This is a genomic window from Ignavibacteriota bacterium (assembly GCA_013285405.1).
Classification (GTDB): domain Bacteria; phylum Bacteroidota; class Ignavibacteria; order Ignavibacteriales; family Ignavibacteriaceae; genus IGN2.
On the sequence record CP053446.1, the window covers coordinates 1,095,756 to 1,153,426 of the forward strand.

Genomic DNA, 57,671 nt, shown 5'->3' on the forward strand with positions numbered 1-57,671 from the left:
TATTCGTAAACGATAAATGGATTCGGCACCTTTCAATTTTTTCGTTTGTTCTGAGAATGGATTATAGGAGAGATTTTCTATCGCTTCAACAATTCCCGGGACGAGTTTCCTGTCAACTTTATTAATATCTTTTTCAAATGATCGCTTTATATCAATCTTGAATGAACCCATCTGTTTTCAGTTTCCTTTTAAATTCTTCAAAACTATCAGTTGGTTCTTCTTTACGCTCAGCAATAACCATTAAATCATGTATATCTTCCAGAAGTTCTTCGTATTCCTCTAATGGTATTATAACTGCTTTTTTAGCGCCCGATTCATCCACAATGTATTTGGTATCCATTACTTCCTCAATAAAACTTTTTATTGAAATATACTCTGTTAAAAATACAATAACAAAAATTGTAAGAATAAACTACTTTTAACTAAAATTATAAGTGATAAAGTTTGAAAAATGAACATATTATTTCAGCTGTTCGATAAAAAATGTTTCCTGAATTCTATCACTTTCTTACCTGCGATTTACAAATAATCGTGCTCAGAATTTTCTTATATTTATTGGAGTGAATATTAAATATTGAATGAACTTTAAATCAAAAAATAGCTTTCTGATTTTCCTTCCTAAAAAAGATTTTAACGAAGAAGAATTTAATATCGTCAGGAAGAGGTTATTAAAAATTGATAAAAATATCTTTATCACTTCCGATGATCATTCTGTTTGCACCGGAAGCAAAGGGATGAAAGTTAAATCAGACACGAGTTTTTATAATGTGAATGTGAATAATTTTAGTGCATTAATATTAATTGGTGGAACCGGCAGCAGAAATTATTGGAAAAATGAATTGCTTCATAAAATCATAAAAAAATTCTATGACAATAAAAAGGTTATCGCTGCAATTTGTTCATCACCGATAACTCTTGCAAAAGCAGGAATACTTCAAAACAGAAAAGCAACGTGCTTCTCTGAAGACAGTGCGGAATTAATCAATGCCGGAATTAATTATCAGGATAAGAATATAGTTGTTGATGGAAACATAGTAACGGCAAACGATTCAAAGTCGTCATTGCAGTTTGCTGAAGCTGTTCTTCATCTAACAAAATAATTTTAAAGATAAATGATTGAGACAATTAAAAAATATTGTAATAGCCTGACCGAATATTCACGTTACAAAACCAGAGAAGTAAGTATCGGAGATATTCCGCTTGGTGGAAACAATCCTGTTCGGATTCAATCAATGACGATAACCGATACGATGAATACTATTGCAACTGTTGAACAAACTATCCGAATGGTTGAAGCCGGTTGCGAATATGTTCGGATAACTGCACCAAGCATTAACGAAGCACGCAACCTTGAAAATATCAAAAAAGAATTAAGATCAAGAGGATATAATGTCCCGTTGATTGCTGATATTCATTTCACACCAAATGCTGCTGAACTCGCTGCACGAATTGTGGAGAAAGTTAGAATCAATCCCGGCAATTATGTAGATAAGAAAAAGTTTGAACAGTTTGAATACACTGATCAGGAATATCAGGAAGAACTTGAAAGAATAAGAGAACGATTTACTCCGCTCGTAAAAGTTTGCAAGGAATACGGAACCGCAATGCGAATTGGAACGAATCATGGTTCATTATCAGATAGAATTATGAATCGCTTTGGAGACACTCCACTTGGAATGGTTGAATCTGCATTAGAGTTTGTTAGAATTTGCGAGGATCTCAATTATTACAGCATAGTCCTTTCAATGAAAGCAAGCAATCCACAGATAATGGTTCAAGCTTACAGATTGCTTATACAAAAGATGGAAGAAGAAGGGATGAATTATCCACTTCATCTTGGTGTAACAGAAGCCGGCGGAGGAGAAGATGGAAGAATAAAATCTGCTGTCGGGATCGGAACTTTGCTCGAAGATGGGATTGGAGACACAATAAGAGTTTCTCTCACTGAAGATCCGGAATTTGAGGCACCAGTGGCGATTTCATTAGCTAACAGATATAAAAGCAGAGCAAATCATAAACCGATAAAACCAATCGTAGAAATTCCTTTTGATCCAATTTCGTATCAGAGAAGAGAAACATTTGAAGTACTGGGAATCGGAAGTCATAATGTTCCTGTTGTAATTGCTGATTTCTCCTCAAGAAAAATTTCAAATCAAAAAGAATTAGCGGATATCGGATACAAATACAATGTGACTTCTGATAAATGGAATCTTGCCGATGCTGCTTCAGATATAATTTATCTCGGAAAGCAAAACATTGGTTTTGAGATTCCGGAAAATCTGAAACTGATAATTGATTATAATGAATGGAAAGAACTAAATTCCAAAAAATTAAGATTCCCGTTATTAAAGAAGAATGAATATTTAAAAAATATTTCCTTATCGCATCAGATAAATTTTCTTCAGATAAATTTTAAGGATTTTGATGATGAATTATCAACCAAACTAAAAAGTGACAGCAATGTGGTTTTAGTAATCCAAACCGATAACGAACACGGAATGGCTGAGCAAAGAAGATTTTTCTTTGAACTAATTATTCGTGGAATTAAAAATCCGGTGATTATCAGAAGAGATTATAAAAATCTTAGACTTGATGAAATTCAATTATATTCTTCGACAGATTTTGGTGCTTTGTTATTAGATGGATTCGGAGATGGTGTCTGGCTGACAATCGGAGAAGAAAAATCTGAATCGGAGAAAAACAGCAGACTAATATTTGCAAAAGAATCAAATGAAAAATTTATCAATCGAACTCTGTTTGGAATTCTTCAGGCAACAAGAACAAGAATTTCAAAAACAGAATACATCGCTTGTCCTTCCTGCGGCAGAACACTTTTCGATCTGCAAAAGACAACAGAGATGATTAGAAAACGTACTGAACATTTAAAGGGTGTTAAGATTGCAGTTATGGGATGTATAGTAAACGGTCCCGGTGAAATGGCTGATGCAGATTATGGATATGTCGGCAGTGGAGTTGATAAAATAACTCTTTACAGAGGGAAGGATATTATCAAAAGAGCAGTTCCATCAAGTCAGGCTGTTAATGAACTCATTGAACTCATTAAGGAAGATGGAAACTGGTCAGAACCTATAGAAAACACTGATTCTTGATTATTTTTAAAGGTTGTTACTTCAAAGTTTTTCTGCTATATTTTGATACTTAAAATGATACCAAATAGAAAGACAAACTTAAAATACCTTGATATTGCTGAAATAAGGGATTACAAAATCCCGGGGGTATAAAAAATTTAGGAAATGCACTTCAAACTGAGAAGTGCATTTTTTTTTGAAATGACTGGAAAAGAGATAATTAAATATCTGGAAGATTGGGCACCTAAAGGAATAGCCTGGCAAAAAGATAATGTTGGACTGCAGGTTGGTAATCCGGAGGCAAAAATTAAAAACATATTACTCAGTCTTGATCTTAAAGAAGAGGTAATTGATACCGCAATAAAAAAAAACTGCAATCTGATTATTACTCATCATCCTTTATTATTCCATCCGCTCAAAAACCTGGATTTCTCAAATAACAAAAACGCTATAATGATTGAGAAACTGATTCAAAATAAAATTACTCTTTTCTCAGCACATACAAATCTTGATTTTACAAAACATGGTGTCAGCTATCAGCTCGCAAAAAGACTATCTCTTAAAAAAATTAAATTCCTGAAAAATATCTCCGGTAATCAATTTAAACTCGTAGTATTCGTTCCGGATTCACACGTTGAAAAAGTAGTAGAAACGATTCATCAATCAGGAGGCGGAATTATTGGTGAATACTCTAACTGTAGTTTTCGTACACACGGCAAAGGAACCTTTAAAGGACTAAATGAAAGTAATCCATCGATTGGAACAAAAGGCGTGACAGAATTTGTTGACGAAGTAAAGCTTGAAGTTCTTGTGGATGAATGGAGATTGAATCAGGTTATTACAGCTATGAAAAAGTTTCATCCTTATGAAGAAGTCGCATTCGATGTGTTTCCATTAAAAAATGATAATGTCAATTATGGAATTGGAGCTGTTGGTGAATTAGCAACAGAAATGGGAACAAAAGGCTTTTTGAAATTTGTTTCATCAAAATTAAAAACTTCAGGACTTCGATATTCACTGGGTAAAAGAAGCAAAATAAAAAATGTAGCTGTTTGCGGTGGTTCGTGTGGTGAATTAGTTGATGAAGCAATAAAACAAAATGCTGATGCGTTTATAACGGCAGATATAAAATATCACACATTCCAGGATGCTGAAAATAAAATATTTTTAATTGATGCCGGACATTATGAAACTGAAGTGCCGATTCTCGATGAAATTAAAAGCAGATTAGATTCTTTATTGAAAGCAGATGGTAAAACAAAAGTTTTAAAGTTTAAGGGTTCAACAAACCCGGTATTTTTTTATAACAAATCAGGAGCTAATTAAAATTGTACGATAGATTAAAAATGCTTTATCAGTTGCAGCAAATTGATAATCAATTAGATGAACTGGAAGACTTACGTGGAGATCTGCCAAATATGGTAAGAGAACTTGAAGAAAAAATTGCAAGTTTCGTTTCTGACATTGATGTTAAAGAAAAAGAACAAAAGGATTCAATTGTCAGGCGGGATGAAAACGAAAACGAAATTGAAAAGTTGAAAGAAAATCAGAAAAAGTTTAAAGCTCAGCTTTACCAGGTCAGAAATAACAAAGAATACGATGCTCTTACCAAAGAAATAGATCACACTGAAGAGCAAATCAACAAGCTTGAAGCAGAAAATAATTCCTTGGCAGACAGAAGCAAGGTGCTAACAGTAGAAATTGAAGAGATCACACCAAGAGTAGATGAACTCAAAAAGGAACTTAATGAAAAAGAAGTTGATCTGAAGGAAATTATAAAAGCCAATGAAAGAGAAGAAACGAAACTGCTCGATGAAAGAAAAAAGTTTGAAAGTGCAGTGAAGAAAAACGATCTATCCTCATATATGAGAATAAGGAAAGCAAAAAAAGGAATGGCAGTTGCCACAATAAAAAGGTCTGCTTGTTCCGGTTGCCATAATATCGTACCATCACAAAGACAACTTGAGATCAGAAGAAATAACAAGCTTTTCTTTTGTGAGTATTGCGGCAGAATTCTGGTTTCGGCTGAAATTGCGGAAGATGTTACTAAATAGCTGACATTTTACATCGAGACCTGCTGATTTCTGAAATTCAATTTTGTATATTTGCTAAAGTTAAATACCAATAAGGAATCAATAAATTTTCGGGTTCTTTAATTGTCTAAAAAAGTTTTGAAGAAAAATAAATTAGTTCAATCCGGGCAGTTACTCACATTAAAATATTTTTGTGGGAGGAAAGTCCGAGCTTCATAGAACAAGGTGCCGGGTAACGCCCGGAATCCCGTATCGCGGGATATTGACAGTGCCACAGAAAATATACCGCCCCGATTAATCGGGGTAAGGGTGAAAAGGCGGGGTAAGAGCCCACCGCTCCGATAGTAATATCGGAGGCACGGCAAACCACATCTGAAGCAAGATCAAATAGGGAGATCGTTTTTCCTGCATTTGCACGAAAAGCGAAGTTGTTCGCTTCGCAGATCTTCGGGTAGATCGCTGGATTCTGTCAGCAATGACAGAACAAGATAAATGATTGCCATCCCGATTTTTATCGGGTTACAGAACTCGGCTTACAGGGTTGAACTTTTTATTTGTTCTTTATAAATATTGAAAATTCCTATGGAACGAAAACACTGGAAAATAAAAGATGTTTCTGATGAGCTTTCTGTTCAAAGGCTTACAGATTCATTGAATATTTCTACGATTCTGGCAAGACTGCTGGTTCTGAGAGATATAAAAACCTTTGGTCAGGCAAAACAATTTTTCCGTCCTTCCATTGATTCTCTCCACGATCCATTTCTTATGGATCAAATGGAAATTGCTACTACAAGAGTTATTACAGCACTTACTGAAAATCAAAAAATTTGTATTTATGGTGATTATGATGTTGACGGCACTTGTGCTACCGCACTTCTCTATATGTTCCTGAAAGAACTTGATGCTAATGTTGAATTTTATATTCCAAGAAGACTTGAAGAAGGTTATGGGCTTTCTACCGCTGCAATCGATTCGGTAAAAGAAAAAGGTACTGAACTTATGATTGCAGTTGATTGCGGCATCACAGCAATCGCCGAAACCGATTATGCAAACCAGCTCGGGATTGATGTAATTATCTGCGATCATCATCAACCAAAAGATGAAATACCGAAAGCTTATGCTGTTTTAGATCCTTTAAAACCAGGATGTACTTATCCATTCAAATTTTTATCAGGAGCCGGAGTTGCATTTAAACTTGCTCAGGGTTTGTGTGAAAGAATCGGTAAACGTGGACTTCCTTTAAAATATCTTGATTTGGTTGCTCTTGCCGGCGCAGCAGATATAGTTCCATTGATTGATGAAAACAGAGTTCTTGTAAATGAAGGAATAAATCAGGTTAATACTAATCCTCGCCCCGGAATTGAAGCACTGATTGAAATGAGCCGGCTTCAACCTGGTCAGCTTTCATCCGGACAGATTGTATTTACCGTTGCACCAAGAATAAATGCTGTGGGCAGATTAGGCGATGCAGAGCGCGCAGTGAATCTTCTGATCGTAAATAACAAAAAAGATGCGCTAAAGCTTGCGGAAGTACTTGAAACAGAAAATTATGAAAGAAGAAAAATTGATGTTGATACTTTTGAAGCTGCTAAAGAAATCGTTGAAACTGAAATAGACCTTGATGAAGATCTTGCAATTGTTCTTCACAATGAAAACTGGCATCCAGGTGTGATTGGTATCGTTGCATCCCGACTTGTTGAAAAATATTACCGACCTTCTGTTCTGCTTACAACAATTGATGGAATTGCTAAAGGTTCAGCAAGAAGTATAAACGGCTTTAATATCTATGAGGCTTTACAAAAATGTGATGATTTGCTTCTTCATTTCGGCGGACACCAGGCAGCGGCAGGTCTCGCAATGGAACTCGATAAAGTTGATGAATTCAGAACAAGACTTAACGAGGTGTTAAAATCATCAATTACAAGTGATGATCTTTCAGAGGAAATTTTAATTGATTCTAAAATCAGATTTTCAGAAATAACACCAAAGTTTTTAAGAATTCTGGATCAGTTCGCACCTTTTGGACCAGGAAATTTAAGACCAGTATTTTTAAGTGAGAAAGTGCAGATCGCTGGTTTCCCAAGAATAGTTGGAAACAATCATCTAGTTGTAAGTTTCAGACAATCTGGTACTGATAAAGTATTCGATTCGATTGGATTCAATATGGGTCAACATTTTGAACAATTAAAAAATAACAACTTTGAACTGGATATAGTTTTTTCATTAGATAAATCAATTCGAGATAGCAGAATTTATCCTCAATTAAAATTAAAAGATATAAAAGCAAGAAATTAAAGGAGATCTTTCAATGTCGGGGCATTCAAAGTGGGCAACTATCAGAAGAAAAAAAGGAGCGCTTGATGCAAAAAGAGGAAAACTTTTTACAAAATTAATTAAGGAATTAACTATTGCAGCCCGCGAAGGAGGCAGCGATCCATCCGGTAATCCGCGTCTTCGTCTTGCAATCGATAACGCTAAAGCAGCCAATATGCCTGCTGATAATATTGAACGCGCAATTAAAAAAGCAACCGGCGAACTTGAAGGAACAACTATCAGCGAACTAACTTATGAAGGTTATGGACCAGGAGGTATTGCATTGCTTGTTGAAGTTGCTACAGATAACAAAAACAGAACGGTTGCGGAAGTAAGACATATCTTCAGCAGAAACAATGGAAATATGGGAGAAACTGGCTCGGTTGCCTGGATGTTTGAAAAGAAAGGAATTATCACTTTACCTAAGCAGGGAAAATCAGAAGATGACATTCTGGAATTAGTCTTAAACGCTGGCGCAGAAGATATGAAAACCGAAGATGAATATTTTGAAATTCAAACTGATATTGAATCATTTGAACCGGTTCGTAAAACACTTGCTGATAAAAAACTTGCTATGGATAACGCATCACTTCAATGGATTGCAAAAAACACAATAAATATAAACGGAGAAAATGCTGAGAAGTTGATGAAACTGATTGAAGGACTTGAAGATTGCGATGATGTTCAAAATGTTTATTCAAATGCTGACTTTGATGAGGAGTTCTTAAAGCAGCAATCTTGATTTAATTAATTATCAAACAATAAAATGATAATCCTCGGTGTTGATCCCGGTACAAATATTACCGGTTACGGATTAATAGAATTTACTAATAATAAGTTCAGAAGAATCACTCACGGAGTAATTCGGCTTCACTCTTCCAAATCACTTACTCAAAAACTTGAAATTATCTATAATGAGCTTGACAGTTTACTTAAACTTTATAAGCCAGATGAGTTTGTTATTGAAACTGCATTCTATGGAAAAAATGTTCAATCAGTTTTAAAGATAGGTTATGCACGTGGAGTTTCTCTTCTTGCTGCAATCCACAACAGAATTCCGACTAACGAATATTCACCAAGAGAGGTAAAGAAAGCAGTTGTTGGTAAAGGTGCTGCATCCAAACAACAGGTAAATTATATGGTGATGACAATTTTGAACACAAAGAAGATTAAATTTAAACCGGATGAAAGCGATGCTCTTGCAATTGCGCTCTGTCACGCATTCAGATTGAAAGCACCTAATTTCAAAAAAAGTAAAAGCTGGAAAGAGTTTATAACCGCGAATCCAGACCGTATTATTGAATAATTAAAATATTTAAAGATTTAAAAATTGAATGAAATCAAAAACATTTGAGGATTTGAAGGTCTGGCAGGATTCAAGAGAATTTGTTAAATCAATTTATGAGTTGACATCTTCAAACAATTTTGCGAAGGACTACGGATTAAAAGACCAAATTCAAAGAGCTGCTGTTTCAATTATGAATAATATTGCCGAAGGCTTTGAACGAAATAATAACAAGGTGTTTGTTGTGTTCTTGAAATACTCCAAAGGTTCGGCCGGAGAAATTAGATCAATGCTTTATATTGCTTTAGATTTGAAATACATTTCGCAAAGTACTTTTGACGAATATTATTCAAATGTAATTAAGATTATTACTCAGATTTCAAATTTTATTAAGTATTTAAAAATTATTCTGGTAAGAAATAGTTTATTCAAGAATTAAGTTTACAATCTTTTAATATTTCAATCTTTAAATTTTTTAATCGATTATGATTGGGCACTTAACTGGAAAAATAATCACCATAAAACCAACACTGATATTACTTGATGTGAACGGTGTCGGTTATGAAATCAGAATTTCAATCAATACTTTCGAAAGAATTAGTGGAAAGGAAAGTATTTCCCTTTTTATTTATACTAATGTAAAAGAAGATTCAATCACTCTATTCGGCTTTTATTCAGAGGTAGAGAAAGATATGTTCGAGTTGTTGATAACAATAAATGGAGTTGGACCTAAATCTGCTTTGAGTTTACTTTCAGGAATTTCAACTGATGATTTGAAGCAGGCAATCGTAACGAACAATGTTGAAAGAATGATAGCTGTTCCCGGAATCGGAAGAAAAACTGCAGAGAGATTAATACTTGAGTTGAAGAACAAAGTAAGAGATATTAAAGACGAAGGAATTATTTCAACCAAACCAAGTTTACAGAAAGAAGCTGTTATAGCACTTACTACCCTTGGCTATAATCTAATATCATCAGAAAAAGTTGTCAATAAAATATTATCTGAATTACCTGATTGCAGTCTGGAAGAATTGATTAAAAGATCTCTGAAAGAATTGAATAGATAAATTTTTTAATTGCTTTAAACATTAAAGTTTTTACACAATTTAAATAGCTCCGGCATTTATACCGGAGAATATATATCACAAAATGGATCGGGCTTTAGCCCAAACAATTGATTACAATTAGACTAAAGTCCGTTTATTTTTTCATTTTTAATACCACACTCTAAAGAGTGTGGCTATTTATCAAACAACTGAACAAACTAAATCGGTAAACTCACCGAGCTTTGCTTCTATCTTATCGCCCCGATTAACTTTGCTTACTCCTGCCGGTGTTCCAGTAAATATCAAATCGCCTTTTTCAAGAATCATTACTGAAGAAATGTATTCAACAATTTCCGCAGGATTAAAGATCATACTTTTCAAAATATCACTTTGTTTCACAACTCCGTCTACTTTCAACTCAATTATTTCTTCGAGTGTCAATTGATAATCTTTCTTTAAAACAAAATCTGAAATAACTGCTGAAGTATCAAAGCATTTTGCAAGTGTCCACGGATTTCCTTTTTTCTTCAGTTCATTTTGAACATCACGCAGAGTCATATCAAGTCCCACTCCGTAACCGATAATTGCTTTCTCGGCTTGAGCATTGTTTGCTTTTTTTATTGTCTCCCCCATCAAAAGCACAAGCTCAACCTCGTGATGAAGTTCATTTCCATAATCAGGATGAACTATTTCTTCACCCGAATAAATAAGTGCTGATGCTGGTTTAAGAAATAATACAGGCTTGCCCGGAATCTCATTCCCTAATTCTTTTGCGTGCTCTGCATAGTTCCTTCCAACGCAAACTATTTTGCCAATTGTAAATTCTTCTTTTGAGTTTTTGATTTGAGTTGTTTTCACGTTTTCTGCTTCTTCTTTGTTGCTGCTGGGAAAAGAATGTTGTTCAATATCAACCTGTAGCCGGAAGATCCTTCAACAAACTCAGGATAAGGTTTTGTAAAGACTGAGATTTGTTGGCGGGTCACCATTCGGTGTACATTTATGTTTCTTGATACAACTTTTCATTGAAGTATAATAATTATTAAGAAGATCGCATTAGGAACAAAGAAGTTATTCTTTATTTCGAATTAATAAATCTTGAATAACGCTTTCGGATATTCTAAAATCTGCATCTTTTAATTTTTCAATAACAGGTTTAATCTTTAAAATGATGCCCTGCTCTTTTGCTTTATTCAGAATTCCAAGAGTACCTGTAAACTTTACTCCAAGACGCTTTGTTAATTTTCTTGCTTTTAAATCGTCAAGTAATAATAATACATCCTCTTTTTCAGATGCTAACGCAATTGCGCTCGCTTCTCCACCATCTACCAGAGATTCTATAAATCTTTGATACTTTTATCCTTCACCGTCTCTATAATTATCCAACCGGGTAACTCATTCCGAAATTCTTTGGCAACTTCTGGAGTTGTATAAATTTGCTTGTATACTGAATGAAGGATTTCAAACCCTTCTATCTTATCAAAGATTATTAAACAACTTGAATCTGATATTATACTAGGCATTTGAAATATCAGACTCTAAATCTTCAGCTGATGTGCTAAAAACAGAAACCCCATATTTACCAAGCAGCTCAATGAAAGTTCTTTTAGATAATCCAGCCAATTCTGCTGCCTGACCTGATGATAAAGTTCCATCCTCGTATAGTTTTGAAGCTATTATCATGGATAATTCATTATCATTTTTTTCTACTGAATCGGGTATTTTTAATTGAAGTGTTCTCATAATTCCAAATATATTTTTTATAAAGATATAAGAATTTAATTAAAAATATTCAAACTCTTCTTATTGTATTGTAATTGCCCAAATAATCTTACGTTTTCTGCTTCTTCTTCGTCGCTGCAGGAAACAGAATGTTGTTTAAAATTAATCTGTAGCCGGGAGAATTTTTATAAAGACTGAGATCAGTAGGAGGATCACCAACTGCGTGCTGGTAATCTTCCGGATCGTGACCACCATAAAATGTAAATGTTCCCCTTCCATAATTTCCGTGAATGTATTTAACCTGGTCAGTTCCTTTTCTTTCTGCAAGAATTGTAACTGAATTTTTTATTGTGCTTCTTCTGAACATTGATGTCTGCCCCATAAATCCCTTGATAATATTAACGTGGCATTGAGTTAACATTGTTGGAACTGGATCATACTTCGCAGAAAATTCAAACAAAGTGAAGTAGTCATTTTCAAAGTTTCCAACTTCTGCCGGCTGAATATCAATATTGCTATATTCATAAACATAAGGATTCGTTTCCAGCTTAAAGTTTGTAAATGCAAGTGTGTTATCAAAATTTAATTTTTCCTGGGCATCAGGATCTGCAGCATCACCATCATAAATCTGATCACAAATATCAACCCCAATTGCGGAAAGAGCAATATCATAAGAATCCGTTGCAGAACACATTGCAAAAAGAAAACCGCCTTTGCCGACATAGTTTTTTATATCAATAGCAACTGCTCTCATCATTTCAGAAACTTTTTTGTAGCCATTCTTTTTTGCATCCTGTTCATACAGTAATTGTTGATCAATATACCATTGCGCATTAGCAAAACTTGCATAAAATTTTCCGTACTGTCCGGTAAAATCTTCGTGGTGCAAATGAAGCCAATCATATTTATCAAGATCACCTTTTAATATTTCATCATTCCAGATTTTATCATACGGAATATCTGCGTATTCAAGTGCAAGTGTTACAGCATCATCCCACGGCTGGAAACCTGGTGGAACATAAACGGCAATCTTCGGAGCTTTTTCAAGTCTGACTACATCCATATTATTATCTTCACTCTGAACAAATGAATAAATTTCAGTTGTCTGTGAAAGTGAAATCGCTTCAAATGAAACTGCATTTAATCTGCATTCTGCTGCAAGCTCATCACTGTAATCAATAAGAAACGAACCGCCTTTATAATTAAGAAGCCAATCAGCTTTGTAGCCTTTTGTAAGTGCACGGTATGTTATGCCATACGCTTTAAGATGATCAGTCTGATCCAGATCCATATTGATGAGAATTTTGGATTGAGGGAAGGCTGTTAATGAAAACAGTATGCTGAAAATTAATGTGATGAGTATTTTTTTCTTCATATTGTCAAATCCATTGTTCAATTGCTCAATTGCTGTATTGTTAATAACAATTTAACAATGAAACAATAAAGCAATTTAAATTACGCTGACTTCTTCTCCGCTTTTATAAAAATTGGCTCTTCACCTTTTTCAACAACGTCACGGGTAATAACACACTTGCTGATTTCCTTATTATTAGGAAGCTCATACATAATATCAAGCATAAAATCTTCTACAATTGACCGAAGTGCTCTTGCACCGGTTTTTTTAATCATTGCTTTTTCGACAATTGCATCGAGTGCAAACTTATCAAACTCAAGTTCAACACCTTCCATCAGAAATAATTTTTTGTATTGTTTGAGAATAGCATTCTTTGGATCTGTTAAGATACATCTCATTGCAGTTTCATTCAGATGGTGAAGCGGTGCAACTATCGGGATTCTTCCGATAAGTTCAGGAATCAAACCAAACTTAAGCAAATCTTCCGGCTGAATAAATTTCAGGAGTTCTTCTTCATCATTTTTAGCTTTTACATCTCTTGCAAAACCCATTTTATTTTTATTGATCCTTGCAGCAATAATTTTATCAATGCCGTCAAATGCACCACCGAGAATGAAAAGAATATTTTTTGTATTCACATTAATAAGACTTTGCTCAGGATGTTTCCTGCCTCCTTTTGGTGGAACTCCGGCAATCGTTCCTTCAAGTATTTTAAGAAGAGCTTGCTGAACGCCTTCTCCGGAAACATCTCTTGTTATCGACGTACTTTCACTTTTTCTTGCAATCTTATCAACTTCATCTATATAAACGATTCCTTTCTGTGCTCTGTCGAGATTATAATCAGCAGCCTGCAGCAGATGAACAAGAACTGTTTCAACATCATCTCCAACATATCCGGCTTCAGTCAAAGTTGTTGCATCCGCAATTGCAAATGGAACATCAAGAATTTTTGCCAGGGTTTGCGCAAGCAGCGTTTTACCAACTCCGGTTGAACCAATAAGCATTATATTACTTTTTTCTATTTCAACATCTTCCAATTCAAAAAATGTTGAACGCATGCTAATTCTTTTATAATGATTATAAACCGCAACCGAAAGAACTTTCTTTGCTCTCTCCTGACCTATTGCATATTCATCAAGCTGCTTTTTTATTGATTCCGGCGTTTGAGAAATTTTTTCTTTTTTCGCTGGGTTCTGGTACGTTGCTAAATTATTCTTTAGTATATCAACACTGCTTGCAATGCAGAAATCGCAAATGTAAACATCTGGTCCGGCAATCATTCCTCCGACTTCATGACCTTCTCTTCCACAAAAAGAGCATCTGACAATTTTCTGTCCCTGTTTTTTATTCATTTAAGTTCCGGGTTTATTTTGTAAAGTTAAAATCTGTGTCCTGGCATCCTCAGTATAAATTGATTTCGGATAATCAGCTAAAAGCTTTTGATAAAATTCTTCTGCCTTACTTAAATTTTTGATACCATATTGATTGATTTTCCCTAGCAAATATACGGCTTTGTCAGCATAGATATTTTTTTCACCTTCAGATGAAACTGCTTCAAGAACAACCACAGCCTCAGTATAATTATCAACTGCAATCAGCATTTCAGCGTATTTGATTGATGAAATCGTATGAAGAACAAATGCTTGTTTGTTGTCAGCCAGCTTTTTATAAAGCTCTGAAGCTTCCGAAAACTTCTTTTGCTCAGCTAAAAATTCAGCCTGAGAATAAGTTACAAGGTTAGACGAATCATTCATCTGAGGGTTCAGTAATAGTAATAGTTCAAGAGCATCATTAGCTGAATTGTCCTTCAGATTTGTTACTACCTTCGATAAATTCTTTTTTGCTTCATCAAAATCACCCCGAAAAAAATTCACTTTTGCTAATTTGTATGTAGCCTTGTTTTTTTGTTCATCGCTTGCATTCATCAAGTTGAATAGTTGATTATAATCATTTCCGGCTTCATCAAGTTTACCTTCAATGACAGCAATATTTCCAAGCTCAAGATATGCGTCTGCAGAACTTTTTGACAGTGGCGCTTCTTTGACTATAGTTTCAAGTAGTTTTCTCGCTTCATCGTATTGATTTAAAAGATAAAATTTTATTACGGCACTTCTTAGAATACTTTCATAAGCAGGTTCAGAATGCCGGTATAAATTAATTATTACATTAAAAGCCTCTAAAACTTCTTTGGTTTGGGTTGATTCAAATTTCTTAAACGGGAAAAATTTTTTCCATGTGGGAATAGTCTTTTCATAATTCTGGAATAATGAAGCTTCCAGCGAACGTGCGTATCCGAGTGATGCCTGAGAATTTATCGGTGAATCAGGATACTCGCTGGTTATTTTTTTAAATATATCGGCTGCTAATTTGTACTCTTTTTCTGAAAACATCTGTCTCGCAAAATTATATAATTCCGTTCCCTTGCTTGATTGAGCTTCATCTATGTAAAGATAAATTTCATAAGCTTTTTGATAATCTTTTTTTTCCGAATATAATCTCGCAAGGATAAATGAATAACTAAGATTATTTTTATCTGAACAATCCTCTATCGCTTTAATCATTTCATCAAGTGCGCCGGGACGATTTATTGTTTCAAAGATTTTAGCTTCAACAACCTGCCGTTGTGCGGGCTGAGTTGCAAGAATCAGACAGTATTCTTTTGCAGCTTTATCGAACTGCATGGTGAGTGAATAAAGATGTGCAAGATCAAATGAATAAATCAGTTTATCTTCTGAAGCTTTCTTACCCTTTTCGTACAAATCGATTGCAATCTCAAATGCTCTTCTTTCCAAAACATAATTTCCGATCACTCTGTAAAAAATAGGATTGACTTTCCCGGATTTAAATGGCTCATTCCAAACTTCGACCGCTTTTTCTTCGTTGCCCATCAAATAATAAGTTGAGCCAAGCATTCCGTAAGTTTCAATATCGTCAGGACTTTGTTTAATTCTTTCATCAAGAATATTTACCAGGGCAGCGTAATTTTTTAACTGTATGTAAACCCTGTAAAGAGCATTTATATATTGCGGATTTACCTGGTCCATTTGATACAATTCTTCATAAATCTTCGCTGCAGAATTGTAATCTCCAATCTGCTCATAGCTCTGCGCTAAAGAAAGTTTTTGTTCAACTCTTTGCTGAGCTTGAAGTGAAATGATGAATAATATCACAATTATTATTGTAATTTTCATTTTCATACCGATGCAAAATAAGAATTTATTAACCGCTTTCAAGGTCAATTTATAGTTAATAACCGATACATTATAACAATCAGGCGGACAAAAAATCCATTGAAAATATTCCTCAGAATTAAGCTGGTTTTAAGTATTTTTGACCTCAATGAAAAAGGTTTTTATACTTGGTTCAACCGGTTCTATCGGAATAAATTGCCTTAATGTAATAAGTAATCTGAAAGATGAATTTAAAGTAACCGGACTTACAGTAAACTCAAATACTGATTTATTGCTTGAACAGATTAAATTGTTTAAGCCTGAAGTAGTTGCTGTAAAAGATGAACAATGTGCAAAAAATATATCGGGAAAAATTCCAAAGAACTGCAATTTGCTTGTCGGCGAGGATGGATTAGTTAAAGCTGCTGTTGAGGCAGAGTATGATATTTTTATGGGAGCGATGGTAGGATTTGCCGGTTTAGCTCCAACTATTGAAGCTGTTAAAAGAGGAAAACGAATTGCACTTGCAAATAAGGAAACACTTGTTGTTGCTGGCGAAATCGTAACTGACTTATGCAGAGCGAATGGTTCCGAAATAATTCCGGTTGATTCTGAACACAGTGCAATCTACCAGTGTCTTGTTGGTGAAAATTTAAATAAAGTTGAAAAATTAATTCTCACTGCTTCAGGCGGACCTTTTCGCGAAAAAGACAAATCATTTTTTGAATCCGCAACTGTTGATGAAGCACTCAACCATCCAAACTGGAAAATGGGAAACAAGATAACTATCGATTCAGCAACAATGATGAACAAAGGTCTGGAAGTTATTGAGGCACATTGGTTGTTTGGATTACCGGCAGATAAAATTGAAATAGTAATTCATCCTCAGTCAATTATTCATTCGATGGTTCAGTTTGTGGATGGTTCCATGAAAGCACAAATGGGTCTGCCTGATATGAAATTGCCAATTCAATATGCATTAACTTTTCCGGAAAGAATGAAGAATCAATTTGAAAGAACAAATTTGTCTTCTATCAGTTCATTGACTTTTTATGAGCCTGATTTTTGTAAATTTGAATGTCTGAAACTTGCTTTCGATGCATTGAAATCTGGCGGAACTGCCGCTTGTATTTTGAATGCTGCAAACGAAGTGGCGGTAGGTAAATTTTTACATAAAGAAATTAAGTTCTCACATATTTCCTTGTTAATAAAAAAAGCTTTGGATAAAATTGAAAACAAATTATCGCCCGATTTAAAAACAATATTTGAGTGTGACAGAGTCACCAGAGAATTTGTAATGAAGCTAACTTAAAATGGAGAAACTCTTTTAATGGATTATATAATTTATTTTGCGATTACAATTGGAATACTTGTGTTTATCCACGAGCTTGGACATTTCCTTGCTGCGAAATCTTGCGGGATGCGTGCCGATGTTTTCGCGATTGGATTTGGTAAAAGACTTTTTGGATACAATAAAAAAACTGGATTCACATTCGGAGATCTGCCAAAAGATTTTGATGGTGAAGGAAATACAGATTACAGATTATCACTACTTCCACTTGGCGGATATGTTAAAATTGCAGGAATGGTTGATGAAAGTTTTGACACAGAATTTGCAAACAAAGAACCTCAGCCATACGAATTCCGATCAAAAAATTTCTGGCAGAAGACTTTTGTAATAAGCGCCGGAGTTTTGATGAACTTACTTCTCGCTGTTATTATTTTCTGGGGAGCGAATTTTTTCAAAGGGAAACCTGTTACACTAACAACCACTGTCGGTTATGTTCGAACAGACAGTGCTGCAGATTCGATTGGATTTATGAAAGGTGATATTATACAATCTATAAATGGCGTAAAGGTTGAAAACTGGGATGAAATCAGAAATGAAATTTATATAAACACAATCGGTGAAGATCTTACCGTAAAAGTTTTACGGAACGGCGTGGAAGAAAATATATTCGTTCCCCGCAAAATGATTCCGGATATTGAAAAGCAGGGAGAGATGATTGTGCCTGAAGGATTCAAACCTTACGTTGCTGACGTAATGAAAGATTCACCTGCTGAAAAAGCTGGTCTGCTTTCCGGTGATATTATTTATTCTGTAAACGACAAAGTTTTGGGAGGTTCATCAGAGTTCATTGAAATTGTTTCAAAGAATGCTGGTGTTGAACTACAAACAAAAGTTGTTAGAACAAATGACACTTTAACTCTCGCTGTAACTCCCGGTAGTGATGGAAAAATCGGAATTGCAATCAACGATATTTTTGAAGGAAAGTCGGAGTATAAAACATTTGGATTTTTTGAATCGTTTTATGTTGCTGGTGTTGATCTCGTTAATCTAACAAAAGTTACATTCAGTGTTGCAGGTAAAGTTATCGGCGGACAGGTTGAATTCGGAAAAGCTTTTGGCGGACCAGTACGTATTGCGCAGCTTGCAGCAAAATCTGCTGATGTCGGTTTTGAAAGTTTTCTTTTCTTTCTTGCAGTTCTAAGTCTCAGTCTTGCAATTATTAATATTCTTCCTTTTCCTGTTCTTGATGGCGGACATTTAGTGATGATTATTATCGAAACAATTACAAGAAGAGAAATTCCCGTTAAAGTAAAAATTGCAATTAACAACACCGGTTTTGTTCTTCTGTTACTTCTTATGGCATTTATAGTTTATAATGATATACTTTCGTTGTAAATAAAAGGATTTGTAGTAAAACAGAAAACAGGTTAAACCCTTCCATCACTTTATTTAACCTGTTATAAAAATTTATCTGCCGCTCACCGGTTAACTCAATAATTTTGATTTATAAAACTGACAAGCCCCGTGAAGTAAACGGGGCTTACTTGTCCTGTCCGCGCATTTTCGGGAAGGATTTATCTTGACAAACAATAAGATTATATTTGATGAGAAGTGAGAAAAAAATAAACGCAGGTTTACAGGAAAGTTTAAAAGGGCAGCACCCTTCAAAAGAAATGAGATTAAGTCGCAAACAAATTTATTGGGTCAGTCAGATTTTCGGCTGGTACTTTTTTGTAGGGATAAACCTGTTCATCATCTCTTCATTCGAAGAAATAAGCTGGCAGAGAATTTTAGTCTGGATATTTCTAGGTTTGTTAGGAATTTTCTTCACACATCTTCTTCGCAGAGTAATCAGAAAAAATAATTGGCTTTCACTTCCACTGAAAAATACTATCCCAAGAGTTCTGATCTGATCGCAAGTATAATTACCGGAATTATTATTTATTCTCTCGTTTTTACTGCAAGTTATTTCGTTGGTACGTTCAAACAAGATGAATATAATGTTGCAAGAGCAATTGCAGGAATTACAAACACCAGCATACTTATTCTTCTATGGAGCCTGATTTACTTTATTGTTCACTACATGGAGAATTACAAAAAGAAAGAGATTGAATCTCTGATATGGGAAGCTGCCGTGAAAGATTACGAATTGAAAACATTGAAGTCACAGTTGAATCCGCATTTTATGTTCAATGCGATGAACAGCATTCGTGCATTGATAGAAGAAGACCCTGAATCAGCAAAAGTCGCAATAACAAAATTATCAAACATTCTTCGCTATTCTTTGCAGATGGAAAGAATGGAAAAGGTTCCGCTTGAAGACGAAATTGAAACGGTAAAAAATTATCTTGATCTTGAAAGAATTAGATTTGAGGACAGACTTAAATACAAACTTGATATTGATCGCGATACCCACAAAGTTGAAATACCACCTATGATGGTTCAAACACTTATTGAGAATGGTATAAAGCATGGAATTGCAAAACGAACTGAGGGCGGTGAAGTTCAGTTAAAAACAAAAATGATTACAACATCTGATGGTCCAAAATTAAAAATTGAAATCCGGAACAGCGGTCACTTCAGTGAAGAGCAATTAAAAAGTTCAAATGGATTTGGAGTCAGCAACACGAAACACAGACTCAATCTTCTCTTCGGCGATGATGCTCATTTTTCAATTTTTAATGAAAACGGAGACAAGGTTCTCGCAGAAATAGAAATTCCGATCACAAGTCAAAATAATTAATAGGGAAATTTAATGAAAGCTTTAATAATTGATGACGAAAGATTAGCACGCACAGAATTAAAAAGACTTCTTACACCTTTCAAAGATTTACAAATTGTCGGTGAAGCAGTAAATGCAGAAGATGCGCTCGAAAAAATTAACGAGCTGAAACCAGATTTGATTTTTCTGGATATTCAGATGCCCGGTAAAACCGGATTTGAATTGTTAGAAGAATTAGACAGCGTTCCGGTAGTTGTTTTCACAACTGCGTATGATGAATATGCATTAAAAGCATTTGAATACAATGCACTCGATTATCTGTTGAAGCCAATTGAACCAAAACGACTTGAAGAAACAGTAAACAAGTTGATTGAAAAGACCAGAAAGAAAGTTGCTGTTGAAACTGATAAAGAAATCCTTACAGAAAGTGACCAGGTTTTTGTTAAAGATGGTGATCGCTGCTGGTTTGTGAAATTGGAAAAAATAAGATTACTTGAATCAGAGGGAAATTATGTTCGGCTTTTCTTTGAAGACAACAAACCACTAATTCTTCGCACACTAAATTATCTCGATGAAAGACTTGACACTAAAGTGTTCTTCCGCGCAAACAGGAAACACATTATCAATCTAAAATGGGTTGATTCAATCGAACCGTGGCTGAACGGCGGATTACTTGTTAAACTGAAAGACGGTCACAAAGTTGAAGTCTCACGAAGGCAGGCAGTTAAGTTTAAAGATATGCTAAGTCTTTAATGATTTGTCATTCCGGACTTGATCCGGAATCTATAGTTGAATAATAAATATCGAACTTCGAATATCGAATTCTGAAGTATAAAGTTCTTTGAATGAAGATTAACGATTTTTGATTTAAGAAATGTCTCTATATTCTCCCCCTTTGGGGGAGACACAGAGGGGGCCGTGACTACTCTAATTAAACAACTCCCACGCTAAACCGAATTTAATATTTCTTTCCGGCATTGGATAATAAGGAGTGATGTAGTATTCATTGCCGAACAAATTCTCCCACTGAAAATAGAAGATCGCAACTTTTTTTATCTCACCTGCTAAATTAAAATCGAGTTTGTTTGTTGGTTCAACACTCCCAACACTACCCCAATAATCGAATGCTAAATCAGTTTTCCCCTTATAGTAAAATTTAAGTCCTGCTTTTAAATCAAGATTGGTATTAAAGAATAAATCGTTGATATAAAGTCCTCCAACAAATTGCCACTCGGGTAGATTAACGGTTCTCATTTCATCAATTTCGAAATAGTAAGATGTGTTTGTTTCCAATAACAGGATCCAAAATTTATAATTAAGTATTAAACCTAAACCTTTAACCGTTTGTATATAAAACCTCCAAGGAGGAATAATTTCAAGATGGCTTTCATAAAAGTGTTCATTATAAAAATATTTCGCATCAAATAGCAATTGCGAATTTTTATAACGAGTGCCTATTTCAAAAGCGGGAACATTTTCTTCTTCGGAGCGACTTTCTCTTAATGAGTAGCCAACATACAACGATTGATCATATTCAGGTAAAAATATTATATCAGCACCAATACCATTTAATCTAATTTCTTGTTTGTCCCAGTAATCAACTTCGTCCCAATAGTTTTGCTTATAGTATATGGATGTTTGAATATAATTATTAAAAAATGCTGCAGTCAGAACACCACCAAAGCTGAATCGTTTGAAAGTATCACTATTTAAATAATTATCTTCTACCCAATATAACTCACTATTTGTACTCTCATAATCACCCAACACCTGCAAAGTAAAAATGCTTAATGTCTGTAAATAATTAATCACCGTGCCAAAAGATTTGTTTGTATAATCTCGTCCAAAATTCAAACTATCTCTTATATTACGATATTCATCAAGTCCATATCGGTAATAAACTGTTAAATCCAACTGAGAATTATCAAACGGTTTTGCAAGCGTTCTTAACCCAACATTATGCTGCATTATATCAAGTTTCTGATTTGGATAAACAACCGGTGCGAAAATCGGATCATAAAGATCAGCGTTCGGATCATCAGAGCTTCTTGAAAGACTGTCATAATCAACTCCGCCGTTCAGACCTTGCTCTTTATCAACATAATAATAATATGCCTGGAGATTTACTGAGTTCGATAAAAAATATTTCAGCTTTGTGTTAAACTGCCAGAGACTTAAATCAGTATTCGCGTAAGTTTCATCTTTTGATCTGTTCGTCAATTGAAATGAGTAATTCCATCTTTTCGCAATCATAGCAGAAAATTTTCCATCAATCATTGCCTCGCCATCAGGGCCCTGATAATACTTGATTCTTGCATAAGGTACCGGAGGGATAAAGTCCCGTGTAATGAAATTAACTGTTACCGGATTGTTGTATGGTCCATACAAAAAGCCGCGCGGAGAAGGAACAATTTCAATCGAATCAATATTTTCACTTTGTATGAGGTTAAGGTCAAGCGAGTTTGTGTAACGGTTATTCCAGAAAACTCCGTCCTGCAAATAGCTTATTCCACTATTTCCCACACCGTAAATAAAAGTTTCATTTGGATAGCCGATAAATCCAAAGTCCTTAATAAAATTCAAATTGAAAGATCTCAACAAATCACCTGCGTACCGGTAGTTTTCAAACAAAAAGGTTCTTTTACTGATAATCGTACTCACATCAGTCAACGGGATTCCCTGAATTGGTATAAGTGTATCAACAATAGCGTTTATTGTAATAGTCGAATCAGAATGTGCTGTTGAATCAACAATTCCAACAAAATTTGTATCAGAACTGGCTGAATTTTTAAGATTTAATAAGGAATCAACATCCTGAGGAAAGATAAAAGTTGTGAAAAGTACGAATGATGAAAGTAGTTTTAACATTAATTGTACTTTGAGAAAAATTCTTGAGTTAACATAGACAAGATAGAGAATAAAAAAAAGAGCGAAAAATCTTAACTGTAATATACTGAAGCCTCAGTGAAGCCAATTCTCATCCTGAGCCGTATTTACAGGGGTTTACTGGTAATTAATTTTAAAAAATAATTTTGTTTCAAATAAATATTAATTATTTTTCGCAGGTAATAATCAATAACATTTAATCGGAGGGATCAACATGGCTAAATCAATGACGAAGAGTCAAATCATTGCTCATCTTGCTGCCAAGACAAAAACCACAAAAAAAGTTTCAGCTCAGTTTTTAGATGAACTGGTAAAACTTTCATACAAGGAAGCAAAAAAAGAATTTGTATTACCAGGTCTTGGTAAACTCAAAGTTGCACAAAGAAACCAGAGAATGGGAAGAAATCCTGCCACCGGCGAATCGATTGTTATTCCGGCAAGAAAAGTTTTGAAATTCAGAGTATCAAAAGCAGCTAAGGATGCAATCCTGAAATAAGCCGGCATTTTTATTTTGTTTTTAGCGAAGGATAAGTAATTGTTCTTCGCTTTTTTATTTTATAGAAATTCTATGAACAATATTAGATAGAGAATTGATTTTTTGCGCTGAGTAGTTCAGAGATGTTTTGACCAGACACACACTCGCAGAACACAGACCTGATGATACGCACTTTCAGAAAAAAAGAATTGAAAAGAAGCTGATTGAGGCAACAAAAAGACTTCCAGCAGAAACAAAACTTATTTTACTTTCAGCGCCGACAGCTGTTGATGAACATCTAAAATAATTTTTCATTTAGATAAGGATTGTTATGATGTTTGAGGAATTTTTCATTTCATATCATTAACTTTGTTCAGCCAATCATAAATTATTGTTCAACTTAACTCCGGTTCAAATGAAAAATATTTTTTATCTCCCATTATTGCTTTTAATCATTTTCGGTTGCTCACAAAATCACACTAACAAGATCACAGATATAATCCAGCCAATCAATCTTGAAGAAGGAATTGAAAAGGAAGTTGTTATCAGCGATTTGTTTTATGCACCGAGTTACAATTTGACTTTCTCTCCAAATGAAAATCTGATTATCGTTCACGATACAGTAAATAACATTTTAAAGTTAAAAGCAAAAGAGGGTTTTACAGGGCTGGATCTTTTACAGTTCTCTTGTGATAACCAGCAATATTACATTCCATTCAAGCTTGAACCAAGAAAAAAATATCTTTTCTCTTATAAACCAAAAGGAAAACCAAAGCAGGTAAACTTATTTGGTCAATTCAATAGCTGGGACAGATCAAGTCTTCCTATGAGCGATGACGATAAAAACGGAATATTTGAGATAAGTATTCCACTCGATCCGGGCAGATATGAATACAAATTTTTTGTTGACAGAAAAGAATTGATTGATCCGCAAAATCCGGTTAAGGTTCCGAATGGTCTGGGAGATTATAATTCGGTTATCATTATTAGTTCGGATAATAAAGCCAGACTTTATCTTCATACTTTAAATTATGAAACCGACGACCAGTTAAAAGAGTACAATTACTATTATGAAAATCATTCATCTGGCAGCATCAATGAATCAAATATTGTTGCTTTACTTGATAATCAGATTATTAATCCAACATTGATTAAGGTCGATGGCAATAAAATAACTTTAATGTTCCATGACGATATAATCGAAGGAGAAAGATTAATAAGAATCGCAGTAAAGCAAAACGGAAAGTTTTCAAATATTCAATCAACGAGAATAATTGACGGTCAACCTATTAATAAAAAATCACCACAAAGCTGGTATGATGCAATAATATATTCACTTATGATTGATCGTTTCAGCAACGGTGATCCGACAAATGATAATCCCATAAAACACGATTCTCTTTTTTCTCCTGCAAATTATAACGGCGGCGATTTTCAGGGAATCATAAACAAAATAAACGAAGGTTACTTTAATCTGCTCGGAATTAACACTTTCTGGATTTCTCCGATAGTTGATAACACAAACAAAGCTTACCGTGAATATCCTCCACCACACAGATATTATACGGGCTATCATGGTTACTGGCCAATTTCATTGCAGGGAGTTGAAGAACATTTTGGAAGTTTAAATCTGGCAGAAGAGCTGATTAATAAATCACATAAAAATAAAATAAAAGTGCTGCTTGATTTTGTGGCTCATCATGTTCACGAAGAGAACCCGCTATGGAAAGAGCATCGTGATTGGTTCGGAGATCTTGAACTTCCAGACGGAAGAAAAAATCTGCGCCTCTGGGATGAATATCGTTTGACTACCTGGTTTGAACCATATATGCCCTCATTCGATTATACAAAATCGAAAGAAGCATTGGAAACAATGACAGATAATGCAATCTGGTGGCTGCAAGAAACTAACGCTGATGGATTCAGGCACGATGCAGTCAAGCATGTTCCGAATGAGTTTTGGCGTCTGCTCACAAAAAAGTTAAAAGAAAAAATCGAAGTGCCTGATCAGACTCAGGTTTTTCAAATCGGCGAAACTTTCGGGGGATTTGATCTCATTAGTTCATACGTAAACAACGGGCAATTGAATTCTCAATTCAATTTTAATTTGTACGATACAGCAATTCCGGTTTTTCTCAACCCGGAAATTTCATTTGAACTGCTCGACAACCAGATGCAGAAAACTTTTCAGGTATATGGCGTAAATCATTTGATGGGAAATCTTGTAAGCAGTCATGACAAAATTCGTTATATGGCGTATGCTGATGGAGATCTTGAAATAAATGACGGCAGAGCAAGTGAGTTTGCGTGGACAAATCCGCCAAAGGTTGACCATCCTTCAAGTTATGATAAACTCAAATTACATCTTGCATACATTTTAACAATTCCCGGAGTTCCTGTAATTTATTATGGTGATGAAATCGGAATGACCGGAGCTTCTGATCCTGATAACAGAAGGATGATGAGATTCGATAATGATCTGAATGAATATGAAAAGCAGACTTTCAAAGATGTGAGTAAAATAATTCACTCCAGAAGTGATCATTCATCATTACGTTACGGAGATTTCCTCACTCTTCAGGCGGATAAAAACATTTATGCTTATTTACGATCAGACTTGAACGAAAGGATACTTGTCATCCTGAACAAGAGCGAAAAGGAACAGCAAGTCAACCTTACTCTTCCGGATATTTATAACATAAAGACTGCAAACGATGTTATATCTGCTGATTCTTTTCAGGTTAAAGATGGTAGTATTTCCTTCGCTGTAAAAGGTATTGGGTACAGAATATTAAAATTAGAATAATGAAAAAATATATTGCATTGCTGAGAGGAATTAATGTAAGCGGACAAAAGCTAATCAAAATGTCCGAGTTGAGAACATTGTTTGAAAAAGCCGGTTTGCAGAATGTTCAAACTTACATACAAAGCGGAAATATAATTTTTTCAAGCAAAGAAAAATTATCCGGAAAAATTAGCCAGAATATTTCCTCGGCAATAAAAAAGAAATTCGGCTTTGACGTTCACGCAATTGTTTTGACTCCGGGAGAGCTTGATAAAGTGATTTTAAGCAATCCATTCATAAAAACGCAAAAGGAATCTGACAAACTTTATATCATTTTTCTTTCGTCAATTCCTTCAAAAGATAATGTTAACAGAATTATTGCTGCCGAATATTTTCCGGAAGAATATATCGTTGATGGGAAATGTATTTATCTTTTCGTGCCAAATGGCTATGGCAAAGCAAAACTAAATAATAATTTTTTCGAGAATAAACTTAAAGTTTTCGGAACTACAAGAAATTTAAAAACACTCAATGCATTAATTGAGTTAACTAAATTGCACTAAATCATTTAAGACGTTTTGTTAAGTTAACATTTGAAAATTAAATCATTATTTGATTTTAAAAGGAATAAAAGTGAAAAAAGTAATTTTGGGGATAATTGCTATCATACTTGTTGTAACCTGCAGCGAAAAAAAAGAACAGAGACTGAAAAGTGATCTCGAAATAAAAATGAATTCAATTGCCGAAGGATATGTTAAGCTGGTCCTCGAAGTTGGGAAATACGATCCGAACTTTGTTGATGCATATTACGGACCGAAAGAATGGAAACCCAAAGAGGGAAACATTCCATTTGATTCAACTGCAAATTTAAAATTAATCTCCTCTGCCGATTCTCTTTTAAATGAACTTGAACTGTTAAGTGAATACAATGCAACAGAACTTGAAACTCTCAGATATAGATATTTATACAAACAACTTTTTGCAGTAAAAACAAAAATTATTGTTTTAAATGGTTCCTTACTTCCGTTCAACCTTGAGTCAAGAGCTTTTTATGATGTTTCACCTCTTGAAACAGATGAAAAAATTTTTCAGAACATATTGGATGAACTTGACAAGATCCTGCCGGGTAAAGGTGATGTTATCGAAAGGTATTTAAACCTCAGGCACAAATTTGAAATACCAAAAAACAAAATTGCTGATGTGTTTGATGCGGCAATTAAAGAATGTAAAAGCAGAACAAGTAAGTTCATCAATCTGCCTGCTGGCGAAAAATTTAAAGTCGAATATGTAACCCAAAAACCATGGGGCGCATATAACTGGTACAAGGGAAACCTATTTAGTGTAATTCAAGTTGCAGTCGATTTTCCTGTTTACATTGATCGAGCCGTAGGACTTGCTGCGCACGAAGGATACCCAGGACATCATGTTTACAATATTCTTATGGAAAAAAATCTGGTGAAAGATAAAGGCTGGATGGAATACACTGTATATCCGCTTTACTCTCCTCAGTCTTTAATAGCCGAAGGATTAGCTGTCTATGGCGAGGAATTGCTTTTTCCGGGCAATGAGCGGAGAAGATTTGAAAAAGAGGTTTTGTTCCCAATTGCAGAGCTTGATACTGCTGATGCCGATGTGTATTTCAAAGCCCTTGAGCTGCAGGATAAACTTGATGGTTCATCAATTCTTGCTGCAAAAAATTATCTAAACGGTGATTGGACAAAAGAAGAAACTCTTGCCTGGATACAAAAGTTTCAGTTAATGACAAAAGAGAGAGCAGAGAAATATCTATCATTCATTGAAACATACAGAAGTTACGTTGTTACCTACCACACAGGTAATGTAATAATTAACAATTATATTGAAAGAAATGGTGGAACGAAGGATAACCTCGCACGGAAATGGGAACTTTTTAATGAGCTGAATTCAACTCCTCAAACACCATCAGGATTGATTGATTAACTTAGATCCTTTTTAATTTCTTCTTCCAGTAAAAGAAATGTCTTTTTATCAAGAGATACTTCATTAAATATTTGGCTGAGAATACTTTTATCAATCTTTATATAATCTTCTTCCCTGGGAGTAACTACAATTCCTCCAATATCAATTGCTGCCGGACTAATTAATATTTTTTCAGGATCATTTTTATAAAAACATTCTGGTCTGTGTTTGTTTCTCAAAAAAATTATCAGGTACCATCCAAAATCAATATGGTAAAAGCTTAAAATATTCATCATTGGCTCAGGATTAACACCGACAAGTTTTTGATAGTTTTTATAAATTAAGTGAAATGCTTTTTCAATTTCGAGTTTATCCATTGATTCAATAAAAATTATTTTTCTCAAACCATCATCAATAAAAGAAGTAGTAACAGATTCATCGTCCTGAACTATCCTGCCAAAATCATTTTTTAACTGCTGAATATCATTTTCAATAGGGATAAAATTTTTTGTTCCTGCCTGAAAATGAAGATGATCCGGTGCTGAAGCACCACAAGCAGGTCCATTATAAACTAAACAATAACAGGGAAACAAACTGCTAATTTCAAGAAACGAATTGATTGAATTAAATATTCTCTGAGGCTGGTGTTGAATTGAACTGATTGTAAAATGTTCTGGAAAAACAGGATACGGATTACACAAAAGAATGAAATCATCCGGCAGTAAAATTCCTTTTTGTTCATCAGGAAGATTTTCTAGACAAAGGAAGCACTTCCTTCTTTTTATTGTAGTGTCATCCACTTTCGCTGATGTTGATTTTATTCTTTCAGAGTTAAATTGAACTATCATCTTGAAACTGTCGAACCAAAAAGATTTTGTCTTTACTTTATCACGCATCTCATAATTATTCTTCATCAGCAGCCAATTACTCAACTGAGATTTAAACAAATATTCTGCTGCGGAAGAATAATCATGTTTATCGATTAAGAATTTAATCTGAGGATCTTCTAAAATTTTCTTTTCAATTAATCTCATCAGTGTGCTTTCCTGTTTATCGCCTGGCGAAGCTGAATTTCTTTTGTTCGGAGCGAATCTTTATAAAAATTATTTGCATTCATTTTCTCTATTGTTAAAGATGCATCTGTGTTTCCTTCCCATCTTCTGCAGAGATAAATAGGCTCATAAATTCTTCCAATTTTGTATTGACGGGAAACAGCCAAACCAACAGCATAATCTTCACCATAACTTACATTGGGAAATTTTATTTCTTTTATAATGGGAGTATAAAAAGCTCTCGGTGCGCCAAGACCGTTAATCCTGAGTGCATTGTTATGTCCGTTTTCATCCGTCCACTCACGATGATCAATCAGTCCGGGAGGTATTTCATTCAATTTGAAATCAGTGAGTTTATAACTACCGATGACCATCGCACAGTTTTCATCATAAAATTTATTAACGATTTTCTGCAGAGAATTTTCGCTTGAATATAGATCATCGCTATCAAGCTGCACAGCAAATTTTCCACATTCGGAGTGAAAGATCGCTTCATTCCAGCAGCCTCCGATTCCTAAATCAGTCCGTTCCGGAATAATATGAATAACGCGGTCGTCTTTTACAGTAATGCTTTTTATCTTTTCAGTTGTTCCGTCTTCTGAATAATTATCGACAACAATGACATTGAAATTAAAATTTGCTTTTTGATTTAAGACAGACTTTATTGCATCAGAAATTGTATTTACTCTATTCCTGACCGGGATTACTACTGATGCTTCATAAAGGAAAGAGCTGCTAAAATTAACTGGTTTTTTATTCCGGAAAGGAATAAATGAATTAATTTCTTCTAAATGATGAGTGAAAACTTTTTCCATTTCAATCTGCACTTCTCTGTTTCGTGGATCAACATAGTCGAACAGTTTATTTACTTCATCTTCATCGGAACTTAAAATAACAGAATAAAGTGGTTCGGGGATTCTGGTAACTTTAGCATATCTGGAAAGTGTAAGTCTTAAATCATACAACCCGGAATAACGTAACACTGTTTGTTGAACATACAAATTTTGCAGAAATCTTTTTGCAATACCTGTGTTGATTAAACAACAATAACCAAAATCAAAATCGTCTCTTACACTTCCCTGCTGATAATCAATTAATTGATGAAGAAAGAATTTATCTTTTTGCTTTTCATAATAATCTGAATAAATCCAACCTGAGTCCGATTGCTCTGCTTTGGAAATAAATTTTGCGATTGTGTCTTCTGTAATCTCAATCCGTCTGTTTCCATTAAGAAATAATAAATAAGTTGTTGATGCAGTTTCTATTATTTGGCGGATTATTTGATTTCCAAAAGGGTAATCAGTCTGGACTGAAGTATAATTGTTGCTATCAATTTTATTTTTATCAATAACTATAATTTTTTCAATGCTTGCTAAACTTTTTAAGCTATTAACTATTTGTTGTGATAAATCATAGTTGAACGAAAAGATTAGTGCTGTTATTTTTTGGTACGAGTTCATCGTTCGCTAAATATTTTCAGTTTCTTGTTCATAAATTTTCATAACTCTACCTGTTATTAAATCAATATCAAATTTTTCGACGACTCTTTTCCGGGCATTTTCACCAAACCTGATTCGTGTTTCAGCGGAATCAATTAACAATTTCAATTTAGTTTTAAGATCTTCAGCATTTTTATTTTCAAACAAATAAGATGTTACACCGTCAACAGCTATATCAAGCACACCCTCAGCATTTGAACATACTGAAGGTTTTTTCATTGCCATTGCTTCGACAAGTGCAATTCCAAACGCTTCTGAGTGAGATGGAAATGCAAATATATCCATTGCAGAAAATACTTCCGGTGTATCGCTGCGATAACCTGTAAATATCACATTGTTCAAACCAAATTCTCCTGCAAGTTGTTTTATCTTGTAAGCATACTCTGATTCACCTCTGCTGGCTTCTCCGACAATTAAAAACCTGAGATTGGAATATTCTCTGTTTAATTCTTTACAGGCAAGAAGAAATTCTTCGTGACCTTTACCTGGAGTAAATCTGGCAAGCATGCCAATGACAATTTCCTTTTCACCAATATTAAATTCATTTCTAACTTTGGAAGCATCCACTTTTTCGGGATTGAATCTATTAATATCTATACCATTAGAGATTACAATAACAGATTCGGGTTTCACCGGAGTTGTGTCTTGAACATTTTTTTTAATTGCTGTGCTGATAGCAAAAATCTTTTTTACTCTTTGATATAGATGCCTGTGTAAGAAATCTTTTTTAATTATAAACGAACCAACCTGCTTGGTAAGAAACAGAGGAATTTTCCTGTTGGCAAGTTCCAGTGCAGGAACAATCTGCCACAAGTCCTTTGATGCTTGTGTGTGAACTAAAGAATAATTATTCTGTTTTATCAGGAGTGCAAGTCTGATTGTGGTAAGCGGATGAAAATAACCGCTGGCTTTTACCGGATGAAGTATAATACCAAAATTATTAGCTTCAATATGAATTCTTGAATCTGCTGAACATATAAGTTCAACTTTGATATTTCTTTTTAAAAGCTGCTGGATTGAAGTGAGTGTAAACATTTCAAGTCCACCCCAACTTTTTGATAGGCAGGAATAAAGTATCTTCATTACAACTAATCAGTAAATTTTTTTCAACTCTGAATTTTTAAAATAATGCAGCAGAATTTCATCAAAGTTATAACCCATTTCCGCCATAACAGCAGCACCGATCTGGCACATTCCAACTCCATGTCCCCAACCAGCACCATATAAAACAAATTTTTCCGGTATATCTTTTCCAATTTTATTTACAATAAAAGCTGAACTGTATAAATGAGTTTTTGAAAGCAGCCTTCTTATCTCTAATTCTTTTCCAACAGTTAATGTTTTGTTTGTTCCAATAATTTTTAATTTAACAATTCTGGCTGAGTCACCGCGTTCTACAGGAATCAAATCAATAATATTCCCAAAATTAATTCCACTTTTCAGATTAATTAGTTCAGTAATTTCATTTTGAGTGTATTCAACTTTCCACCTGTAAAAATCTTTTGTCTCCCGGTCGTAATCCACAAGAATGTGAGAAAGAATTTTTTTATCAGAAGTATTGCAAAACACTATCGGTTTTTCTTTTATCCATTTTTCTGAATTGGATTCATCCGAAAAATCAAGGTTAAAATTTTCCGGTTCAAATTTGTAATCTACAATTGAAGTCAAATAAGGATGTCTTATCGGTTCCCAAACGTTTTCAAATGATTCAGTAATTCCACCGCAGCACTTTGAATATCTTGTATCACACACACTGCCACCGCTCAAAAGTACAATTCCTCGTGTTTGATCAATTGCGATGAAAGATGAATCTGAAATTATTTTCGTAACTCCCTGGAAACGCTGACAATGATCATCAGCACATACATCAAACAGATTGTGGTCCTCCCGATCATACCACTTTATCAATTCATCTTTTAATTCAAGAGAAGTTTCATGTATTTCTTTATCATCTTTTAACTTTTCTGATCTTTCAATTTGAGCGAGCACCCAGCTTCTTGCAATAACTGCCTGAGCTTTTAACAGCTCAACAGAACTTTTTGCGCTCATTTCTGAAGAAATCACACTCGTTAAATATCTTTCAATCGGAATATGATTTATTGCTACAATTTCATCTCCGGATTTGACAAGAATCAGCGAATAAATAAATCTTTGTTTCTCTTTTCGCTCCCAGTGAAATTTGCTTCCAATAATTACATCACGAAGAAGAAATGACTCGGATATCGGATCTGTTGGGATAAACTCTATCTGATTGAAACCTTCTATTTCATGTTTACTGCTTTTACAAAAGATTCTGTCATTCTTTAATTCAGCAGTATATACACCGCTGAAATTATCTCTGGAGCCAACTACCTGAAAATCACCGTACAATTCAAATCTTATTTTTTTATCGGTAAGAATACCAACGCTTATAAAAGGTTCTTCTTTGTATTGCATACTGCATTTAAGATGCTGATCTGAGTTAAACTTTATAATCTTTGAACAAAATATACTGAATAGTTTCGTCTGTTGAAGTGAACTTTTTGGACTATGTACTGCTTTATAATTATTTTGTCAATGCATATTGAATTAAATTCATCTTTAAGAATGAAAAGTATCATAAAAGAAAATGTTTCTATAATCGGATTTCCGATGGATCTTGGTGCAGATCGTCGCGGTGTAGATATGGGTCCTTCTGCTTTAAGAATTGCAGGGCTACAAGGCAAACTTGAAACATTAGGATACAAAGTTAATGATCTCGGTGATATAAAAATTGAAATAATGGAAAAACAAAAAATTAAAAATCCAAAATTGAAATATCTTGATGAGATTATTAAAACCTCAAGATTGCTGGCTGAAAAAGTAGAAAAAGTTTTAGAGAAGGGAGAATTCCCGCTCTGTCTCGGAGGAGATCATTCAATGGCACTTGGCACAATTTCAGGCATTGCCTCTTATTGTAAAAACAGAAAATTAAAACTTGGTGTTATCTGGATTGATGCTCACAGCGATTTAAATACAGATGAGACTAGTCCGTCTGGAAATATTCACGGAATGCCTCTTGCTGCTTTGCTGGGATTAGGTTCTGATGAACTTGTCAACTTCTTCGGGTTTTCACCGAAACTTCATCCGGAAAATTGTTCACTGATTGGAATCAGAAGTATTGATGAAGCAGAAAAAATCAATATCAAAAAACTTAATGTTCCGATTTATACAATGAATGATATAGACAAGCTGGGGATACACCGAATAATAGCTAAAGTGCTAAAACAATTCCGGGAAAAAGTAGATCATATTCATATTAGCTTTGATCTGGATAGTGTTGATCCTTCTGTTGCACCCGGAGTTGGGACTCCTGTTTCCGGTGGATTAAGTTATCGTGAAGCCCATCTGCTAATGGAAACAATCGCTGAATGTGGCTGCATGTCATCTTTAGAAATTGCTGAAGTTAATCCCATACTGGATCATAAAAATCAAAGCGCCGCTTTTACTTCAGAACTTGTAGCTTCCAGCATGGGACAGAGAATACTTTAATGCGACTGACTGAATTCATACTTACTATAATTTTATTCATTGTAATCTCTGCCTTACTTTCTTTTTGGGGAATTCTGTCTTTAACGATAAGTGATTTGCTTTCATATTCTTTGATAGCAGCAGGTATTTTAACTGTTTATGATCAATCGATCAAACAAAACGGTTTCCCCGTATTTATCGGCTCCGTCATTTTTCTTTTAGGAACTTACTTCTTAATCTCAGAAAATTTTTCTCTGAACCTTGGTGATGGAATTATCATACCTTTAGTCTTGGTTTTTGCTGGTGCAGGATTGTTAATGTTTTACATAGTAACTTCGATAAAAAAATATTTTCTGATAATTTCACTGGTTTGCTTATTATCGGGTATAATTTATCTTCTAATGAACAGCCGCTGGAATATTAAATCATTTCTGCACTCTGTGTTGCCGGTACTAAACTATCTCTGGCCAGCAATTATCATTCTGGCATTTCTGATTTTTCTTTTCCGGAAAAAATGACAGGATATTGAGTTGAAGTTATCCTGTAAGGCAGGTTTTAAAATTTATTTCTTGACGAATATTATTTAATAAAGAATATCACACCAATCAGTATCAAAGTAATGGCGAAAAAAATAAAACCCAGTAACCTGTTTTTCTTAATACTTTGTTTTATTGATTCAAATTCGTGTACTAAATAGGAATTAAAGTAGTCCTTTATAATCTTCTCAACCATCTCTTTATCTGGCGGATGTTTTGTAACAACGGATTCAGCAAAACCTCTTGTTTGCTGGAATATATTTTCGGTTTCACTTTTTTCCCTGAAGTTACTACTGATTTTAAATGAATCATCCTTTGCTAACGTTGGCTCAATTCCGCTAAATTGATTTGTCGATTCGGCTGCAACAGCAACACGCTCTTCAACTTCAACTTTTTCACCAACTTCAACTACTTCTCCGAATTCTGCTTTGGCTTCTATTTCAATATTTTCCTCAAGTGGTATAGCAACAGTTTCTAAAGCTTTTTTAACTTCTAATTTAGCTTTGATTTCGTCTCTTATATTGTAGAGTTTTAAAGCTGTTTTATCTTTCAGATCGCTGGCTGGAGTTAAAATTTCTAGAACAGATGGAAGAAGAGCCGTGATGTGCTGATATTCAGCAAGTTCTTTCCAGGGAAAATCATCATTAGTTAATTTAAGCGATTGCAAAGTTTCTCTGTCTTTTTCCTGCAGACAACTTAAAACCTCAAGCTTAATGAGCTCAACTATTTTTTTTCTTTCCATAAAACTACTTTACCTCTGAATGTTTCTGCATCAGATTTCCAATCGCAACCTGCAGCTTGGATTTAACTGTTACTGTTGGAATATTCAACTTTGCAGCTATCTCTCCCTGGTCCATCCCGCCATAGTAACTTAATTCGAGAACATATTTTTGTGCTTCGGTTAGACTATTTAATGCTTTCTCCATTCTGCTTTTATTACTCAAAACTTCTTCCAGTTCAATTGGATGAATTTCGGGAGATAGTTTCGGAAGAATGAATTCTTTTTCATAATCTTCTGAATACTCTGGCAGATTTTTTCCTAATTTTCTGTTCAATGCATCAACTGCTTTATTTCGTGCAATCGTTACCAGCCATGTATATATATTATTAGTAGTAAAATCGAATTGGTCAATATGTCTCCAGATAATCACAAATACATCCGAAAGGATTTCTTCAGCAGTTTCTCTATCGGTTACAATTTTTTTAATTAATGAGTATAGTAATGGGGCATATCTATCGTACAATTGCTCTAAAGCTTTTGAATCATAGCCTGCAACTTTGAACATAATTTCAGCATCTGTTAAGGTATTTCTTTCACTCAATTTCCATTCTCCTTATTCAGTTTTTTTGTATGAAAATCTAAATCAAATAGCCAAAAAAATGTAGCAATTTAAGTACCACATAATTTTCAAGCTTTAAATAGCTGTAATGCAGAAAAGACAGTAAAAATATCGACTAACGACCGATGGGTTGTTAAAATAACTGACAGAAAACTTTGAAAAATTTCTGTTTAAAGTTGAAACAATACTGAGACTGTAACTTGTACCTTGACTGGTTTTCCCCGTTGTTTACCTGGAGTAAACTTAGTTTTAAAAATAGCATCAAGTGCAGCTTCATCACATCCACCACCAATTCCTTTTACAACTTCAGCACTAATCACATTTCCATTTTCATCGATGAATGCTTTGACAAATACTTTTCCCTGAATCCCGGCTCGTTTTGCGATTTCAGGATACTGAATTAATTTTTGAATCCCCTGAAGACCACCAATCGGTTGAGGCATTTCTTCCACAGCAACAAAGTAGGTTGGCTCTTCATTTTCTTCAATTACCTCTTCAGGCAATGGAGCTGAAATTTCTTCTTTTTCTTTTACATCCAGTGTTGAAGAAATCTGTGTTGTTACAATCTGCTTTTCATCAATTGAATCAGGTACCTTTGGTGGTGCTTTGGGCAGTAAATTTTTGTTTTTGTTATTCAGTTCAGGTTCAGTTTTAGTTTCGGCTTTTGTTTCAACCTTATTTTCATTTTCGATTGTCTGAACATCAGAAGCAGATACCGAGCTTTCTGGTTCCTGGACATTATTATAGAAGAATTCCTCAACCGGTGCAGAAATAATATTTTCATCTACTTTTTTCTCAGTCAATGTTTTCTGCGTATCTGATTGATTAAATATGAAAAGGTAACCGAACAAACTCAATGAAACTACAAACAGGATTATTGAAACTATAACATATTTCTTAAGCCTTAAAGATGATGTATCTCTTTTTTCTATTTCATCATCAAATTCGACTTCAGAAACCTCAGGTAACTTTTCATTTTCTTGTGCTGCTTTGGTGATTTCAATTTTTACTGAATCTTCCCTGCTCACAGGAACTTTTGGTTTAACTTCTTCATACCCTGTAACTGATTTGTGCTGCGGCATTTGTTTAGATACAGCTAAAGATCCCCAGTCGATTTTATTCTTATTCAGAATTTCTTCCAGATGATCATTGTCGCTATGCTTTTCTCCTGAGTTAAAAATGTATTTGTTTGTCTGATTATTTGCAGCAATTGGAGTAACGATTTGACTGAGTTTATTTATCATTCTTTCTTTTGCAACTGCTGATGGCTGCTCTGTGATTTTTAATATTGATGGCAAAAGTGCAGATAGATTTTGAAATTCCGCCTGAATTTTCCAGGGAAAGTTTTCATCAGTCTCTTTTAGTAATTGCAAATTATTTCTGTCAGCAGCATCAAGCGAGCCAAGAACTTCAAGTGTTATTAACTCTATACTTTTTTTATTTTCCATTTATATTTTTCCCCCGAATGGTAATGTTATGATCATTTTTATCAGGATTGTCAATAATATTTTTTTATTGTTTATTGTTACCACTAATTCAACTTTTAACATTCATATTAATGCTCAAATTTTGAAAAATTCAAGCAATTTGAGTACCATTGGAAATCTCTCACAATCCATTGAAAAGCAACATGAAAATTTGGATGTCGTAATTTTATTACTTATTTGCTGAAAAATTGACCGCAGGAAGAGGAAGATATATACTTTGTGTCGCCACCTCAACCACTATTGGCTATTCAGGAAGAGTTGTCCCTTCAACAATATTTTATCTCACAAAACACAATTAATTATTCACCGTAATAAACGCTGGTCTAACATTATTACCTTTCTAATTTAAGCTTACAATCGATTTTATTATTTTTACTGATAAGTTAATTGATAAAGGATAAAATGACTTCAAATGAAATAAGAAATCAGTTTCTTAATTTTTTTAAAGATAAAGATCACAAAATAGTTCACTCTTCACCCGTAGTTCCATTTGATGATCCAACTTTGCTATTTACAAACGCAGGTATGAATCAATTCAAAGATGTATTTCTCGGAAAAGGAAAACGAGATTATACACGAGCTGTTGATACTCAAAAATGCATTCGTGTTAGCGGTAAACACAATGATCTCGAGGAAGTAGGTCACGATACATATCACCACACATTTTTTGAAATGCTCGGCAACTGGTCTTTTGGTGATTACTACAAAGCTGAAGCAATTGAATGGGCATGGGAACTGCTTACTAAAATATGGAAGCTTCCGAAAGAAAGATTATGGGCAACAGTTTATAAAGATGACGATGAGGCTTTCAATTTATGGAAAACAAAAACGGATATAAATCCAAAACACATTTTAAAGTTTGGGGAGAAAGATAACTTCTGGGAAATGGGTGATACAGGTCCCTGTGGTCCATGCTCGGAAATTCATATAAATGTTGGCGATGACTTTGAAAACCCGGAATATGTAAATGCAGGTACTCCCGAGTGCATTGAAATCTGGAATCTTGTTTTTATTCAATATAACCGTGATGAAAATGCAAAACTTCACGAGCTTCCGGCTAAACATGTCGATACTGGGATGGGGTTCGAAAGAATTTGTGCGGTTCTTCAAAAGACAAATTCTAATTACGACACTGATATTTTCTATCCTATAATTGAAGAAATAATTAAGCTGAGTAAAATTAAAATTGAAAAAGATCTTTATGCTGAAGCGAAAGAGAAATCAGAAGAAATTAAAATTGCAACCAGAGTAATCGCTGATCATATTCGCTCATTAACTTTTGCAATTGCTGATGGAGCTGTTCCGGGAAATGAAGGGCGTGGTTATGTTTTAAGAAGAATTTTGCGCAGAGCAGCCAGATATGGAAGAAAAATTAATTTAAATGAACCATTTCTATATCAAATTGTTGATGTATTAGTTCAAACGATGGGAGATGTATTCCCCGAAATAAAAGAGAAAAAAGACTACGTTAAAAAAGTAATTAAAGGTGAAGAAGAAAGTTTCAATGCAACACTGGATAGAGGCATTGAGTTATTCGAAGAAATAATTGAAAAGCTGAATAAGAAAAAAGAAAAACAAATTCCCGGCGAAGATGTTTTCAGGCTTTATGATACGTTTGGTTTTCCGGTTGACCTGACTAACATAATGGCAGTTGAAAAAGGATTTTCAATTGATGAAGTTAAATTCAATGAATTGATGAATCAGCAGAAGGACAGAGCACGGGAAGCAACAAAAGAAAAATTCGCTTCCGTAAATGTTGCGTTGAATGATACAAAAGGATTTCAGTTCTCCAGCAATCAGCCGACTGAATTTACCGGCTACGATGAACTCGAATCCCATTCAAAGATCACTGGATTAAGACGAGATGGTAATACTGAATTAATTATTCTCGATAAGTCTCCTTTTTATGTGGAAGCCGGCGGACAGGTTGATGATAAAGGTTTATTAATTACTAAGGAAAATAAATTTAGTGTCATTGATTTGCTGAAAGTTGAAAATAAAATTGTTCACGTGATTGAAAATGATCCCGGGAAAATCCTTCAACCGGAAATTGAGTTGACTGCTGAAGTAGATTCCAAACATCGCTGGGATGTCATGCGAAATCATTCTGTTACTCATTTTCTACATGCTTCTCTGAGAAAAATACTTGGTAATCATGTTCAGCAGGCTGGTTCGTACGTTGGACCGGATCATCTTCGGTTTGATTTTACTCACTTCACCAAACCAAGTCCGGAGGAATTACGGGATATTGAAATTTTAGTGAATGAACAATTACGACGAAACCTTCCTATGATTCATCATAGAAATATTCCATTTGATGAAGCAAAGAAAATGGGGGCGTTGATGTTTTTTGGTGACAAGTACGGTGACAAAGTTAATGTTGTTCAGTTCGGTGATTTTTCTATGGAATTCTGCGGCGGCACTCACGTAAAAAATTCATCTGAAATTGGTTTGTTCAAGATAACAAGTGAAGCATCTGTTGCCAGCGGTGTGAGAAGAATTGAAGCAGTTACCGGAGCCGGAGTTGAAAAATATATTCAATCACAGCTTGAACATATGAAGCAGTTCAGCCACCGGATTGATGAACTTCTCGATACTAAAAAGAAAATGGAAAAAGAAATATCAGATCTCAGGCTGAAAGAAAAACTTGGTCAGCTCGATCATATTCTTTCTTTAAATTCTTCAGAAAAAGGAATAAAAATATTTAAAGGGAAAGTTATAGCGGATAACATGGATGAACTTAAATCTTTCGGTGATGAATTACGAAATCAGATGGGAAGCGGGGTTGGTGTTCTTATTTCCCAAATCGAAGATAAGGTTGGAATTGTTGCTGTTGTCAGCGATGATTTGATTAAAGAAAAAAAACTAAGTGCCGGAAAAATTGTTGGTGAACTTGCAAAACTTGTTGGCGGTGGTGGTGGTGGTCGTCCTCATCTTGCAACTGCGGGAGGGAAAGACATCTCTGGTATTCCGGCTGCAATAAGCAAGGTTGAGAAAATTTTAAGTGTCTTTATTCAATAATTAAAAATTCAAATGTCAATAGTCAAAAAAATATTTTGAATTTTGAGTTTTAATTTTTTGACTTTGGAAAATGTCTAAAACAAGAATAAAATACATCTGCTCAAACTGCGGTTACGAGTCACTTCGCTGGTTAGGTAAGTGCCCGGAATGTGAAAGCTGGAATTCTTTTATTGAAGAAATAATAGAAACCTCCAAACGAAAGCCGGTCATCTCAAAATCAAAATACGAGATAAATACAATTGATTCTATTTCAGCAAATGAAGAAGACAGAATTAAAACGGGAATAACTGAATTCGATCGTGTACTTGGTGGAGGTTTGATGCCGGGTTCTGTGATTCTTCTGGGAGGAGATCCGGGAATTGGAAAATCAACACTTGCAATGCAGGCAACTGCTAACATCAATAGAAAAGTTCTTTATGCAACCGGAGAAGAATCGGAGAAACAAATAAAACTGAGAGCCAGCAGATTGAAAATAAAATCTTCTGAATTTTTTGTTCATGCAGAAACAAACCTTTCAGATATAATCGGTGCGATCAACCAATTATCTCCTTCTGTGGTTGTGATTGATTCAATTCAAACGATGTACAGAAGTGAGCTGGATAATTCACCCGGAACGATTACACAAATCAGAGAATGTACTGCTCTACTTATGGAAGAAGCCAAGAAGAAACATTACTGTGTAATCATTATCGGGCACGTAACAAAAGAAGGAATGATAGCCGGGCCAAAATTACTTGAGCACATAGTTGATACAGTCATTCAGTTTGAAGGTGAATCAAACCATTCATTCCGGATTCTGCGCGCACAAAAAAATCGTTTCGGTAGTACAAATGAAATTGGTGTATTCGAAATGCATGAAGATGGACTGCGTGAAGTCAATAACCCGAGTGAATTATTTTTAAGTGAAAGAGAAAAACAAACTCCCGGTTCTGTTGTTACATCAAGTATAGAAGGAACTCGTCCAATTCTTCTAGAAGTTCAGGCACTTGTAACACCATCCAATTACGGTTATCCGCAAAGAGTTTCAAATGGATTTGATCAAAGAAGGCTTTCAATTTTACTTGCAGTACTAGAGAAAAGAGCGAACGTTCGTGTTTCGGCAGCAAATGTTTTTGTGAACATAGCAGGAGGAATTCGAATAACAGAACCGGCGGCAGATCTTGCAGTTTGTTCTGCAATTGCTTCAAGTCTTCTTGATAAAATCATTGGCAATCAAACGATTATCATCGGTGAAGTCGGGCTCGGCGGTGAAATAAGAAGTGTTGGTCATATTGAAAAACGAATTCAGGAAGCAAAGAAATTAGGATTCAAATCCGCACTTATTCCCTATCGAAATACTAAAGAATTAAAGTCCTCAGAAGGAATAACGATTAATTCATACGAATATTTAGACCAGGTTATAAAGGAGATTTTGACAAATTGAAGTGATTTTAAGCTTTTCTAACTCAAAATTTATTAATAATACCTATTGAGAGTTTAGCAAGTCTTTTTATATTTTTATGTGTGGCTTTTGCCATAATGTTATTTAACTATCAATTGAGGTTCTAGTGAGTAAAAAACTTTTTGTGGGAAGTCTCCCATGGGCAGTCAACGACGAAAGTTTAAAACAAGCTTTCGCTCCATACGGTAAAGTTGTTTCTGCCACAGTTGTAACAGATCGCCGGTCCGGACGTTCGAAAGGATTTGGTTTCGTGGAAATGGAAAATGATTCCGAAGCCAAAGCAGCTATCGACGCATTAAATGGTTCTGAGCTTAGCGGCAGGAACATTGTTGTGAACGAAGCAAAACCAAAGGAAAAAGAATAGGAATAAAACCTTTACGGCTTAATTTGTTTATTGAAGCGCTCATCTTTCGGGCGCTTTTTTATTTTAAAATTGAATGACTATTCACTCAGTCAAAACGCAAACGTATTCAGACTAACCACAAAATTATTGTTTCCCCTGTAATTTAATCCTGCCTGCCAGCAGGCAGGTTCCAGGCAAACATTAAATTTTAAAATGCGAATGTATTAATACTTATTACAAAATTATTACTTCCTCTGTAATTCAGTTTCCACGCAAACTCAAGCTGAAAAGGAATTATTCCCTGCCCCAGTCCAAAACCAATTTCATAAAATGGCTTGTTGAATGTTTTTATTTCAACCGGAAGAAGTGCCGCAGACTCATCTCCAATTTCCGTAATTGTCGAGTTAAAGAAAACATTAAGAGTTATTTCCCAATCCTTAAATCCCGGAACCTTCAGCAGCTTGAATATTTCATCGCGGAAGTTGTATTCAAGATTCATTGTCGCGACTCTTTCGCCAAATATTTCATTCACTTTCAAAGTCCTGAACGTAAATGATTTTGAAAGCAGGTTAATATTACCCGGTAAAGCGTACATATCCTGGTACGGCAAAGCACTAACATTATACATTCCGAAAAGATCCAGATTAATGAATGAAGAACGAAAAGTTGGTATGTAGTTGTTTATGTAAAACCTGTAAGTTGTAAAATTCAGATCGCTGCTTAACCAGTCCTTATTTGAATGAGTCACATCGCCTTCAAAAGTTGTGTAGTAATCTCCTGAGAAAGCTCTCCTCCGGAAATAACCGTCTTCAATGTAATCTCTAAAGTCAAGTTTGAATCCGGCAGTAAGTGCGTTTATTGTAGCTTCATAAATATTAGGATTAATCGGATACTCTCTGTCTTTTTTAAAGAATGAAAAATCTGTATTGTTCTGTGCGCTTTTATCTTTTCTATTCAAAAATCCTGCACTCAAAGCAAGCACGGGAAAAACTTCACTTTCAACTTTGAAATCAAATCCTGCAGAGTAGTAATAATTTCGGAATTCTTCTTTATTCAGTAACGCTAATAGTGAAGCCGTCAGATCAGCATATTCATCAGAAGAACCGAAAAGAATTTTGATTGTATTGTATGCATTAAGATTAAGTGAAGTTGTCCTGTAATCACCAAGCAGGTATTCAAATGAAAAATCTGTTTTGAATCTTTTATCAGAAAATCCGTACGCAAAATCAATATCTGAGTTCAGCCGTTGATCAAAATAATCTTCAAAATAAAATCCGAGTCTTGGAGTAAAACCTTCTACCCTGTTGAACCTCCAAAAATTGAGTGTTCCATTTATTGAAAAGTTTTCCGAAAAGTATGTTCGCGTACTTACCCACGAAAACTGATCCCAGAATGAAAAAGGCAGCTTCTGAAGACTATCAATTCTTTCATAAGCTGTTGTTTCTTCATTTGTATTGGGAATTGTTTGGGTGGTCGTCCAATAAAGCGAATCTTTTTTATCAGCATCAGGAAGAACTGTAACTATAGCTTTGTTAAAAATATCATCACTCAGCTCAGGATTAATTTTGTAATCGTAGAGAATTGTATTCAGCTCAAAACCAAAATCAACCAGCCCGAGAACATTTCCTTTTGCAAAAAGTCTGTAATCGACCGGCATATAAATATCATCGTAACTTGTAAATTGCTGGAAGATACTAATTGTATCAAAAATTCCACCGATGTTTGCTGAACGATTCAACTCAAGCTCAACCTGTATGAGTTCATAAGTGCTGTCGTTAATAAAAATACTTCCCTGAAATCCCGGATCGTCAGGGCTTTCAGTTTTAAAATTCAGCTTATAAACTTTTCTTTCATTCTTCATAACCATCCCGTCGATGTAATAGTAATAATATTCGAGTGCATCATCAGCAATTGGTCCGGGCAGTCTGCCTCCGAAAAATCTTATATCATCTTCATAAAAATTTTGAATCAACCTGCCTCCGGTCAGAGTATTAATTGTTGGAGGGAAGTTTGCACTTTGTTTTCTGGCGATAATAATTTCTTTATAATGATCTGGCTTTTTGAAAAAACCTTTGCTTTGATTTTCAAGTATTCCGGTGATTTTCAACTTCTCTGAATCTGATTCAGTATCGACACCAGCCGAAACTGATCTTCCTCTTGCACTGATTTCATCTGTTGTTCTGATCAGTCCTTTAGTATATGCTTCAAACTCATAGGTGTTCAGTTTTGAATTTCTCTCCTTCTTCTTTTCAATAGCTTTTCTGATAATTTGAAGCGCCGGATTCTCCCCGGGAAGAATTACAATTTCCGGTAAAATTATTTTCATTTTTTTCAGAGAGAAGTTCACATCATATTTATTTTTATTCAGATTAACTTCTATCGTATCAGAATAATAACCAATATATGAAGCGACTAAAAAATAATTCCCTTCTGCGAGTTTTATTTCGTAATCACCAGATAGATTTGCTGCTGTGCCTGAAGTAGTATTCAGAACCCGGATATTGGAATATGGCAGGGCTTCATTTGTCAGCGAATCAGTTATTTTTCCTGATATTGTGAAAGGTTGAGCAATAATTTCAGTGGCGATTAGAAACAGGATAACGTTAATGTAAAATAAATTCATAAAGAAAAGATTGTTATGGTATTTCAAAGGTAACAAAAAGCTGTTTTAGTATTAAGAAAAATTTTTGTGTTATAATTGTTTGGTTAATCTGTTTATCTTTTCAAAGAAAAAAAATTAATTGAATATGAATTACAGAATTTTAATCCCGGTACTCTTCATTCTTGCTTCTATAACATTGTTCTCACAAGAACAAACATCAACCGAAACCGACCCGGTAAACATAACCGCACAAGGTGTTATAAATAAATATATCTACGCTATAGGCGGAATAGATAAATTTAAGAGCGTAATGGACAGAACAACGGAAATGACCGGAACAGCAATGAACCAGCCCATTAGCATAATAGTAAAACAAAAATATCCCGATAAACTTTTCCAGGAACTTAAAGCCGGTGAAGTAACGCAGTTGCTTTACTATAGTAATGGAAAAGGAACGATGGTAATCGGTACAGAAAAAACAGAAATTGATAAAAAAGAACTTGAACGGCTGATGATGGATGCAACAATGCAGTTACTGCTTAATCCGGACAGTTTTGGAGTTAAAACAGAATTTTTAGGAATTGAGTGTGTTGACAGCGTAGATTGTTATGCAATCAAATTGACATTACCGTCAGGAATTCGCTGGTTTCAATATTACAGCATGGAAACTGATTTAAAGTTTAAAGAGACGAAAGAAATCCAAACCAAGCAGGGATTGTTCGAACAGGAAACTTACTTCTCAGATTATCGCGACGTCGATGGTTTGAAGTTTCCTTTTGCCATTAAACAACATATCGGTTTGCAGGAAATTGAACTGACTGTTACAAGCATTGAAATTAATACGGGATTGGATGATAGTGTTTTTGAAATGAAATAAACAAAGCCCCACCCAACCCTCCCCGAAGGGGAGGGCTTTTTGATTATTTAATTAATTCTTTTATAAATAGTGAAAACCAAAAAATACTCGGCGATTGTTTTTGATCTTGGAATGGTTCTTATACCTTTCGATTACAATATCGCTGTAAAAAAATTTAATCAAATTGAAAATCATCTTGGTGACAGATTTATTGAATATTATAATTCTAATTATCATCTTCACAGGAATTTTGAAAAAGGTCTGATGACTGAATCTGAATTTCTAAATGAAATGCTGACCATTGTTGACCATAAAATTGATACAGAAACTTTCTGTAAAATATATTCTGAAATTTTCTCAACAAATGAAAGTGTTGTTTCTCTATTACCTGTACTTAAAAAGAATTACAAATTATTTCTACTTTCTAATACAAACTCAATCCACCGAAAATTCGGATGGCAGCAATGTGAGTTCATCAAATATTTTGATAAACTTATCCTCTCTTATGAAGTAAAATCATTAAAACCTGAAGAGGAAATCTATCGTGCTGTTGAAACTGCATCTGGTTTCCCATCTTCAGAGCATTTTTATATTGATGATATTCAGGAATATGTTGATGCAGCAATAAAACTTGGCTGGGATGCAGTTCAGTTTGTTGATTATGATAAGTTATTAAACGATCTTAAGACCAAAAACATATTATAGTTTTTGGTTGATTGGTTTGTAGTTTTAGTTAATCAGTTTTTGGCTCTGGATATGTGATTTATAGTTATAGTCTAAATTCCATAATTCCAGAACCAATTAACCAAAACAAGAAACCGAAAAACTAAATCCAATAACTTAAATCCAATAACTAAAAAATGTGCCTAATAGTTTTCGCAAATAAAGTTCGTCCTGATTACAAACTGATCTTCGCAGCAAACAGAGATGAGTTTTATAACCGACCAAGTGAGCAGGCAAAATTCTGGTCAGACCATCCCGATCTGCTGGCTGGAAAAGATTTGCAGGCAGGCGGAACGTGGATGGGAATTACTAAGCAAGGAAGATTTGCTGCAATCACAAATTACAGAGACTTGAAAAATCATAGAGATGATGCTCCATCTCGTGGAAATCTCACACTGGATTTTTTAATGAATGATATTTCGCCAAATGATTATTATTCAAATCTTAAGTCAAGATTAAAAAACTTCAACGGATTTAATTTGCTTTTGGGTACTGTGGACGAACTTTACTATTTCTCAAATGAAATTGATGGGTTGCAAAAAATTGAGCCCGGAATTCACGGATTGAGTAATGCATTGCTCGACACGTCTTGGCCAAAAGTTGAAAAAAGTAAACAACAACTTCAGAATTTGATGAATCAGAAAGAAATACATCCGTGGGAAGTGATTGATATTCTGAAAAACTCAACGATTGCAAAAGATGAAGAGTTACCAGATACTGGAGTTGGGCTGGAACTGGAAAGAATGCTTTCTTCTGTTTTTATCAAATCAGAAAAATATGGAACCAGATGTTCTTCTGTCATTATGGTTGATAACAATAATAATATTAATTTTGTGGAGAAATTTTTCTTTGATGGGATCGGTAACTTTTCAAACAGAGAATTCAAGTTCACTATAAATAACTAAGAAAAGAAAATGGAACAGAAAGTAATTCACGAAAAAGAAAATAAAAGATTTATTATTTATACCGACGGCGGAGAAGCTTATGTTGAGTATAGACTTGATAATAATGAAATGGATTTATATCATACCTTTACAAATCCTGCGCTTAGAGGTAAAGGATTAGCGGCTCTTGTAGCTAGAGCCGCTTTGGAATTTGCTAAAGAAAATAATTTGAAGGTTATTCCAACCTGTCCTTATATTCAAACATTTATCAGTTAGGAATGTTGAATTTAAAAATTTGGTTGAGGAATAATTATTTCAACTTCGCACTGAGAACAATTTTTGGTCCGGTGAGAGCTTTTGAAACAGGACAACCGACTTTTGTTTGTTCTGCGTGTTTTACAAAAGTTGCCGCATCAATACCATCTACATCACCAAGTGTGTCTAATTCAATTTTCGTGATTGTAAACCCGCTGTCAAGTTTTTCAAGATGAACTTTTGCATCGGTTTTGATTGAGTTTACTTTGAATCCCTCTTTAGACAATGAATTAGCTAAAGCCATCGAATAACAGCCGGCATGAGCAGCACCAAGTATCTCCTCAGGATTTGTTGTTGTTCCCGATTCAAACCTTGAACCTGCATCAAATGGTGTGTTATTTAATAATTTGGTTTCAGTACTGATTGAACCTTTTCCACCTTTTAAATCGCCTTTCCATTCGGCATTTGCTTTTCTAATTGGCATTTGTCTATCTCCATTTATTATTATTGATTATTCACTTTTTGTGAAACTTGTTTCCATTAAAGGCTTCCATTTACCTTCTTGATCAAGAAAATATGTGTTGAATCCGAACTGATCAACGTCTTCCTCAGTTGGGATGTAAAGTTCTATTTTGTATTGAAAACTTTTTTCATCAGTTGATGGGTTAGCTGATATACTGTCAACTCCGGTAAAAACTATTGATTCTATATCAGGGTCAAAATCGCCATACTCAAAAATTGCATCGGTGCCGAATTCATCGATTGAAAAAAGTGAAAATCTATCTATATCCATGTCGTAACCAACAATATGCTCGCTCGTAAATTCTTTTTCATAAATAGAATAAATCATATTTATCTGCAAAAATCTTCCACCGAGAATTAAGTTTGCGTCCGCAGTTCCATCATTTTCTTCGGGGTCTTTATCAGGATCAATCCAAAGCCGATAATGTAAATTCCATTTGCCTTTTAGTTTGCTTATCATTTTGTGCGGTGGACTTATTTTAGCCAGTTCAAGATTATAATTTTTGATTATTACATTCTCCTCCTGAGCAAATAAGTTGATAGAAGCTAAAATCAACACTACAAATAAAATCTTAGAAATGGACAAAATTTTAGAAATCATTTTTATTTTATACCTAAAAAATTATCTTTATAAACTAAAACAAGATACCAAAAAATATCAAAGCATTAAATGTCTTTTGTATTAACTACTTTAAATTTCATATTCAATAACAATTTATAAATGTATAATTTTATTTATTATAATTTTAAGTTCTTCATTATACCCTAAAAGTTGGACACAGTATGAAAAATAAAATTACACACGTTGTAAAACGTACGGGAGCGATAGTTCCATTTAAAAAAGAAAGAGTAATCAATGCAATTTACCGTGCTGCCGTTGCAGTCGGCGGCAGAGATAAAGATAAAGCCGAAGAACTTGCTGAACAGGTTATTGAAATACTCAACCAAAAATTTGATGAAAAAACTTCGCCGCATATTGAAGATATTCAGGATGTAGTGGAAAAAGTATTAATTGAAAATGGTCACGCAAAAGTTGCTAAGGAATATATTCTTTACAGAGAAGAAGCTGCAAGAAGAAGAGATGAAGAAGGGAGGATTAATTCAAAACTAAATGAAAATATTCCATGGTCAAAAGTGTGGCGAAACCTTGATTGGGCGGTTGAACATAAACTCAATACTATCGAATTGCTGAATGAAAGAGTTGCAAATGGAGAATTTGCACAGATTGTTCACGAGTCTGAAACTTTGTATGAAGATGATGTTGAACTTGCAGCAAAATTAATTATAGAACGACTTAAAGATTTGCGAATGGTAATGATAAGCGGACCTTCTTCATCAGGAAAAACAAGCACTACGATGAAACTTGAACAGAAACTGATAAAGAAAGGTTATAAATTCAAAGCACTTATTGTTGATCACTATTTTTTTGATCTCGAGTTCCATCCAAAGGACGAGTTTGGTGATTATGATTTTGAAACTCCGCAGGCACTTGATCTCCCTTTGATAAATGAACATCTCTCTAAACTTAGCCACGGAGAAAAAGTTTTAATTCCAAGTTATGATTTTAAAAGCGGTACGCGAACTCTTGATGCCACTCCGATGAAACTTGAAAAGGACGAAATACTTTTAATTGATAGTCTGCATGGGCTGTATCCTGATTTCAGCAAAGATATTTCTCCTGAAGTAAAATTTAAATTGTATCTTGAACCTCTTTTGCAAATGAAAGGTCTTGATGGTAAATATATTCGCTGGACTGATGTAAGATTGATCAGAAGAATGCTGCGTGATTTTGCTCATCGTGCATACAATCCAACACAAACGCTTGAACACTGGCACTATGTGCGTTCAAGTGAATTGAGAAATATAATTCCATACAGCAACACAGCAGATTTTATTATCAGCAGTGCAATGCCGTATGAGCTTTGTCTTTATTCACACAAACTTGGAAAAGATTTTATTGAATGGGAGAAAAAATATAAAAATGATCCGTTGAAAACTGATTCGTATGAACGTGCATCGAGATTAGCTTATTTATTAAAACACATCACTCCTGTTGAAGATGATTCTCCGGTTCCGCACGATTCAGTATTGAGAGAATTTATTGGCGGAAGTAGTATTGTTCATTAGAAAATACTGTTTCGAATTTGATACATTATAGTCTCCAATCCTGAACTATTATGTTTCTATAAAATAAAATTGTTTTAATTATTGAATATTTTTGCACTTCTTTTGTCCTGTCCAAAAGGAATAGAAATTGTTAAAGGATTTCATAGTTCAAATCAAATGAAACTTAAACAATGAAAACAAAAACCTGTTCGATTTTACTTTTACTTTTTACTTTTTTTGCTGCTACCACAACAAACTTTACACAGCAATCTAAATTCCATAAACCTCAGTCTTCAGGTAATAAAAAAAATTTCAATATCAACTCTTCACACAATTCAAATATCAGCAAACCATCAACAGTAACAAACTATAGAAGAAAAGATTTTACTATAAACAGAAAAGAAAATGTTGATATAGATTCGCAGCGAAAAAAGAAAAACTATTCAGGAAACAGAACCATTCTCAAAACAAATAAATCAGAAAATTATTTCCACATTGATAAAACCGGAAGCTCCCTTTGGGATGGAAAACATTGGGACATGGATGACTATCCACTTAAAGTTTACGTGAAAGAATCGTCTTCTGGTTATTATGATTCAGATTATAAAGATTATGTCAGCTATGCGTTTAAGATATGGCAGAAGGCTGATAACAGAATTCAATACACCTTCACAAACAATAGCAGAAATGCGGATGTTCAATTTGTTTTTGTTGAGAATCTCGGAAAAAAGTATGAAAGTAATTATCTCGGTCTGACTGAGTATGATGTGAACAGTAAAAAAGAAATCGAACAATCAACTGTTCAGATAAGCCTGATAAAATTTGGTGATGAAAAAGTCAGTGCAGGTGAAATAAAAGCAACTATTATTCATGAACTTGGTCATGTATTTGGACTTGGTCACTCTGAAAGTGAGAACGATATCATGTATCAGTACATCAGCTCCGATCATACAGCTAAGAAAACTTTTGACGAACTTTCCATCGGTGATAAGCAAGCAATAAAAGATGTAATCGACTTGGGTAACGACGAAAAATATGTACGAAAGTGATTAACCAGAGTAAGAGTAAAACATATGAGTATCTTTCTCTTATTTTATTACAATCATCTTATTTGTTTTGGAAAAACCATCAGCAGTCATCGAATAAAAATATGTGCCGCTTGGCAGATTAGTTGCATTAAACTCGACTTCATATTTTCCTGCTGGTTTTTCTTCGTTAACAAGTGTGGCTACTTCATTTCCTAACACATCATAAATTTTTAATGTTACAAAACCGGTTACAGGTAACTGATAACTTATTACAGTACTTGGATTGAAAGGGTTGGGATAGTTATTAAATAAATAATATGAATTTGAAATCAATTGTTTTTCCTCAACCATAACCGGGTCCAGCCAGGTTGCCAAATGTCTGAAATAGTTTTTCCATACTGATCCGTCCCACAATTGAGTTAACTTTTCCGTCCAATTATAGTTTTCATTATAAACATAAATTCTAAATACATAATTATTCCATCCTGTTCCAGGTGTCCAGTTTTCCTTTAGCATTGTTGCTATATTATTTTGTTGTGTGTAAGTATAAGTTTCTCTCCAAACATTTTCCCAGTCTAAAATAGTGGTTTGCCAGTCTTGATAAATGGTGGATAATAAATTATTGTTCAAGTCATATTCATACAAATATCTAAAATCATTTATCCAGATGCTGTCGGCACTATTCCATTCTTGTCTTATAATTTCATTGTTGTTTCTGATAGCATCATAAAAGTAGAGGTCTCTCAGTTCAAGTTTCCAATCACTGAGTAAATAGTGGTCATACCTGTCCTTTTTTATTAATAAATTAGTGGAATCATACGAAAATTCTTCTTTCCAAAAAGGACCCCATTGACCATAAAACATATATAATCCCTCACAAGTAATTCTTGTTGTATCACTTAATGAGTTCCAGCCATAAGAATATCTATTAATGTGAAGCCAGCCTGGATTTGCCCAAGTATATCTGTCAATATGTAACAAATTGTTATTAGAAGAGAAGAAATAATAATAGCGATAAAATTCCTCTCAATAACCTGAGCTCCAGTACCATTCATTACTAAAACTCAATCGACTATTCATATCATAACTATAGGTTTCTTTATACGTATTTTCCAAGACACCACCACTATTTCTTTTACGCACAATGAATGTATCAGCAAGATTATTATTGTTATAAGAATACTCATAAATTGAATAAGTCTTCCAACTAGATAAGGATTGATTCCAATCTTGAGTTGTTAAATTTTCTATCAGAAAATCACCCTCAATCTGAGTAGAAAATTCCCCAACTATTTTGTCATAATGAAAATAAATTAATGAATCGGATACTGCATTAGATAATGGAGTAGTTTTATCTTGATTATAAAATGTAGTTTTGGTAGGGTTGTGAATTTCTTGAGCTTTTAAAGTATAAGTTAACTGAAACAGTAAAAAGAGTACAACTAATATTTTTATTGAGTTCATCGCTACCCCTTAAATTGTTATTAAGTTGTTACAAACTTAATATGTTTTTAAAAAAATCAATCCCTGTTGTCCTATTTTATTATTGAAGGCAGCATAGTATAATTTTTTAAGCATAAACTGATTTTTAGCTATTTCAAAACTATTCTTTCAAAAAAACAGGTAGCTAATCACATCCAATATTTATAATTTTCAATGCCATTTTCTCAATAATTCTCAGGAGTTGGTCTATGAAAATCAATATTTCATTACTTACATCGTTACTAATCATTTCTTTTATGTTTCAGCTTTATGCTCAGGATGAAAAAAACAAAGGTACATTCGTCGAACCAAAAGATGGTTATTACCAAAATGAAATTCTCAAAGGCATAAAAGAATTTAACGAACCCTTTAAAGAAAAAAAGAAAGAATTTAAACTTGACTTTTCTGGAATGAATCTTCCAGAATCCAAAGATGAATTCACAAGTTACTGGTTCAACGACCCGATTTCACAAGGAAGAACCGGAACCTGCTGGTGTTTTTCAACAACATCATATTTTGAATCTGAAATATTCAGACTTAGCGGAATGAAAATAAAACTTTCTGAAATGTACACTGTCTATTGGGAGTATGTTGAAAAAGCGTATCGGTTTATTAAAGAAAGAGGTAACTCAGAATTTGAAGAAGGTTCGGAAGCGAATGCAGTTCCAAGGATATGGAAAATGTACGGAATAGTTCCTGAAGAAGTTTATACTGGATTACTTCCCGGTCAAAAATTTCACGACCATCAGGAAATGATTAAAGAAATGAAAACATATCTCAATAACCTTAAAACTACTAACGCCTGGGATGAATCTGCAGCAATCCTTGTAATCAAATCAATATTGAATCATTATATGGGTGAACCGCCTTATGAATTTTATTATAAAGAAAAAACATTTTCACCAAAAGGTTTTTTAAACGACTATCTTAAACTTAATCCGGATGATTATGTTGATGTACTTTCCTATATGCAGCAGCCATATTATAAACAAGTTGAATATGAAGTTCAAGATAACTGGTGGCACAGCGATGTTTATTACAACGTTCCTCTCGATGAGTTTATGCACGCATTGAAGGATGCAATAAAAAATGGTTACACGATGTCAATCGGTGGTGACGTATCAGAAGCCGGATATGATTCGTGGCATAAAGCCGGAGTCGTTCCAACTTTTGATATACCTTCTGAATACATTGATGAAAGTTCGAGACAGTTCCGTTTCAGCAATCAAACTACAACCGATGATCATGGAATTCATCTTGTTGGTTATCTGGTAAAGGATGTTGTTGATTGGTTTTTAATAAAAGATTCTGGCGCGGGTTCAAGAAATACAGGAGATCAAGGGTTTTATTTTTATCACGAAGATTATGTTAAACTGAAAATGATGGATTTTATGGTTCATAAGGATGCAGTTAAAAATTTATTGGAGAAGTTTAAGCAATAAAATGAATGGATATTAAATTCGGGAAATAGCTGATATTCATCGATTTTAATAATATTTTGAAAAATTTTATTTCTTCAAAAACATTGATTTTAGATACATTTTACTATCTTTATCCTCGTCTTTTCAGACTTTTATCACTTCATTTAGAAAATACGCTGGCTTTTTATTAATTGGAGTATCAGGAATATACTTTATACTTAAATTTTTATTTGCCGTCATCTTGAATTTTATGTGAAAAAATTTTTAAGGTGTAAAATCGTGATAAGAATTGGAATAAATCTGTCTGACAAAGAAACAATAAAATTTATGTTAAGAATGTTCTTGATCAATTAACTGACAAAAAGTTTAAATATTTTATTGCAAATCAATCTTTCAAGTAATTAATTTCAGGATAATACAATGTTGAACAAGTTTCTTTTATTTATTCTTTTTATTCTAAACGGCACTTACCTGTTTGCCAGTGAGGCTAATTTGAATATTCCCACTCTTGATGATAACCAGCAATCAATTTTAGTACTCGGATTATTGGTATGCGTTCTGGGCGTGGGATTCGGAATCTATCAATACCTGAGGGTAAAAAAATTAAAAGCTCATCAATCAATGCTTGATATCGCACAGGTGATTTTTGAAACTTGTAAAACATATCTCCTGCAGCAGGGAAAATTACTTGTTGTGCTTTTTATTTTTATCGCAGTCTGCGTCGCCTTCTATTTCGGATTTTTAATGCACACAGAATTCAGCGGAGTTCTTTTGATCTTGGCATGGACGGTAATTGGAATTCTTGGTTCTTACGGAGTTGCTTGGTTCGGAATACGAATGAACACACTTGCAAACAGCAGAATGGCTTTCGCTTCTCTTGAAAGAAAACCAATAAAGCTTTTAAATATTCCTCTTGATGCAGGAATGAGCATTGGTGTAATGCTTGTCTGCGTTGAACTGATAATGATGTTAATTATTTTATTATATATTCCGAGAGCGTACGCAGGTGCTTGCTTTATCGGATTTGCGATTGGTGAATCACTCGGTGCAAGTGCTTTGAGAATGGCTGGTGGAATTTTTACAAAGATTGCCGATATCGGTTCTGACCTGATGAAAATCGTTTTTAAAATTAAAGAAGATGATCCTCGAAACCCTGGAGTGATTGCAGATTGTACGGGTGATAATGCTGGTGACAGCGTTGGACCAACAGCAGACGGATTTGAAACTTATGGTGTAACCGGAGTTGCTTTAATAAGCTTGATCGTTCTTGCAGTTGCAGATGTTAATTATCAAACTGTATTACTGACATGGATTTTTGCAATGCGTATTATTATGATTATTACTTCTATCGTTTCATTTGGTTTAAACAGAGCTATCTCGCAAGTAAAATACTCACAAAAGGATGATATAGATTTTGAGCATCCATTAACATCACTTGTCTGGATCACTTCAATCGTTTCTATCATTGCAACTTTTGTTGTCAGTGCATTAATGATTGGTCACTTACCTAACAATCTCTGGTTAATATTATCAATAGTAATTAGCTGCGGGACACTTGGTGCAGCATTAATACCTGAGTTCACAAAAATATTTACAAGTACCAAATCAAAACACGTTGATGAAATTGTGTCTTCATCAAGAGAAGGTGGTTCATCATTAACAATTTTATCCGGATTAGTTGCCGGTAACTTCAGTGCTTTCTGGATGGGACTTTTATTCGTCGTACTAATGTTAGTCGCTGATATAACAAGCGCCGAAGCACTTGGTGGTATAATGATCTATCCATCAATATTTGCATTTGGATTAGTCGCTTTCGGATTTTTAGGAATGGGTCCGGTTACAATAGCTGTGGATAGTTATGGTCCGGTTACTGATAATGCTCAATCAATTTATGAACTTTCTTTGATTGAAGAAATAAAAGATGTTGATAAAGAAATTGAAAAAGATTTCGGATTCAAGCCTGATTTCCAAAAGGCAAAGTATTATCTTGAAGCTAATGATGGAGCCGGAAATACTTTTAAAGCAACTGCAAAACCGGTTCTAATCGGTACTGCTGTTGTTGGTGCAACAGCAATGATTTTCTCTTTAATTCTTATGTTGAAACAGACTTTAGGAATTGATCCTGCAAATATTCTCAGCTTACTTAATCCATACACAAGTTTAGGATTTATTGCTGGTGGTGCTGTTGTTTTTTGGTTTTCAGGTGCATCGATTCAGGCGGTTACCACAGGTGCTTACAAAGCAGTTGAGTATATTAAAAAGAATATTCAATTGGACGAAACTGCAAGTAAAAGCGCTTCAATTGAAAAATCTAAAGAAGTTGTAAAGATCTGCACTCAATATGCGCAAAAAGGAATGTTCAACATTTTTGTTGCAATATTTTCTTTCGCATTAGCATTCGCATTGATGTCAGCTCCGGTTAATTCAGTTGAACCAGTTTCATTCTTCATAAGTTTCCTAATTTCGATTGCTGTGTTCGGACTTTTCCAGGCAGTTTTTATGGCTAATGCAGGTGGTGCATGGGATAATGCTAAAAAAGTTGTTGAAGTTGAGCTGAAAGAAAAAGGAACCGAGCTTCATGCTGCAACGGTTGTTGGTGATACTGTTGGTGATCCATTTAAAGATACTTCATCTGTTTCTCTTAATCCGATAATCAAATTCACAACTTTATTCGGATTGCTGGCGATGGAAATTTCGATATCAGAATCATTTCGAAATTCCGCTCCATTCGTAGGAGCTATTTTCTTTTTAATTGGAGTGTATTTCGCATGGCGCTCATTTTATAAAATGCGTGCAAAGGATTGAGGTGGTTTAATGCTGAACTTGCCTGCCGGTAGGCAGGCTTGTTTCAGCATATTAAATTATTACTAGGATTTTATTACACATACATATCCTGAAAGAAGTTCAGGATAAAAAACTCACTCTTGTGGCTGCATCCCGTAGTTTGCCCATTCTTCTTTAGCAGGACCGTAAACACCGGGAATAATTAATCCTGCTAATCTCATCGCAACTGTTAATTGTCCACGATGATGGATTTGATGAGCTATCAGTACGCTTAATGTTTTTCCTTTCGTCCACATTTCACCATACATATCATCTTCCTGCAAAAGAGTTTTATTATCCCAGGATGTTTTTATTTCATTTATCATTCCATCTGAAACACGTTTATATTCACCCAAAATTTCTTTTACAGTTAAAGGAACCGGAGTATTCTCATCAACAATATTAAAAGTTAAACCTGTACGATGTGCCATCTCACCAATTGAAGTAACGATATGCCAGGCAAGTCTGCCGGGCGTTCTGATATTCTCGTCTGGCTTTTTTGTAAGCGATGCATCGGTAAGACTGCTGAGAATTTTTATTGTCGCATCGGATTCAGATTTCCAATCTTCAATAAAGTCAAATAATTTGTAGTACATATTGACCCCTTTCTATTATTTATGCTGAATTTATTTCTCCGAAGGACTCCTTCGGACAG

At 34.4% G+C, this 57,671-nt stretch carries 54 protein-coding genes and 1 other RNA gene (1 of these 55 only partly in view); 33 read left to right on the top strand and 22 right to left on the bottom strand.

Annotated elements, in window-relative coordinates; genetic code table 11:
- A protein-coding gene (locus HND39_04690; GenBank protein ID QKJ95632.1) for a type II toxin-antitoxin system RelE/ParE family toxin crosses the window boundary here: on the bottom strand, window positions 1-171 show its 5' portion. It extends 93 nt beyond the left edge of the window; the window shows 171 of its 264 coding nt (coding positions 1-171); the start codon lies at window positions 169-171; its stop codon lies off the left edge, out of view.
- Window positions 152-340, bottom strand: a complete 189-nt coding sequence (locus HND39_04695) for a type II toxin-antitoxin system Phd/YefM family antitoxin (GenBank protein ID QKJ95633.1) — start codon at window positions 338-340, stop codon at window positions 152-154. Before HND39_04695 ends, HND39_04690 begins: the two co-directional genes overlap by 20 nt.
- Before the next feature lie 238 nt (window positions 341-578).
- On the opposite strand from HND39_04695, the gene HND39_04700 reads away from it, so the two are divergent.
- The 10 genes from HND39_04700 to ruvA all read left to right on the top strand — a co-directional run bounded on the left by HND39_04700 (window position 579) and on the right by ruvA (window position 9,787).
- On the top strand, window positions 579-1,100 hold the full coding sequence (locus HND39_04700) for a DJ-1/PfpI family protein (protein QKJ95634.1): 522 nt from the start codon (window positions 579-581) through the stop codon (window positions 1,098-1,100).
- Between the two features lie 12 nt (window positions 1,101-1,112).
- Window positions 1,113-3,110: a (E)-4-hydroxy-3-methylbut-2-enyl-diphosphate synthase gene (gene ispG, locus HND39_04705; protein QKJ95635.1), complete on the top strand. Its 1,998-nt coding sequence runs from the start codon at window positions 1,113-1,115 to the stop codon at window positions 3,108-3,110.
- A 180-nt stretch (window positions 3,111-3,290) separates the two neighbouring features.
- On the top strand, window positions 3,291-4,415 hold the full coding sequence (locus HND39_04710) for a Nif3-like dinuclear metal center hexameric protein (GenBank protein QKJ97883.1): 1,125 nt from the start codon (window positions 3,291-3,293) through the stop codon (window positions 4,413-4,415).
- A gap of 2 nt (window positions 4,416-4,417) precedes the next feature.
- Entirely contained in the window at window positions 4,418-5,143 is a 726-nt protein-coding gene (locus HND39_04715; GenBank protein ID QKJ95636.1) for a hypothetical protein, read from the top strand.
- Window positions 5,144-5,277: 134 nt separating this feature from the next.
- Window positions 5,278-5,674, top strand: an RNA gene (rnpB, locus tag HND39_04720) — RNase P RNA component class A.
- A 30-nt stretch (window positions 5,675-5,704) separates the two neighbouring features.
- Entirely contained in the window at window positions 5,705-7,417 is a 1,713-nt protein-coding gene (recJ, locus tag HND39_04725; GenBank protein QKJ95637.1) for a single-stranded-DNA-specific exonuclease RecJ, read from the top strand.
- Window positions 7,418-7,430: 13 nt separating this feature from the next.
- Window positions 7,431-8,177 (top strand): YebC/PmpR family DNA-binding transcriptional regulator, encoded by a 747-nt coding sequence (locus HND39_04730; GenBank protein QKJ95638.1) that lies wholly within the window; start codon window positions 7,431-7,433, stop codon window positions 8,175-8,177.
- A gap of 24 nt (window positions 8,178-8,201) precedes the next feature.
- Complete coding sequence (gene ruvC, locus HND39_04735; GenBank protein ID QKJ95639.1) at window positions 8,202-8,741, top strand: crossover junction endodeoxyribonuclease RuvC; 540 nt, start codon at window positions 8,202-8,204, stop codon at window positions 8,739-8,741.
- A gap of 28 nt (window positions 8,742-8,769) precedes the next feature.
- On the top strand, window positions 8,770-9,159 hold the full coding sequence (locus HND39_04740; protein ID QKJ95640.1) for a four helix bundle protein: 390 nt from the start codon (window positions 8,770-8,772) through the stop codon (window positions 9,157-9,159).
- 46 nt (window positions 9,160-9,205) lie between these two features.
- Window positions 9,206-9,787: a Holliday junction branch migration protein RuvA gene (gene ruvA / locus HND39_04745; protein ID QKJ95641.1), complete on the top strand. Its 582-nt coding sequence runs from the start codon at window positions 9,206-9,208 to the stop codon at window positions 9,785-9,787.
- A gap of 180 nt (window positions 9,788-9,967) precedes the next feature.
- On the opposite strand, the gene HND39_04750 is transcribed toward ruvA, so the two are convergent.
- The 6 genes from HND39_04750 to HND39_04775 all read right to left on the bottom strand — a co-directional run bounded on the left by HND39_04750 (window position 9,968) and on the right by HND39_04775 (window position 16,030).
- Entirely contained in the window at window positions 9,968-10,624 is a 657-nt protein-coding gene (locus tag HND39_04750) for a fumarylacetoacetate hydrolase family protein (GenBank protein ID QKJ95642.1), read from the bottom strand.
- Between the two features lie 210 nt (window positions 10,625-10,834).
- Window positions 10,835-11,104 carry a DUF3368 domain-containing protein gene (locus HND39_04755; protein QKJ97884.1) on the bottom strand — a complete coding sequence of 90 codons (270 nt, stop codon included), beginning with the start codon at window positions 11,102-11,104 and terminating at the stop codon, window positions 10,835-10,837.
- Between the two features lie 174 nt (window positions 11,105-11,278).
- Window positions 11,279-11,506: a UPF0175 family protein gene (locus tag HND39_04760; protein QKJ95643.1), complete on the bottom strand. Its 228-nt coding sequence runs from the start codon at window positions 11,504-11,506 to the stop codon at window positions 11,279-11,281.
- Window positions 11,507-11,594: 88 nt separating this feature from the next.
- A complete protein-coding gene (locus tag HND39_04765) occupies window positions 11,595-12,860 on the bottom strand; it encodes an asparagine synthetase B (protein ID QKJ95644.1) in 1,266 nt (421 codons plus the stop codon).
- Between the two features lie 80 nt (window positions 12,861-12,940).
- Window positions 12,941-14,191, bottom strand: a complete 1,251-nt coding sequence (gene clpX, locus HND39_04770; protein ID QKJ95645.1) for an ATP-dependent Clp protease ATP-binding subunit ClpX — start codon at window positions 14,189-14,191, stop codon at window positions 12,941-12,943.
- Window positions 14,192-16,030 carry a tetratricopeptide repeat protein gene (locus HND39_04775; GenBank protein QKJ95646.1) on the bottom strand — a complete coding sequence of 613 codons (1,839 nt, stop codon included), beginning with the start codon at window positions 16,028-16,030 and terminating at the stop codon, window positions 14,192-14,194.
- Between the two features lie 148 nt (window positions 16,031-16,178).
- Between HND39_04775 and HND39_04780 the strand changes: the two genes are divergently transcribed.
- From HND39_04780 to HND39_04800, 5 genes are all read left to right on the top strand, one after another.
- On the top strand, window positions 16,179-17,321 hold the full coding sequence (locus tag HND39_04780) for a 1-deoxy-D-xylulose-5-phosphate reductoisomerase (GenBank protein QKJ95647.1): 1,143 nt from the start codon (window positions 16,179-16,181) through the stop codon (window positions 17,319-17,321).
- A gap of 18 nt (window positions 17,322-17,339) precedes the next feature.
- A complete protein-coding gene (rseP, locus tag HND39_04785) occupies window positions 17,340-18,695 on the top strand; it encodes an RIP metalloprotease RseP (protein QKJ95648.1) in 1,356 nt (451 codons plus the stop codon).
- A 209-nt stretch (window positions 18,696-18,904) separates the two neighbouring features.
- The gene (locus HND39_04790) at window positions 18,905-19,213 is read left to right on the top strand and encodes a hypothetical protein (GenBank protein ID QKJ95649.1); all 309 of its coding nucleotides are present in this window, start codon (window positions 18,905-18,907) and stop codon (window positions 19,211-19,213) included.
- Entirely contained in the window at window positions 19,165-20,043 is an 879-nt protein-coding gene (locus HND39_04795; protein ID QKJ95650.1) for a histidine kinase, read from the top strand. The genes HND39_04790 and HND39_04795 overlap by 49 nt, the downstream gene beginning before the upstream one ends.
- 12 nt (window positions 20,044-20,055) lie before the next feature.
- Entirely contained in the window at window positions 20,056-20,775 is a 720-nt protein-coding gene (locus HND39_04800) for a response regulator (GenBank protein QKJ95651.1), read from the top strand.
- A gap of 174 nt (window positions 20,776-20,949) precedes the next feature.
- Here HND39_04800 and HND39_04805 read toward each other — a convergent pair whose 3' ends face one another.
- On the bottom strand, window positions 20,950-22,890 hold the full coding sequence (locus tag HND39_04805; protein ID QKJ95652.1) for a TonB-dependent receptor plug domain-containing protein: 1,941 nt from the start codon (window positions 22,888-22,890) through the stop codon (window positions 20,950-20,952).
- Between the two features lie 232 nt (window positions 22,891-23,122).
- On the opposite strand from HND39_04805, the gene HND39_04810 reads away from it, so the two are divergent.
- The 5 genes from HND39_04810 to HND39_04830 all read left to right on the top strand — a co-directional run bounded on the left by HND39_04810 (window position 23,123) and on the right by HND39_04830 (window position 28,127).
- A complete protein-coding gene (locus HND39_04810) occupies window positions 23,123-23,404 on the top strand; it encodes an HU family DNA-binding protein (GenBank protein QKJ95653.1) in 282 nt (93 codons plus the stop codon).
- A gap of 127 nt (window positions 23,405-23,531) precedes the next feature.
- The gene (locus tag HND39_04815; GenBank protein QKJ95654.1) at window positions 23,532-23,690 is read left to right on the top strand and encodes a hypothetical protein; all 159 of its coding nucleotides are present in this window, start codon (window positions 23,532-23,534) and stop codon (window positions 23,688-23,690) included.
- 108 nt (window positions 23,691-23,798) lie between these two features.
- Window positions 23,799-26,189, top strand: coding sequence for a hypothetical protein (locus HND39_04820; protein ID QKJ95655.1), 2,391 nt, complete (start codon window positions 23,799-23,801; stop codon window positions 26,187-26,189).
- Entirely contained in the window at window positions 26,189-26,731 is a 543-nt protein-coding gene (locus HND39_04825; protein QKJ95656.1) for a DUF1697 domain-containing protein, read from the top strand. The genes HND39_04820 and HND39_04825 overlap by 1 nt, the downstream gene beginning before the upstream one ends.
- A gap of 166 nt (window positions 26,732-26,897) precedes the next feature.
- A complete protein-coding gene (locus tag HND39_04830; protein ID QKJ97885.1) occupies window positions 26,898-28,127 on the top strand; it encodes a hypothetical protein in 1,230 nt (409 codons plus the stop codon).
- Here HND39_04830 and HND39_04835 read toward each other — a convergent pair.
- Genes HND39_04835 through HND39_04850 form a run of 4 tightly spaced genes read right to left on the bottom strand, consistent with a single transcriptional unit; the run spans window position 28,124 to window position 33,093 of the window.
- Window positions 28,124-29,140 carry a DUF4922 domain-containing protein gene (locus tag HND39_04835; protein ID QKJ95657.1) on the bottom strand — a complete coding sequence of 339 codons (1,017 nt, stop codon included), beginning with the start codon at window positions 29,138-29,140 and terminating at the stop codon, window positions 28,124-28,126. The genes HND39_04830 and HND39_04835 overlap by 4 nt on opposite strands.
- Window positions 29,140-30,618, bottom strand: coding sequence for a glycosyltransferase family 2 protein (locus tag HND39_04840; protein QKJ95658.1), 1,479 nt, complete (start codon window positions 30,616-30,618; stop codon window positions 29,140-29,142). Before HND39_04840 ends, HND39_04835 begins: the two co-directional genes overlap by 1 nt.
- 6 nt (window positions 30,619-30,624) lie before the next feature.
- Window positions 30,625-31,740 (bottom strand): glycosyltransferase family 4 protein, encoded by a 1,116-nt coding sequence (locus tag HND39_04845; protein QKJ95659.1) that lies wholly within the window; start codon window positions 31,738-31,740, stop codon window positions 30,625-30,627.
- A gap of 9 nt (window positions 31,741-31,749) precedes the next feature.
- Complete coding sequence (locus HND39_04850) at window positions 31,750-33,093, bottom strand: SpoIID/LytB domain-containing protein (protein ID QKJ95660.1); 1,344 nt, start codon at window positions 33,091-33,093, stop codon at window positions 31,750-31,752.
- Window positions 33,094-33,243: 150 nt separating this feature from the next.
- Here HND39_04850 and rocF point away from each other — a divergent pair, with 150 nt between their 5' ends.
- Both rocF and HND39_04860 read left to right on the top strand, forming a co-directional pair.
- Window positions 33,244-34,167, top strand: a complete 924-nt coding sequence (gene rocF / locus HND39_04855; protein QKJ95661.1) for an arginase — start codon at window positions 33,244-33,246, stop codon at window positions 34,165-34,167.
- Window positions 34,167-34,664, top strand: coding sequence for a hypothetical protein (locus HND39_04860; GenBank protein QKJ95662.1), 498 nt, complete (start codon window positions 34,167-34,169; stop codon window positions 34,662-34,664). Before rocF ends, HND39_04860 begins: the two co-directional genes overlap by 1 nt.
- A 61-nt stretch (window positions 34,665-34,725) precedes the next feature.
- Here HND39_04860 and HND39_04865 read toward each other — a convergent pair whose 3' ends face one another.
- From HND39_04865 to HND39_04875, 3 genes are all read right to left on the bottom strand, one after another.
- The gene (locus HND39_04865; protein QKJ95663.1) at window positions 34,726-35,424 is read right to left on the bottom strand and encodes a hypothetical protein; all 699 of its coding nucleotides are present in this window, start codon (window positions 35,422-35,424) and stop codon (window positions 34,726-34,728) included.
- Window positions 35,425-35,428: 4 nt separating this feature from the next.
- The gene (locus HND39_04870) at window positions 35,429-36,004 is read right to left on the bottom strand and encodes a sigma-70 family RNA polymerase sigma factor (GenBank protein ID QKJ95664.1); all 576 of its coding nucleotides are present in this window, start codon (window positions 36,002-36,004) and stop codon (window positions 35,429-35,431) included.
- Window positions 36,005-36,192: 188 nt separating this feature from the next.
- Entirely contained in the window at window positions 36,193-36,465 is a 273-nt protein-coding gene (locus HND39_04875; GenBank protein QKJ97886.1) for an energy transducer TonB, read from the bottom strand.
- A 1,446-nt stretch (window positions 36,466-37,911) separates the two neighbouring features.
- Here HND39_04875 and alaS point away from each other — a divergent pair.
- From alaS to HND39_04890, 3 genes are all read left to right on the top strand, one after another.
- Window positions 37,912-40,530 (top strand): alanine--tRNA ligase, encoded by a 2,619-nt coding sequence (gene alaS / locus HND39_04880; protein ID QKJ95665.1) that lies wholly within the window; start codon window positions 37,912-37,914, stop codon window positions 40,528-40,530.
- Window positions 40,531-40,600: 70 nt separating this feature from the next.
- Window positions 40,601-41,953, top strand: a complete 1,353-nt coding sequence (gene radA, locus HND39_04885; GenBank protein ID QKJ95666.1) for a DNA repair protein RadA — start codon at window positions 40,601-40,603, stop codon at window positions 41,951-41,953.
- 124 nt (window positions 41,954-42,077) lie between these two features.
- Window positions 42,078-42,335 carry an RNA-binding protein gene (locus HND39_04890; GenBank protein ID QKJ95667.1) on the top strand — a complete coding sequence of 86 codons (258 nt, stop codon included), beginning with the start codon at window positions 42,078-42,080 and terminating at the stop codon, window positions 42,333-42,335.
- Between the two features lie 187 nt (window positions 42,336-42,522).
- Here HND39_04890 and HND39_04895 read toward each other — a convergent pair whose 3' ends face one another.
- A complete protein-coding gene (locus tag HND39_04895; GenBank protein QKJ95668.1) occupies window positions 42,523-44,937 on the bottom strand; it encodes a carboxypeptidase-like regulatory domain-containing protein in 2,415 nt (804 codons plus the stop codon).
- Between the two features lie 124 nt (window positions 44,938-45,061).
- Between HND39_04895 and HND39_04900 the strand changes: the two genes are divergently transcribed.
- The 4 genes from HND39_04900 (at window position 45,062) to HND39_04915 (ending at window position 47,655) form a co-directional block, all read left to right on the top strand.
- Window positions 45,062-45,793: a hypothetical protein gene (locus HND39_04900; GenBank protein QKJ95669.1), complete on the top strand. Its 732-nt coding sequence runs from the start codon at window positions 45,062-45,064 to the stop codon at window positions 45,791-45,793.
- A 111-nt stretch (window positions 45,794-45,904) separates the two neighbouring features.
- Complete coding sequence (locus tag HND39_04905) at window positions 45,905-46,477, top strand: HAD family phosphatase (protein QKJ97887.1); 573 nt, start codon at window positions 45,905-45,907, stop codon at window positions 46,475-46,477.
- 155 nt (window positions 46,478-46,632) lie between these two features.
- Window positions 46,633-47,400, top strand: coding sequence for an NRDE family protein (locus tag HND39_04910; GenBank protein ID QKJ95670.1), 768 nt, complete (start codon window positions 46,633-46,635; stop codon window positions 47,398-47,400).
- A gap of 9 nt (window positions 47,401-47,409) precedes the next feature.
- Complete coding sequence (locus tag HND39_04915; protein ID QKJ95671.1) at window positions 47,410-47,655, top strand: N-acetyltransferase; 246 nt, start codon at window positions 47,410-47,412, stop codon at window positions 47,653-47,655.
- Window positions 47,656-47,689: 34 nt separating this feature from the next.
- Here the strand turns inward: HND39_04915 and HND39_04920 are convergent, their stop codons facing one another.
- Complete coding sequence (locus HND39_04920; GenBank protein QKJ95672.1) at window positions 47,690-48,118, bottom strand: OsmC family protein; 429 nt, start codon at window positions 48,116-48,118, stop codon at window positions 47,690-47,692.
- 27 nt (window positions 48,119-48,145) lie between these two features.
- The gene (locus tag HND39_04925; protein QKJ95673.1) at window positions 48,146-48,757 is read right to left on the bottom strand and encodes a DUF1579 family protein; all 612 of its coding nucleotides are present in this window, start codon (window positions 48,755-48,757) and stop codon (window positions 48,146-48,148) included.
- Between the two features lie 182 nt (window positions 48,758-48,939).
- Between HND39_04925 and HND39_04930 the strand changes: the two genes are divergently transcribed.
- Both HND39_04930 and HND39_04935 read left to right on the top strand, forming a co-directional pair.
- On the top strand, window positions 48,940-50,283 hold the full coding sequence (locus tag HND39_04930; GenBank protein QKJ95674.1) for a response regulator SirA: 1,344 nt from the start codon (window positions 48,940-48,942) through the stop codon (window positions 50,281-50,283).
- Between the two features lie 170 nt (window positions 50,284-50,453).
- The gene (locus HND39_04935; protein ID QKJ95675.1) at window positions 50,454-51,311 is read left to right on the top strand and encodes a matrixin family metalloprotease; all 858 of its coding nucleotides are present in this window, start codon (window positions 50,454-50,456) and stop codon (window positions 51,309-51,311) included.
- 39 nt (window positions 51,312-51,350) lie between these two features.
- Here the strand turns inward: HND39_04935 and HND39_04940 are convergent, their stop codons facing one another.
- Both HND39_04940 and HND39_04945 read right to left on the bottom strand, forming a co-directional pair.
- Complete coding sequence (locus HND39_04940) at window positions 51,351-51,806, bottom strand: T9SS type A sorting domain-containing protein (protein ID QKJ97888.1); 456 nt, start codon at window positions 51,804-51,806, stop codon at window positions 51,351-51,353.
- Window positions 51,807-52,316: 510 nt separating this feature from the next.
- Window positions 52,317-52,754, bottom strand: a complete 438-nt coding sequence (locus tag HND39_04945) for a hypothetical protein (protein ID QKJ95676.1) — start codon at window positions 52,752-52,754, stop codon at window positions 52,317-52,319.
- A 227-nt stretch (window positions 52,755-52,981) separates the two neighbouring features.
- On the opposite strand from HND39_04945, the gene HND39_04950 reads away from it, so the two are divergent.
- Both HND39_04950 and HND39_04955 read left to right on the top strand, forming a co-directional pair.
- Window positions 52,982-54,214, top strand: a complete 1,233-nt coding sequence (locus tag HND39_04950) for a peptidase C1 (protein QKJ95677.1) — start codon at window positions 52,982-52,984, stop codon at window positions 54,212-54,214.
- 399 nt (window positions 54,215-54,613) lie between these two features.
- The gene (locus HND39_04955; protein QKJ95678.1) at window positions 54,614-56,998 is read left to right on the top strand and encodes a sodium-translocating pyrophosphatase; all 2,385 of its coding nucleotides are present in this window, start codon (window positions 54,614-54,616) and stop codon (window positions 56,996-56,998) included.
- A 113-nt stretch (window positions 56,999-57,111) separates the two neighbouring features.
- On the opposite strand, the gene HND39_04960 is transcribed toward HND39_04955, so the two are convergent.
- Window positions 57,112-57,612, bottom strand: coding sequence for a hypothetical protein (locus HND39_04960; GenBank protein QKJ95679.1), 501 nt, complete (start codon window positions 57,610-57,612; stop codon window positions 57,112-57,114).
- Window positions 57,613-57,671 lie beyond the last annotated feature (59 nt).

Coding starts and splice junctions, on each gene's coding strand:
- HND39_04810 (QKJ95653.1), top strand. CDS start 23,123: ATGGCTAAATCAATGACGAAGAGTCAAATCATTGCTCATCTTGCTGCC.
- HND39_04945 (QKJ95676.1), bottom strand. CDS start 52,754: ATGAACTCAATAAAAATATTAGTTGTACTCTTTTTACTGTTTCAGTTA.
- HND39_04740 (QKJ95640.1), top strand. CDS start 8,770: ATGAAATCAAAAACATTTGAGGATTTGAAGGTCTGGCAGGATTCAAGA.
- HND39_04935 (QKJ95675.1), top strand. CDS start 50,454: ATGAAAACAAAAACCTGTTCGATTTTACTTTTACTTTTTACTTTTTTT.
- HND39_04695 (QKJ95633.1), bottom strand. CDS start 340: ATGGATACCAAATACATTGTGGATGAATCGGGCGCTAAAAAAGCAGTT.
- recJ (QKJ95637.1), top strand. CDS start 5,705: ATGGAACGAAAACACTGGAAAATAAAAGATGTTTCTGATGAGCTTTCT.
- HND39_04760 (QKJ95643.1), bottom strand. CDS start 11,506: ATGAGAACACTTCAATTAAAAATACCCGATTCAGTAGAAAAAAATGAT.
- HND39_04835 (QKJ95657.1), bottom strand. CDS start 29,140: ATGAGATTAATTGAAAAGAAAATTTTAGAAGATCCTCAGATTAAATTC.
- HND39_04930 (QKJ95674.1), top strand. CDS start 48,940: ATGAAAAATAAAATTACACACGTTGTAAAACGTACGGGAGCGATAGTT.
- HND39_04925 (QKJ95673.1), bottom strand. CDS start 48,757: ATGATTTCTAAAATTTTGTCCATTTCTAAGATTTTATTTGTAGTGTTG.
- HND39_04820 (QKJ95655.1), top strand. CDS start 23,799: ATGAAAAATATTTTTTATCTCCCATTATTGCTTTTAATCATTTTCGGT.
- HND39_04780 (QKJ95647.1), top strand. CDS start 16,179: ATGAAAAAGGTTTTTATACTTGGTTCAACCGGTTCTATCGGAATAAAT.
- HND39_04840 (QKJ95658.1), bottom strand. CDS start 30,618: ATGAACTCGTACCAAAAAATAACAGCACTAATCTTTTCGTTCAACTAT.
- rseP (QKJ95648.1), top strand. CDS start 17,340: ATGGATTATATAATTTATTTTGCGATTACAATTGGAATACTTGTGTTT.
- HND39_04875 (QKJ97886.1), bottom strand. CDS start 36,465: ATGCCTCAACCGATTGGTGGTCTTCAGGGGATTCAAAAATTAATTCAG.
- HND39_04860 (QKJ95662.1), top strand. CDS start 34,167: ATGCGACTGACTGAATTCATACTTACTATAATTTTATTCATTGTAATC.
- HND39_04700 (QKJ95634.1), top strand. CDS start 579: ATGAACTTTAAATCAAAAAATAGCTTTCTGATTTTCCTTCCTAAAAAA.
- clpX (QKJ95645.1), bottom strand. CDS start 14,191: ATGAATAAAAAACAGGGACAGAAAATTGTCAGATGCTCTTTTTGTGGA.
- HND39_04910 (QKJ95670.1), top strand. CDS start 46,633: ATGTGCCTAATAGTTTTCGCAAATAAAGTTCGTCCTGATTACAAACTG.
- ruvC (QKJ95639.1), top strand. CDS start 8,202: ATGATAATCCTCGGTGTTGATCCCGGTACAAATATTACCGGTTACGGA.
- HND39_04940 (QKJ97888.1), bottom strand. CDS start 51,806: ATGCTAAAGGAAAACTGGACACCTGGAACAGGATGGAATAATTATGTA.
- HND39_04865 (QKJ95663.1), bottom strand. CDS start 35,424: ATGGAAAGAAAAAAAATAGTTGAGCTCATTAAGCTTGAGGTTTTAAGT.
- HND39_04765 (QKJ95644.1), bottom strand. CDS start 12,860: ATGAAGAAAAAAATACTCATCACATTAATTTTCAGCATACTGTTTTCA.
- HND39_04800 (QKJ95651.1), top strand. CDS start 20,056: ATGAAAGCTTTAATAATTGATGACGAAAGATTAGCACGCACAGAATTA.
- HND39_04790 (QKJ95649.1), top strand. CDS start 18,905: ATGAGAAGTGAGAAAAAAATAAACGCAGGTTTACAGGAAAGTTTAAAA.
- rocF (QKJ95661.1), top strand. CDS start 33,244: ATGAAAAGTATCATAAAAGAAAATGTTTCTATAATCGGATTTCCGATG.
- HND39_04830 (QKJ97885.1), top strand. CDS start 26,898: ATGAATTCAATTGCCGAAGGATATGTTAAGCTGGTCCTCGAAGTTGGG.
- HND39_04895 (QKJ95668.1), bottom strand. CDS start 44,937: ATGAATTTATTTTACATTAACGTTATCCTGTTTCTAATCGCCACTGAA.
- HND39_04730 (QKJ95638.1), top strand. CDS start 7,431: ATGTCGGGGCATTCAAAGTGGGCAACTATCAGAAGAAAAAAAGGAGCG.
- radA (QKJ95666.1), top strand. CDS start 40,601: ATGTCTAAAACAAGAATAAAATACATCTGCTCAAACTGCGGTTACGAG.
- HND39_04920 (QKJ95672.1), bottom strand. CDS start 48,118: ATGCCAATTAGAAAAGCAAATGCCGAATGGAAAGGCGATTTAAAAGGT.
- HND39_04710 (QKJ97883.1), top strand. CDS start 3,291: ATGACTGGAAAAGAGATAATTAAATATCTGGAAGATTGGGCACCTAAA.
- HND39_04905 (QKJ97887.1), top strand. CDS start 45,905: ATGGTTCTTATACCTTTCGATTACAATATCGCTGTAAAAAAATTTAAT.
- HND39_04775 (QKJ95646.1), bottom strand. CDS start 16,030: ATGAAAATTACAATAATAATTGTGATATTATTCATCATTTCACTTCAA.
- HND39_04915 (QKJ95671.1), top strand. CDS start 47,410: ATGGAACAGAAAGTAATTCACGAAAAAGAAAATAAAAGATTTATTATT.
- HND39_04960 (QKJ95679.1), bottom strand. CDS start 57,612: ATGTACTACAAATTATTTGACTTTATTGAAGATTGGAAATCTGAATCC.
- HND39_04955 (QKJ95678.1), top strand. CDS start 54,614: ATGTTGAACAAGTTTCTTTTATTTATTCTTTTTATTCTAAACGGCACT.
- HND39_04950 (QKJ95677.1), top strand. CDS start 52,982: ATGAAAATCAATATTTCATTACTTACATCGTTACTAATCATTTCTTTT.
- ispG (QKJ95635.1), top strand. CDS start 1,113: ATGATTGAGACAATTAAAAAATATTGTAATAGCCTGACCGAATATTCA.
- HND39_04845 (QKJ95659.1), bottom strand. CDS start 31,740: ATGAAGATACTTTATTCCTGCCTATCAAAAAGTTGGGGTGGACTTGAA.
- ruvA (QKJ95641.1), top strand. CDS start 9,206: ATGATTGGGCACTTAACTGGAAAAATAATCACCATAAAACCAACACTG.
- alaS (QKJ95665.1), top strand. CDS start 37,912: ATGACTTCAAATGAAATAAGAAATCAGTTTCTTAATTTTTTTAAAGAT.
- HND39_04805 (QKJ95652.1), bottom strand. CDS start 22,890: ATGTTAAAACTACTTTCATCATTCGTACTTTTCACAACTTTTATCTTT.
- HND39_04900 (QKJ95669.1), top strand. CDS start 45,062: ATGAATTACAGAATTTTAATCCCGGTACTCTTCATTCTTGCTTCTATA.
- HND39_04850 (QKJ95660.1), bottom strand. CDS start 33,093: ATGCAATACAAAGAAGAACCTTTTATAAGCGTTGGTATTCTTACCGAT.
- HND39_04825 (QKJ95656.1), top strand. CDS start 26,189: ATGAAAAAATATATTGCATTGCTGAGAGGAATTAATGTAAGCGGACAA.